The organism is Amycolatopsis sacchari (genome assembly GCF_900114035.1).
GTDB lineage: Bacteria > Actinomycetota > Actinomycetes > Mycobacteriales > Pseudonocardiaceae > Amycolatopsis_E > Amycolatopsis_E sacchari.
In genome coordinates, this window is sequence record NZ_FORP01000011.1 from 169,145 (window position 1) to 219,496 (window position 50,352).

A 50,352-nucleotide genomic window follows, 5' to 3' on the forward strand; every position below is an offset into this window, starting at 1 on the left:
TGCCCATCCGGTAGGGCACGGTGCCGCCCGCGACGTACGCCGAGCTGTGGTTGACCAGCCCGGTCAGCGCCGAAGACAGCAGGTTCACCTCGACGTGCTGCCCCTGCCCCGTCGCATCGCGGTGGCGCAGCGCGGCGAGGATGCCGATCGTGGCGTGGTTGCCCGCCATCACGTCGAACACCGAGATGCCCGCGCGGTACGGCGGCCCGTCCGGGTCGCCGGTGAGGCTCATCAGCCCGGAGATCGCCTGCACCATCAGGTCGTAGCCGGGCACGTTCCGGCCGGCGCCGGAGCCGAACCCGCTGATCGAGGCGTAGATGACGCCGGGGTTCGCCTCGTGCACGGCGTCGAAGTCCAGTCCGTACTTGGTGAGCCCGCCGGGTTTGAAGTTCTCGATCAGCACGTCGGCGCGGCGGGCCAGCTCGCGGGCGAGCCGGGCGTCGGTCTCGTCCCGCAGGTCGAGCGCGATGGACCGCTTGCCGCGGTTGACGCCGAGGTAGTACGTCGCGACGCCGTCGCGCACCGGGGGCATCCAGGTGCGTGTGTCGTCGCCGCGCGGACCCTCCACTTTGATCACTTCCGCGCCCAGGTCCGCCAGCAGCATCGTGGCGTAGGGACCGGCGAGGATCCGGGAGAAGTCCGCGACGAGCAGCCCGGCGAGCGGGCCGCTGCGGTCAGGAGCGGGTGTGGGTCGAGGCACTGGCGTAGTCCGTGTACGTGTAGGGGTTGTCGAGGACCTTGGTCTCGGGGATGTCCGGGTTCATGCCCTTGCGCCAGGCTTCCTCGCCCAGCTGCGTCCGCAGGTACGTCACGGTCTCGTCGACCTCGCGGCGCACGGCGTCGAGGTCGATGCCGACGAGGCGGTGGTCGTGCTTGACCACGCGCCCGTTCACCAGCACCGTGTGCACGTCGCCGCGCTGGGCCTGGAAAGCGACGTGGCCGTACGGGTTCAGCAGCGGGAACGACACCGAGCTGTGGTCGTTCTTGATGAGCACGACGTCGGCCTTCTTACCCGGTTCGAGGCTGCCGAGGTCGTCGCGGCCGATCGCGTGGGCGCCGCCGCGCGTGGCCCAGTCGACGACGTGCTCGGCGCGGAGGCTGGCGTGCGTGACGGTCTCGTTCTTCGCGTGCGCCTCCAGGTGCTCACGCGACCGGTCCGCGCCCAGCGTCGTGCGCATGGCGGAGAACAGGTCGCCGCTCCACCACACGGAGGTGTCCATGGACAGCGAAACCGGGATGCCGTGCGCGCGGATGGCCCAGGTGGGCGGGTAGCCCTGGCCCGCGCTCTGCTCGCTCTCGGTGGACACGGAGATGGAGCCGCCGGTCGCCGCGATGCGGTGGTAGGAGTCGGCGGACAGCGAAGCCGCGTGCACGTACACGGTTTCCGGCGTCATGAAACCGTGGTCGTGCATGAGCTTGATGCCGTCGTCGTTGGTGGCACCCCACACCCCGGCGTGCGTGGTGACGGCCACGCCCAGCTCCCTCGCGACCTCGAACGCGGGCTTCTCGGGGAAGGCCGGATCGCCGGTCACGTCGAAGGCGAGCTGGAAGCCGAGCAGGTCGTCCCCGGTGATCCGGCGGCGCACGAAGTCGCGGAACTCCGGCGCGGCGGTCCACTCGGCGGGCGGGGCCTGGATGTTGCCGTAGGCGAGGACGAACCGGCCCGGCACCGACTGCAGCGCGTCGACGGCGGCGTCGGCGTGGTCCACGGTCCGCAGCCCGTGCGACCAGTCGACGACGGTGGTGACGCCGGATTCGAGCGCTTCGACGGCGGCGAGCACGTTGCCGGCGTGGACGTCCTGGGGGCGGAACAGCTTGCCGCTTTCCAGGTAGTACCAGACGAAGTACTGCGTGAGGGTCCAGTCGGCGCCGTAGCCGCGCATCGCGGTCTGCCACATGTGCCGGTGGGTGTCGATCATGCCCGGCATGACGATGCCGCCGCTCGCGTCGATCACCACGGCGTCCTGCGGCACCTCGAGGTCCGGGCCGACGGCGGTGATGCGGTCACCGGTGACGAGCACGTCGGCGCGGTCGAGCACGCGCCGCTGGTCGTCCAGGGTCAGGACGGTGCCGCCCCGCAACACGACGGGCCTTCCCGGCGCGAACTCGCTCGGCTGGCTCATGAGGGCACTCCTCACTTCTTCGTGGTCGCCCGTACAGCTGTCCGCAGTCCGGACAGCCTGGTGGTTGCGCCCACTCTGGCCCGCATCCCAGGAGAAGTCAAGAGCCGTGTCCGCTATGCGGACACTTGTCCGTTGATCTAGTGGCGGGTCGCGACCGCCCGGACGTGCGCGCGCTCGCCCTGCCGCCCGACCAGGCTGAGGAACTCGACGGGACCGGCGCCGGTGGCCCCGAACCAGTGCGGGGTGCTGGTGTCGAACTCCGCGGCCTCCCCCGGCTTGAGGAGGAGGTCCTGCTCGCCCAGCACCAGGCGCAGTGTGCCGTTGAGGACGTAGACCCAGTCGTGGCCCTCGTGGGTGCGCAGGTCGGGTTCGGCGTCGTCGGTTCCCGCCGCGAGCACGAACTTGTACGCCTGGACGCCACCCGGCCTCCGGGTCAGCGGCAGGATCGTCGACCCGTCGCCGCAGGGGATCGGGCGCAGGTGGATCCGGGGGTCACCGGTGGGCGGGGCGCCGACGAGCTCGTCGAGCGTCACCCCGTGGACGCGGGCCAGCGGCAGGAGCTGTTCGAGCGTGGGCCGCCGCAGGCCGGCCTCCAGCCGGGACAGCGTGCTGGCCGAGATACCGGTCTGCGCGGCCAGGTCGGTCAGCGTGATGTCGCGGGCCATCCGTAGTTTCTTGAGCCTCGGCCCGACGGCGTCGAGCGTCCGGTCTGTCGCTTCGTGCATGCCCCCGATTTTGCCATTCGGCAAGAAACTTTGCCGAACCGTCACGACGCGGTCCACCATCGCCGTCGTGACACACGCATTCGACAAGGAGTACTGGGAGCGGCACTGGCACGACTCCCACTTCGAACACCCGCCGAACCCTTACCTGGCAACGGAAACCGGCGATCTCGCGCCGGGCACGGCGCTGGACGCCGGGTGCGGGACCGGGGCCGAGGCGGTCTGGCTCGCCGCACACGGGTGGCAGGTGACCGCCGCCGACATCTCGGCCGCCGCGCTCGCCCGCGCGGCCGAGCGCGCGACGGACGGCGACGTGGCCGAGCGCGTGCGGTGGGTCGAGGCGGACCTGTGCGACTGGCAGCCGGAGGAGCGGTTCGACCTCGTCACGACCCACTACGCCCACCCGGCGATGCCGCAGCTGGAGTTCTACGACCGGATCGCGGGCTGGGTCGCCCCCGGCGGCACGCTGCTGATCGTCGGGCACCGGCACGGCCACGACTCCCCCGCTGAGGCTTCGGTCACCGCCGAAGCCATCACCGCCCGGCTGGACGAGGCGGCCTGGCGGGTCGTCACCGCCGAAGAGCACCGCCGCGCCCTCGCCGGCACCACCCTCCACGACGTCGTCGTGCGCGCCCGGAAGGAGAACCGATGAGCACCCCCGTGTCGTCGCAGGCCGTCATCGAGGACCCCCGCCGGCGCCGCGCCGTCCTCGTCGCGGTGTGCGTCGCGCTGATGGCGGTCATCGCGTCGGTGTCCGGGCTGGGCGTCGCGCAGCCGCAGCTCGCCCTCGAGTTCGACGCCTCGCAGAGCACCGTGCTGTGGTTCATCAACAGCTACGCCATCGCCCTCGCCGCACTGCTGCTCCCGCTCGGCGCGGTCGGCGACCGCTGGGGCCGCAAACCCGTGCTGCTCACCGGTCTCGCGGTCTTCGGCGTGTCGAACGCCGCCGCGGGCCTGGCCCCGGCGGCCGAGGTCATGCTCGCCGCCCGCGTGCTCAGCGGCGTGGGGGCGGCGATGATCATGCCGGTCACTCTCGCCGTCATCACGTCCACCTTCCCCGCGGAGGAACGCGCCAAGGCGATCGGCGTCTGGACCGGCGTCGCGGGCGGCGGCGGGATCCTCGGGATGTACCTGTCCGCCGTCCTGGTCGACGTGGCGAGCTGGCGGTGGCTGTTCGCGCTGCCCGTCGCGCTCGTGCTCGTCGCCGCCGTCATGACGGTGCGGGTGGTCCCCGCCTCCCGCGAGCGGACGGAGCACCGGTTCGACGTGGTGGGCTCGCTGACCTCGATGGTCGCCGTGCTCGGGCTCATCTTCTTCCTCCACGAAGGGCCCGAGCGGGGCTGGGGCGAACCCGTGACGCTGCTGAGCCTGCTCGTGGGCGCTGTGGCCACAGCCGCTTTCGTGGCTTGGGAGCTGCGGCAGCAGGCGCCGCTGCTCGACGTCCGGCTGTTCGCCGAGCGCGGGCTGTCCAGTGGTTCGGTGACGCTCCTGGCGGTGTTCGGGGTGCAGGCGGGGATTTCCGTCGTGCTCTTCCCGTACTTCCAGGCCGTACTCGGCTGGTCCGGCCTGGTGGCCACGCTGGGGCTGATGCCGATGGCGCTGCCGATGATGTTCGCCTCCGGCCTCGCGCCGAAGGTGGCCGCCCGCCTCGGCGCACGGTCCACAATGGCCACTGGGGTCCTCCTCGGCGGCGTGGGCCTGGCGCTGATGGCGACGTTCGTCTCCGTCGACGCCGGCTTCCTCTCGATCTTGCCCGGCATGGTGGCGATGGGGCTCGGCATGGGCCTGTCCATGACCCCCTCGACCGAGGCCATCACCTCGGCGCTGCCCCGCGAGCGGCAGGGCGTCGCGTCCGCGCTGAACGACGTGACCAGGGAGTTCGGCACCGCGCTCGGCGTCGCCCTGCTCGGCGCGGTACTGGCGGCGGGCTACCGCGACGCGATCGACCCGCGGCTGGGCGGCGTCCCCGGGCCGGTCGCGGATGCCGCGAGGGCGGGCGTCGCCAACGCGGTCGCGGCCGCCAGGGACACCACCCTCGTCCGCGCCGCGCAGGAGTCCTTCGTGCACGGGTGGCAGCAGGCCATGTGGTCCGGTTTCGCGGTCATGGCCATCCTGTTCTGCTACATCCTGTTCCGGGGACCACGGCGGGGCTAACCCCGGATCGCCGCCTGGTACGCCGCCAGCGCGTCCGCATCGTCGATGCTGCCGTGGTGGTGGTACAGGACGTGGGTGGCGTCGGCGTACTTGACGATGTCGCCGAAGGTGACGGTGACCAGGGCGGGGCCGTGGAAGACCCGGTCGTAGAGCGCGGTGATCGCCTCGCCGCCACGGAGGATGCCGCCGAGCGAGTTGTTCAGCTGCGCCAGCGGGTCGTGGGCCGGTTGCGTGAGGCGGGTCCCGAACGAGACGCCAAGCTGCCGTGTCACGAGAGCTCCTGGAATGTTCGATGGAGGTCGGCCACAGGACCGTACGACAGTCATCGAACAGTGCGCGAGCGCGCGGCTTGACGCACGTGCACCCGCGGGACGTGCCACTGCAGGACGCGCTGACCGCGCTCGCGGATCCGGTGCGACGCACCATCGTGCGGAAGCTGGCCGGGCTGCCGGACTGGACGAAAGCCTGCGGCACCTTCGAGCTGCCGGTCACCAAGGCGACCCGCAGCCACCACTTCGCGGTTCTGCGTGCCGCCGGGCTCATCGAGCAGCGCGACGAGGGACCCCGCCGCCTCAACCGGCTGCGCTACACCGAGTTCGACGAGACCTTCCCCGGCCTGCTCGACCTGGTCCTGGCCGAGCAGGCCACTCCCGGGACGTGACAACTAGAACAACGCGCTGTACCCGTTCAACGCGGGCTGTCCGCCCAAGTGCGCGTACAGCACCGTGGAGTCCCGGGGGATCTCGCCCCGGGACACCAGATCCACCATGCCCGCGAAGGACTTCCCTTCGTACACCGGGTCGGTGATCATCCCTTCCGTGCGGGCCGCCAGCCGCATCGCGTCCACTGTGGACTCGTCCGGGATGCCGTACGTGCCGGCGTGGTAACGCTCGTCGAGTTCGACCTCGTCCTCGCGGAGCGCACGGTCCACACCGATGCTTTCCGCCGTGCGACACGCGATGCGGGTGATCTGGTCGCGGGTTTCCGCCGGCTTGGCCGAGGCGTCGATCCCCAGCACGCGCCGGGGACGGCCGCCGAGGGCGGCGAAACCCGCGACCATGCCCGCCTGGGTGCTGCCGGTCACCGAGCACACGACGATCGTGTCGAAGAAGACCCCCAGTTCCCGCTCCTGCTCGGCCAACTCGAACGCCCACCGCGCGAAGCCCAATCCGCCGAGCGGGTGGTCGGAGGCCCCGGCGGGAACCGCGTACGGCTTGCCACCGCGCTCCTCGACGTCCCGCAGCGCCTGCTCCCAGCTCTCCTTGAACCCGATGCCGAACCCGGCGCGCACGAGCCGCACCTCGGCCCCGGCCAGCCTGCTGAGCAGGATGTTGCCCACCTTGTCGTACACCGCGTCCGGCCAGTCGACCCAGCTTTCCTGCACCAGCACGCACTTCAGCCCGGCCCGCGCGGCCACCGCCGCCACCTGCCGCGTGTGGTTCGACTGCACCCCGCCGATCGACACCAGCGTGTCGCAACCCTGCGCGAGCGCGTCGGCGACGAGGTACTCCAGTTTCCGGGTCTTGTTGCCCCCGAAGGCGATCCCCGAGTTGCAGTCCTCCCGCTTGGCCCACAACGCCGCACCGCCGAGGTGCCGGGTGAGCCGTTCGAGCGGGTGCACCGGGGACGGGCCGAACAACAGCGGGTAGCGCGCGAACGACTCCAGCGACATGGGACTCCGTTTCAGTCGGCGAGCTCTTCCAGCTCGTGCCAGATCTCCGCCGTGACGCGGACCGCCGCCTCGACGTCCGCACCCCGGCAGGCTTCGATGAGCCGTTCGTGCCGCGCCACCGACTCCCGCGCGGCGGGCACGCTGAACCGCAGCCGCTCCAGCCTGCGGATCAGCGGCGTGTACCGGTCGATCGTCGCGGCCACCGCCCGGTTCCCGCAGGCCGTGATGAGCACGTCGTGCAGCTCGTCGTCCGCCCGCATCGCCTCGTCGGCGTCACCCGCGCGCACCGCGGCGTCGAACCGCTGGTTCGCCTCGGTCATCGTCGCGAGGTGCTCGGCGGTCAGCTGGGGCACGCCGGTGCGGGCGGCCAGCTCGTGCATCGCCCGCACCACCGCCGCCGCGTCCCGCACCTCACCCGCGTCGATCGGGGTGACGCGCGTGTGGCTCTGCGGTTTCGCCCGCACCAGGCCCTCGTCGGCCAGCCGGGCGAGCGCGTCACGGACCGGGGCCCGCGACAGGCCGAGCCGCTCCGCCAGCTCGGCATCGCGCACGACACTGCCCGGCGGCAGCTCACCGCGGACGATGGCCTCGCGGATGAGCCGGTGGGCGGTCTCCCGCAGGAGGGGACGGCGGACGGGTTCGAGCACAACTGACATGTTAGATGTCAGTGATCGGAAGTCAACAGCTCTGGCGTCCCGGTATTCGCCCGGGCGAGAAGGAGTTGGCCGACGCGGTGCGCACGGGGCCCGCTCTGGTGGTGCGGCCGCGCACGAGGTCGCCGCGACGGTGATCGCGGCGAGTGAGTCCGATGTGGACATATCAGTGAGCTGCGGGGCCGAGATGTCCCGCTCGATCCAGACCGGGGCCCCGGCGGCGGCATCGTGCTCTTCGCCTGGCAGGACGTGGACAGAGGTCCGGCAGGTCACCCTGCCGGACCCCGTGTCACGAGTAGTCGTGCGTCTCGGCGATCTCGCCGTCCTTCTTGCGCACGACGTGCGTCACCCCGCGGTCCTTGGCCAGACGCCGGCCTTCCCGCTGCGCCTCGGCCTTCGTGTCACTCGCACTGGACGCCCGCTTGTTGCCCTCGACCTGGTTCTTCCAGCGGCCGTCACGCTCGCTGTAGAACGTCTGCACGTCACCCTCGGCGATCTCCGGCGCCGCGGTCGCGGACGTCGCGGGCGCGTACGTCGCGAACAGCGCCGGGTCGGGTGCCGGGGCCGACGCGGGACCACCCAGCGGCTGGGGCTCCATCAGGTACTCCAGCTCGCGGGTCCACCCGCCCTCGGGCCCGTGGGGACCGTCGGACAGGTGCCAGATCGTGTGGTTGTGCTCCTGGTTCTCCTCGTCGAACAGGGCACTCGGCGCCACATCGGTTTCCAGGCCGTCCGCTTCGAGTTCCTCGATCGCCCGCAGCCACTGCTTCTGGTGCACCGTGTCGCGCGCCAGGTTGAACTTCAGCATCTCCTTGACGCCGGGGTCGTCGGTCATGTTGTACAACCGCGCGGTCTGCAACCGCCCCTGCGCCTCCGCCGCGGCGTTGGCCCGGAAATCGGCCAGCAGGTTACCGCTGGCCACGATGAACTTGCCGTTCCACGGATAACCGTTGGAGTCCGCGGGCAACGCACCCCCACCAGCGACGATGGCCTGCTGCGGGTCCATCCCGCCGATGACCGCCGCCATGACCGGGTCCTTGACCGCCTCCGCGGTCGCCGTGGCCGGGGCGCCTTCCAGCAGCCGCGCCACCATCGTCGCGAGCATCTCGACGTGCCCGATCTCCTCGGTGGCGGTGTCCATGATGAGGTCCTTGTACTTGCCCTCGATGCGGCAGTTCCACCCCTGGAACAGGTACTGCCACGTCACGGACAGCTCGCCGTACGCCCCGCCGATGAGCTCCTGCAGCTTGTGCGCGAACACCGGGTCCGGCCGCTCGGGTTTCGCCTCGAACTGCAGGCGCTTGGTGTGCCGGAACATCAGCTGACCGCCGGGCCGGACTCCGAGGTGCCCGACAGGTCCTTGAGGAACTCGTGGCACTGCTTGGCCCGCGCCGAGTCCTCCTCCATCACGCGGCGGAAGAAGTCGGCGATGTCCTGGCGCCCGGCGTTCTCCGCGTCGCGGACGTACTGGCCGTAGTCGTGCCCGGCCTTGAGCGAGTGGTACTGCACCGAGATGAGGTCGAAGCTGACGTCGTCGAAACCGGTCTCTCCGGTCGCCATGGTGTGCTCCCTGTCGTCTCGCGGATGGGACGCTCCCGGCATACCCGGCCTCGCGGCGGTTACGCCTTCGTCTGCCCCGCGAGGAACGCGACCACTTCGGCGAAATCGCCGTTCCGCGCGAGCACGTCCCGCTGCCTAGCCGCACCTCCGCCGCGGGCCAGCACGTCGGCGAGCGTCTGCTCGGCGAACTCCTTCGCGCCGTCCTGCAACTGCGGCCGGACCTCGTCGAGCAGCCCGAGCAGCGTCTCGCCCGCCGGGCGCAGGCTCCGCGTCCGCGGATCGACGCACTGGCCCGCGAGCCCGTCCCGCGCGGCGCGCCACAGGTCGGCGCGCAGGACGTCCTGCGACACCGGTTCGGCGGTCTCGCCGCTGTCGAGCCGCGCGCGGGCGGTCGCCGCCAGGCCGTCCACGAGCACCGCGAGCAACGCGGCCTCCTCGGCGGTGGGGGCGACGTCGCACACCCGCACCTCGACCGTCGGGTGCCGCGGCGACAGTCGGATGTCCCAGTACAGGTTCGCCGGGTCGAGCACCGCGCCCGACTGCGCCATGTCCCCGACGAGCGACTCGTAGTGCTCCGCCGACTCGGCGAAGGGCGGCGGCCCACCCGAGGGCCAGCGGGACATCGCCAGGTAGCGCCAGCTCGCGTAGCCGGTGTCGGCACCTTCCGCGAACGGCGAGTTCGCGCTCAGCGCGAGCAGCACGGGCAGCCACGGCCGCAGGTGGTTGAGTACGCCGATCCCGGTTTCCCGGTCCGGCACCCCGACGTGGATGTGGCAGCCGCACACGTTGACGCTGTCCATCAGGCCGCGGAAGTGGTCGGCGATCCGCCGGTAGCGGGCACCCGGCGTCAGCCGCGCGGTGTCCTCCACCGGTGGTGTCCCGGTGGCGAGGAGGCGCAGCCCCTTCTCCGCGGCGCCCTCGACCAGTTGCCTCCGCTGGTCCCGCAGGCAGCCGAGCAGCTCGTCGACGTCACCGCAGACCGGCGTGACCGACTCGACCTGGCACGTGACCAGTTCCGGCTGCAGTTCCTCGGGCGAGCCCCGGAGCACGGCCGGTGCCGCCGCCGCGGGTCTGCCCTCCGCGTCGACGAGCAGGAACTCCTCCTCGACGCCGAACGTGCGCTCGCTCATGCGGCCTCCCCCAGAACGTCCTGCGCGATCGCGTCGGCGTCGCGGCGGAACGGGCTGTCCTGCCCGGGGCGGCCGGTGCCGACCTGGGTGAACCAGCGGGTGTTCTGGGTGACGACACCCAGCGCGTACAGGTCCGGATCGGCTTCGCCACGCGCGTCGAGCACGTGGAACGGCGAGTCCGTCACCGCGAGCCCACCGGTGGCGAACCGCTCCCCCGTCGCCGGGTCGACGTTGACGTATTCGCTGATCATCCCGTCGGCGAGCAGCTGCCGCAGCAGCGGATCACGGTCGCGGCTCAGGTCCGGCGCGGGCGCCCGGGCATCCAGCAGCACCCTCGCCTCCCGCCGCGAGCCCGCGACGTCCGGCGACTCGACGGCGAAACAGCCGTCCCCGCAGGAGAACTGCGCGCGGGGACCGGCCACTTCGACCAGTCCGGCGTCCACAAGGGACACCAGCTGCTCGACGTGCTCGACCGGCGGTCCCGCCGACAGCAGGAAGTTCGCGGGCGCGAAGCGGGTGAGGAAGTCCTCCTGGGACTTGGGCAGCAGGCCGCCGAAGTCGACGATGCCGGGCAGCGCGGGACGCAGCGTCCGCATCATCTCCAGCGCCGCCTTGACCGGGCTGCCCTCCGGGCCCAGCTTCGAGGTCTCCACGTCCTCGGCGAGCAGCCGCCGCAGCTCGGCGCGGAACTCCACGGGGCTGCCGAAGGTCCGGCCCGCGAAGGGCCGCGCCAGCAGCTCGGGGCGCAATGGCGGCACGTCACCGAGCCCGAATGCCGCCAGCACCTTCCCCTTGCGGCGGGGGTCGAGCTCGCCCGCGTCGTCCGCCGTGGCGCCGAAGGCCTCCGTGAACGCCTCCACCGCACCGTGGCCGTCACGCAGGCGCAGCGTGCAGCGGTAGTAAGCGTGCTCGACCTCCGCCCACAGCAGCGGTTCGACCTCGGCGGCGAAGTCGAGCTTGGGGCTGCCGCGCTCGGCGGTCGCCCGCGCCCGCAGCGCCGCGACGCGCTCCTCGGTCAGCAGCACGGGGTTCGGCGCCAGCTCCGGCCGGTGCACCTGGGCACGGGCGAGGAAAGGCAGCCCGCTGCGGGAACCCGCGACGATGTGTGGCTCACGGCCGCTCGCGTGGTAGCGCAGGGTGCGGTCGGCGTCCCGCTCGAACCGGCCGCCGCGGCCGGTGGTCAGGGAACGCACGACGTCGTAGAACGTCAGGCCCAGCCCGCGCACCGCCACCGTGCCGCCCGCCGGGATCTCGTCCAGCGGCAGTTCGGCGGCGATCCCCGGGCCGAGGCAGCGCAGCCCGTGGCGGTCGGCGTGGCGGCGGAAGGCCAGTTCCGTCTCGTCCGGTTCGAGCGCGCTGTGCCCGGTGGTCAATACCGCTTTGTCGACGTGCAGATCGGGGCCGCCGTCGTCGATGCGCAGCCGCAGCCCCTGTGCGGCGCGGAACAACCCGATCGCGCGGCCCAGTATCGGCCGGACGCACACGCCTTCGGGGGCCAGGCGGCACAGCCGCTGGAAGAACTCGTGCAGGTAGGTGCCGTAGCGGGCGCGGCTCGGGTACTCGTCCGGCGCCAGCTGGTTCGCCGACCATTCGGCCAGCGAGTACGGCTCGTCCCCCGGCAGCAGCGGGTTGTCCGGGGAGTGCGCGGTCAGCTCGCCCGCGGTCGCGTTCGCCGCGAGCCACTCCGGCTGGCCCGACCGCCACACCCGCCCGGATCCGTGCTCGACGGGGTCCACCGCCCAGATCGTCACCGGCGTGCCGCCGCGGGCCCGCAACCGGAGGATGAGCCGTTCCAGCACGGACAATCCCCGCGGCCCGAGGCCGATGATCGCGACGGACAGCGGGCCGGAAGATCTCATGGCGGGGGAATACCAAGATTTCCCGGCGGCAAACCCCGGTGCTCAGCTGCCCCGGTTCTCCCCGAGCTCGTCGGCGATCGGGTTGCCGGGCCCGGTGTCGGTCGACGATTCGGCCAGTCCTGGCACGGAATTCCCGTGCGCCCGGTACTTTTCGGACTCGGGAACCGTGCCGTCGTCGGCGAATTCCACCGAGCCGAACACCTCGGTCAGGTTCGCGTAGTCCGCGGGCGGGATCGCCCGCAGCGCGCGCACGGCCTCGCCGTCCCCCTTGCGCTCGGCGGTCTGGACCAATTTGTCCTTGTCCGCGGGGAAGTCGAGGTCGTTCAGGCATTCGCGCAGCCGCTCGCGGGTCAGGGTCGAAGCCATGGGAACCTCCTTCAGCTCTCGTCCGGGGCCGACCAGGGCGGGGCGTTCCTCCGCCAGCTCGAGGTACTGGTCGACCTCCTGCGGGGTGGGGTCGACCCCGGCCTCCTCGGCGAACTCCTCCGGATCGGTGGTGTCCGGCACGGCGAGCCCCGGCGTGGTCGGGTCGTTGTCGGTCATCGCTGCCCACCCTTCGCTCCTGTTCGAACGGCCACGGGCTACCACTCGCGGCGGCCCGCAAACGCCGGCCCGCCGCGGGGGCTTCACTGTGGCGAGCGTCATGACGGGCAGGATCCGCCCGGCCCGTTCGCCCAGCCGGGTACACTTTCGCCGTTGATCGCCGGTCGGAACGGGGAGGAGCGCCATGGGCCAGTCGAGGTCCCGTTACTCCCTGTCGCGGATCGACCCGTTCAGCCTGTGCGCCATCATCCCCGCGCTGGGCCTCGCCGGCCTGTGCGGGGTGAGCGGCTTCCTGCCGGGCGCGGTGGCTTTCGCCGTGCTCGCGCTGGCCATCGTCGCGCTGGAGGTGTGGATCCACCGGCGTGAGCCCACGCCCCCGCCGCCCCGCCGCGCGCCGGTCCAGAACCGCGCCCCCGCGGCGAACCGCCCGCCCGCGGCCCGCCGTCCGCCGCAGCAGCAGCCGCCGGTGGCCCGCCGCCAGCCGCCTCCCCCGCCCCGGCGCGCACCGGCCGGTGCACCCCCGCCGCCCGCCCGGCGGCAGCAGCCACCACCCCGGCCGCGGATGCACTGACACGCGAGTGCCGGTGCCGGCGCGCCCGGCTGGCGTACCTGTGACCGGCTCGGCCGGGCTCCACGGTTAGGCACCCGCCGGGGTTTGCCCTGCCGAGGGCGCCCCTGCCACCCCTCTGGCATCCCGCCACCTGAGGCAACCCGCGCTCACCGGCCGCGCCACCGGCGACCGCTCAGCACCCGAGAAAGACCAGGGGCAACCCGCGGCCGCCGCCGCGGCACCGGCGGACCGCAGCTACCGGGCAGGCACTGCCTGCATTCACCTCCGCCGAGTTCGCCCCGGCCGCGCGTCGGGCCCCACGCCACCCGGGCCCGGCCAGGTGGGGTCACCCGCCGCAACCCGCGCTCACCGCCCGCCCGCCGGCCGAACCGGCCACCCACCGCCCGCCTGGCCACCCGTGACCGGCCCGGTGGGCTCCCGCAGCAACCACGCTCACCGTCCGCGCCACCAGGCGCACAGGCCACCACCACTCACCCGGCCGCCCGTGACCGGCCGGTGAGGCCACTTACTCGCCCGGCCGCCGCCCGCGAGCCACCCCCGGTCGGGCACCACGCTCACCAACGCCCGCGGCGCACAGGCCACCACCACTCACCCGGCCGCCCGTGACCGGCCGGTGAGGCCGCCCACTCGCCCGGCCGCCGCTCGCGAGCCACCCCCGGTCGGGCACCACGCTCACCAACGCCCGCCCGGCGAACAGGCCACCGCCCGCGAGCCAACCCGGCCGGGCACCCCGCGGCCCACCCGCCCCACCGTGCCCCCGGCGCCGTCACCCCGCCCGGACCCGCGCCTCCCCCAGCACGACCGGCGGCAGGTCCACCCGCAGGCCATCCGCCGCGGCCCACCAGCGCGCCGCCGCGGCGGCATCACCGCGGGCGCGGGCGGTGTTGCCCAGCCCGGTGAGCGCCCTGGCCCGCTCGTACCGGCTGTCCGCCAGGTCGGCGAGCTCCGCAGCCTCCGTGTACAGGCGCTCGGCGGCCTCGTGCTCGCCGCGGCGGAACGCGATCCACGCCTGGCAGTTCACCGCCATCAGCACGTCCGGCGGCCGCCGCGCCAGGCTCCGCGCCTCCGCCGCCTGCTCGGCCGCCTCCGCGAAGCGCCGCAGCTCCGTCAGCGCGAGCGCGCGGCCACGCATCGCGATCTCCACGTTCCGCATGCGCCCGGCCGCCCGGTACACCGACAGCGTCTCCTCCAGCCCCCGCAGCGCCTCCTCCACCTCCCCCTGGTAGAGCCGCACCCACGCCAGGCTGGACAACGCGTCCACCGCGCCACGTTCGTCCCCCGCGGCGAGGCACCGCTCACGCGCCCGCCGGTGGCAGTCGGCGGCCTCCGCCAGCTCCCCGCGCTCGACGTGCGCCATCCCGAGGTTGTTCAGCAGCATGCCCGCGGTCGCGTCGTCCGCCGCCACCTCGAGCGCCACCCGGTGCGTTCGCAACCACGGCTCGAACAGCTTCTCCCGGAAGAAGAACGCCCGCAGCAGCAACGCCAGCTGCGCGCAGCGCCGGTGCAGCCCGTACTCCCCCGCCAGTTCGACGACCCCCGCCAGCACCGGCCACTGCTCCCGCAGCCACGCCAGCGCCGTGTCGGCATCCGGAAAGGGCGCCGCCCGCTCGCAGTCCACCGGCGGCCGGTAGCGGTCGGGCTCGGCCGCCTCGTCGGCGGCGAGCACCCGCGCCGTCGCGTACTCCGTCAGCCGCCCCACCGCCGCACGCCGGTCCTCCGTCCCCGGCCGCGCGTGCCGGAGCGCGAAGGCCCGCACGAGGTCGTGCAGACCGACCAGGCCCTCCGGCGCGAGCGTGACCAGGTGGGCGTCGTGCAGCCGGTCGAGCAGGTGGTCGAGCTCCCCCGGTCCGGCGCCAGCGAGGGCTTCGAGGGCCGCCGCCTCGGCGGGGGCGGCCGGGTGGACCGCGAGCAGCCCGAACAACCGCCGCTGCTCCTCGGGCAGCCCCTCGTACGACACCGCGAACGCCGCCGCCACACCGCGTTCCCCGTCGTCGAGCGCGGCCAGCCGCGTGTGTTCGCCTGCCAGCCGGCGCCGCAGCCGCTCCGGCGTCCAGCCGCCCGCGGCGAGCCGGGCACCGGCGATCCGGAGAGCCAGCGGCAGCCGCCCGCACAGTGCGGCGACCTCCGCCGCCACCTCGTCCGCGGGCACCCCGCCGACGGCACGCAGCACCGCGACCGCGTCTCCGGGGTCCAGCAACCCGGCCTCCTGGTGCCAGGCGTCGTCCAGCGCGGACAGGCGGTTCCGGCTGGTCACGAGCACCCGGCAGGCCGGCTCCCCCGGCAGCAGCGGGGCGATCTGCGCCGCGCTGCGGGCGTTGTCGAGCACCAGCAGCACCTTCCGGCCCCGCAGCCGGCCGCGGAACAGGTTGGCGCGGGCGTCGAGCCCGGTGGGTACCTCCTCGGCGGGCACCTCGAACAACCGCAGCAGTTGCCGCAGCGCCTCCTCGGCGGACAGCGGGGACGCCCCCGGCGTGTGGCCACGGAGGTCGAGGAAAACGGAACCGTCCGGAAAGTCCCGTTCCGCCGCGCGGGCGGCGGCGACCGCCAGCGCGGTCTTGCCCGCGCCCGCCATTCCGTGCACCACGCAGACCCGCACGTCGTCGGATTCCACCAGTGCCGTCGAAAGTGCCGCCAGTTCCGATTCCCGGCCGAGGAAATGCCGGGTTCCCGCGGGCAGCCCCGCGATGCCGGGGCCCTCGCGCCCCGGTGGCCGCACCGGCACGAGCGCGGCCAGTTCCCCGCCCGCCCCGAGTGCCTTGTCATAGGCCTCGGCGACACCGCGGTTGACACGCACACGACCGGTTTCGACCTTGCTCAGATAACCTTTGGTGAAATGCGCGGTGGCCGCGAGCGCGGCCAGTGACAACCCGGCCGAAAGCCGCCGCCTGCGCAATTCCTGGCCGAGTTCGGTCATGGTCGCATTCTCCCTCGTTCGGCGCGGGAACTCCAGCTCCGGCCGGGGGATTCCCACCCGGCCGGAGCTGCGTCGATCAGCCGAGCAGCGTGCTCAGCACGTCCAGGACGACGATGACGAAGTGCGTGTGCATGGGTACTCACCCCTTTCTCCGCGGATTTCCGCCGGAATTCGCTCCGGCTCGTCCATCGTGAATCCGCGAAAGCGGGGAAAAACAGGGGTTTCCGGTTTCCTCATTTTTGGAAACCGCGGAAACCGGGCGTGAACGGCATCGTTTCCGGGCACTGGGAAACGCGGCGGAGGGGCTGCTTTTCCGCGACGGTCGTGGGTAGACTCGTCGGTCGACGAGGCCGAGGCAGGGGTGAGTCGTTGAACCTGAACGCGAACGGGGAGATCGAGGCGCTGGTGGCGGAACTGAAAAGGGTCCGCAAAGGACCGGGAATCCAGGCGCGTTCGCTGCCGGACGTCGCCGGGGCGCCGTTGCGGCGCGCCTGCGGGGTGCTCGACACCGATCCGCCCGGCCGGGTGCGCGACAAGATCGTGCGGACGCTGGCGGATCTCGTCGAACGCCTGCCCGAGGCCCACCGCGCCACGGCTCGCGCGGTCTTCGGCTTCGGCACCACCGCCGGGCTGCGTTACACGGCGCGGCTCGCCCAGCTCGGCCAGGTCGTCGACCGGGACATGCGGACGATGCAGCGCCGTGCCGACGACGTCGTGTACCTCGTCGCGGAACTGGCCGCGACGCGCCCGCCCCCGGAGGCGCCGGAGCCGGTCGTGCCCTGGCACACCACGGCGCTGGCGGTCAGCCTGATCCCCGACGGGCCGGGCGCGGAGGTGTTCGAGACGCGCGAGATCGTCAGCCACGTGGCCGATCTGGAGGAGATCGAGCACAGCATCTCGCTGGGCCGCGCGCCGGGTGTGTCCGGGCCGGTCGACCTGGGGGAACTGGGTATCGAGGTGCTACGGGGCGGAGAGGTCCACAGCACGCGCATGGTGTCCTCGACGCGCGTGGCGTTCCAGCTGCGGCCGCCCCGCGTGCTCGCGGCGGGCGACCGGCACGAGTTTTTCGTCCGCATGCGGGTGCCGAGGATCCTCCCGTTCTACTGCTGCACGCCGGAGTTCCCGTGCGAGCGGTTCCGCCTCAACATCCGGTTCGACCGGGTGCCGCCACCGGCGCGGCTGTGGCGCATCGACGGTGAGCTGTCCAAGGACGCCGACGACCCGCTGCCGGCCCGGAAACCGCTTTCCCTCGACGGCACCGAGGTGCACGCCGACTTCGAAGGCCTGCTCCCGGCGCGCTCGTACGGCATCGGGTGGCAGCCCGCCTGAGCCCTCACCGCGGGAACAGCCGGGCCACCGGGCCGGGCAGCTCCGCCAGCACGGTCCGCGCCCGCGCCGCGCGGATCCAGCGCGGCCACGGGGCGGACTGCCCGTCGGACGCGGCCGCCGCCTCCCGCAGCAGTGGCCTGGCCCACCGGCCGCGTTCCGACCGGGCCAGGCAGATGCCCAGGTCCAGCCGGGTGAGCCGGACGTCGGGGTGGGTGGCGCCGAGCGTGCGTTCCTGGCCGGGCACGAGTGCCTCGAACACCCGCGCCGCTCCGGCCCAGTCCCCCGCCGCCATGCGCACCACCCCGGCCTGGCGGCGCACGGCCAGCGTGACCGGGTGCTCCTGCCCGAGCGCGGTGCTCGCCCGTACCTCGGCGTCGGCGAGCACCGCGAGCGCCTCGGCGTGCTCGCCGTGGTCCCGCAGCACTTTCGCCTCCACGACGCGGAGTTCGAGCGTCTGCGGAGCGTCGTGCCCGTACCACGCGGCCGACTCGGCGACCGCGCGGCGGACCGGCTCCGGCTCGTGCTCCCCCTCGGCGAGCACCGCCACCGCGGCCCGTGCCAGGCGGTGGCGCCCCCACCCCGCCCGGCCGAACAGCTCGACGAGCCGGTCCGCCACCTCCCTGGCCCCCGCCAGGTCCCCGGCGTGCCGGAGCAACCGCGCGTGCTCCAGCATCGCCACCGGCCACGGACCCCGGTGGCTGCCGTAGGGCTGGGCACGCCGGATGTCCGGCAGCACGGCGTCGAGCAGCACGCGGGCGTGCCGGTGCTCCCCGCGCACCCGCAGCGCCCGCACCCGCGCGAGCCGCATCCGCCGCCGCTCGTCGTCCCCGAGCCACACCGGTTCGGGCCCCTGCGCGGCAACGAGGGGGTGCGTGTGGAAGACCTTGTCCGCGCGGGCGTACTCGCCGCGCAGGTCGTGGGCGACGGCGGCGACGAACCGGGCGCGGTGCTCGGTGCGGACGTCGCGGTCCCGTCTCGCGGCCTGGATGAGCGGGGCCGTTTCCCGCACGGCGGCGGCGGTGTCCCCGACGACGAGGGCGAGCCGGGCCGCCGCGAGGAGCGCGTCCGGTTCGTCGAGTGTGAGCCACGTGTCGCGCGCCGCGGCGAAGTCCCCGCGCCGTTCGAACCCCGCGGCGGCGGCCCGCACGAGCGCCGACCTCTGCTCGGCGGGCACGGCCGGGTGCGCGGCCACGGCGAGCGCGTGCCGGTACACGTCCAGTGGCGCGGGGGTGGTCAGCAGCCGGGCGAGTGCGGTCGCGGCCCGGTTCGCGAGCACGTCGAAGGTGGTGGCGTCGAGGCGCTTCCGCACCACCTCCGCCACCGGTGACGGCAACCGCCACAGCCGCCGGGCGGTGCCCGTTTCATCCAGCGGAAGCAGGAAACCGTGGGCCTCCAGCTCGGCGAGCGCCTCGGCGGCCAGCACCGGCGCGCGTGAGCCGAGCGCCCCGGACACGGCGGGCACGAGCACGTCGGCCGAGATCGGCGCCGGGGCGAGGACCGACGCGGCGCCGAGCACGATGCGCGCGGCGTAACCCCGGTCGCGCGGGTCGGCGGCGGGTGCCGGGACGTCGTGCCGGACGGCGAGTACCCGCAGGCCCGCGGTCGGTACCGGGCATTCGCCGTCGACGGCCCACAGCACGTCCTCCGGCAGCCGTTCGGCGAGGACCCGGACCACGTCGGCCGCCTCCAGCCCGTGCAGGTCGAGGTCGAACGCCTCGGCGGCCTCGCTCAACGCCGCCGCGAAGAACGAAGCACGGCGTTCTCCCGCCAGATGCACCTGGCACAGCTCGTTTTCCCGGTCCACGCTTTCCACGATGCCGGACGGGGCACGAAAAAGAATCGTCGAGAACCGGACACAAACATGACAGTTCTGGCGCCGCGCGCCGCGGTGCTGCTGGACTGGGCCCCATGCACGACGTCTTCCTCTGCTACGTGTGGGAGGCCCGCCCCACGGCCGTCCTGCTGCAGCGGGCTCTCGAAGAACGCGGGCTCGCGGTGTTCCGCGACGAGACCGGGATGCGGGACCACGACCACATCGAGACGAGGATCGACGCCGCGCTGCGGGCCTCCCGCACCCTGGTCGCGCTGACCACGCCGCCGTTCCTCACCAGCGAGTACTGCCGCCAGGAGCTGCACTTCGCGCTGTCGAGGGCCCACCGGCTGGGACCGGGGCGCGCCCGCGTGCTCAGCGTGCTGTCGGAGGTCCCGCCGGCCGATGTCCGCCCGCAGCCGCTCAAGGCGTGGCGGCTGCCCGCGCCGGACCAGGAGATCGGCACGACGGCCGACGGGATCGCCGCGCACGTCGCCGCACTGCGGGCCGAAGACGACCGGCTCCTGGGCGACGCACCGGACCTCCCCGCGCCACGGTGGTTCCCCCGTCCGCCGCCACCCGGTCCGCAGCTGTGCGGCCGCGAGCTGGAGTTGTGGGACCTGCACGAGGCGTTGCGGGCCGAGTCGAGCGTCGTGACGCTCACCGGGCTTCCGGGGCAGGGCAAGACGACGCTCGCGCGGGCGTTCGCCCGGCAGTTCGGCGGCGACTACGCCGAGATCCACTTCCACGGCGCGCGCGATCCACAGTGGACCCCGCCGGGCGCGGAGCCGTACCTGTGGATCGTGGACGACGTCCGCCCCGGCATGGAGGTGCTCGCGCCCACTCCGGGCGGCCGGACGCTGCTGATCGGTGACGCGGAACTCGGCGAGTTCGTCCGCGCACAGCACGACTTCCGCCTCGGACCGCTCGACCCGCTCGCCGCGCTGACGCTGCTCACCAGCCGCTGGCCCGCCGGAGCCCGCACGGGTGGTGAGCACCGGCTGGACCTCCTGCGGGCCGACCGGCGCGAGTACGCCGCCGCCGTCGGCATCACCGCGGCCCTGGGCCGCTACCCGCTGGCGCTGGCGGTCGCCGCGGGGCTCGCCGGACGCGCGGAGTTCTCGTCGTTCACCGAGCTGGCCGAGACACTGCGAAACCGCGACGAGGTCGCCCTCGCCGTGCGGGAGGACGTGCGCAGGCGCATCGGGACCGACCACGCGGGCGACATCGCGACGACCCTGCTCACCGCCATCGACGCCCTGCCGGAGCCGGGCAGGGACCTGATCCGCCTGGCGAGCCTCGCCGGTGCCGCCCCGTTGCCGCGGTCCCTGGTGACCGCTGTCGTCCCCGGGGCCGACGAGGCGATCGGCTCGGTCACCGCGTCGAACCTCGCCGACGACACGGGATGCGGCTGGCTGGTGCCGCCGTTGGTGAGCAGGGCCTTGCGCTTCACCGACACCGACCGCGCCCGACGGCACGCGCTGCGGGAGGCGGCGATCACCGCCGCGGCGGCGGAACTGCTCGCCGGCCGGGACCCCGATAAGTCCTTTGTGGACTCCGTAGGTCTGCTGCCCCACGTGGACGCGCTGGCGGAGTCGTTGCGGGATCCCGGCGAATGGCACCTGTGCAACGAAGCCGCGCGCGTCCAGGCGGAGCTCGGTGACAGCCTCGCGCTGCTGGAGACGAGCACCCGCCTGTACGACGCCTGCCGCGAGGTGCTGGGCGAGGACCACGAGACGACGGTGGCCGCGCTGGTGGCGCTCGGCGTGGGCCACGGCCTGCACGGCGACCACGAGAAAGCGTTGCGGCTCAAGCAGGAGGCACACGCACTGCTGGAGGCGCGGCTCGGCGCCGAGCACCCCGACACGCTCACCGCGCTGAACAACCTGGCGATCACCCACCTCGACCAGGGCGACGCCGAAACGGCGAGCGCGCTCACCGCCCGCGTCTACCGGGCACGGCGGCGGAAGGCGCGGTTCTCCGGCGACACCGTGGAGGCGTTGATGAACCACGCGATCGCCGTGGGCCGGTCGGGCCGCTTCGGGCTGAGCGCCCGGCTGCGCCGGCTCGCGTACGCCTACAGCCTGCGCGTGCACGGCGAGGACCACCCCCGCACGTTCGACGCGCTCAACACGATGGCGATCGGGGAACTGGACCTCGGGCGGGTCGAGCTCGCACGGGTGCTGTTCGAGCAGGTGTGCCAGGGCCGGCGGCGGGTCCTGGGCCGGACCGCGGACACCGCGAGCGCGCTGGCCAACCTCGCGACGGTGCGGGACGATCCCGAGGATCTGTTGAGGGAGGCCTACTTCATCCGGGTCGAGGCGCAGGGACCGGACCACTTCGCGACGGAGGAGGCGCTGCGGTCCGCACTGGGCTCCACGACGGCCACGCTGAGCGAGGCGCTTGCCGAGCCCGTGGACCGGCCGCCAGGGAGCCTCGGCGAGATCCGGCTCGACGACGACCGCGTGGACGAGCGGATCGAGTTGTTCGAGCGGGCGCTGGCGTGGCAGGAGGAGGTGACCCGGCGGTACGGCCACGAGCACCCGGCCGCGCTGACCGCCACCGCCCAGCTCGCCCACGCACTCGGTCTGCTCGACCAGTTCGACGAGCAGACCGAGTGGGCGTGGGAAATGATCAACACCTCCGCCGACGGGCTGCGGGACACGCTGGGCGCGCACGCCCCCGCGACGATCGCCGCCGAGCGGGTGCGGACCTGGCTCGCGAAGCGGTGAGCGCGCGACCTCAGCCCAGGTGCGCCCGGTAGAAGCTCGTCAGCTTCTCGACCGCGGCACCGACGTGCGGCTCCCGGTCGTACAGGTCGACGTGGCTCGCGCCGTCGATCCAGTGCAGCTCCTTCGGCCCGCGCGCCCCCTGGAACGCCTCCACCGCCATCCAGGAGGTCACCGCCTCCCGGCCGACGACCAGCAGCAGCGGGCGCGGGGCGATCAGCCCGACGAAACGGAAGGCGTCGAAGAACGCCAGGCGGTCCACACTCGACCACGGCAGCAGCTTCGCCGAACGCGGGTGCTGCGCGCGGGCCGTGCAGTAGTACTCGAACCCCTCGACACCGTGCTGCCCGCCCAGTTCGCGGGCCTGCTCGACGGTGTCGGGGAACAGCTGGAAGGTCTGCGGGCCCTCGCCGCGAGCCTCGGCGGTGCGGGCCGCGGCCGCGGCGTCGAGCATGCCCTGGAACACGGCCGGGTCCTGGGTGCCGTCGGCGCCGAGGCGGAACTGGCGGGCGACGTCCACGGGACTGACGGTGCCCACGGCCTTGATGCGGTGGTCCCCGGCCGCGGCCGCCATCGAGTAGCCACCCGAGGCGCAGATGCCCAGCACACCGATGCGCTCGGGATCGACCTCCTCACGGGTGGTGAGGAAGGAGACCGCGGCCTTGAAGTCCTCGACCCGTTGTGCCGGGTCTTCCAGGCCTCGCGGCTCGCCTTCGCTCTCGCCCTGGTAGGCCGCGTCGTAGGCGAGGGTGACGAAGCCCTGCTCGGCCATCCGGCGCGCGTACAGCCCCGAAGCCTGTTCCTTGACGCCCGTGCCGGGGTGCCCGACCACGAGCGCGGGCCACGGACCGGTTCCGGTGTCCGGGGTGTGGAGGTGGGCGGTGAGCCGAAGACCGTTGCTGGGGAAGGTGACGTCCGTTTTCATGTCACCCACGCTCGTCCCCGCCGGAAGCCGGTACCAGTGAGAGAACTGCCTAGGCAAGCCGGTACCAGGCACGTGGTTCGCCCGATGTGGACACTGGAGGCATGGAGACCACCGAGCTGGGCGACTTCCTCCGCGCCCGCCGTGCCGCGCTCGACCCGGCCCGCGCGGGCTTCCCCGACGACGGCAGGCTCCGCCGGGTGCCGGGCCTGCGGCGGGAGGAGCTGGCGCAGCTCGCGCACATCAGCGTCGACTACATCGTCCGGCTGGAGCAGGGCCGCACGCGGCGGGTGTCCGGCCCGGTGCTCGACGCGCTCGCCGACGCCCTCCAGCTCGCCCCGGACGAGCGCGCCTACCTGTTCACCGTCGCCGAGGCCGTGCCCGCCGCGCCCGCCCGGCAGCCGGGCAGGCCGAAGGTCGACCGGCAGCTGCGGCAGCTGCTCGACGGCATGCGGGACATCCCCGCCATGATCCTCAACCGCCGGATGGACGTGCTGGCCTGGAACCGCGGGGCGGCCGCGTTGCTGACCGACTTCGGCGCACTGCCGCCGAGCGAGCGGAACCTGATCCGGCTGACGTTCCTCGACGAGCCCTACCGCGCCCTCTACGCGGACTGGCCGCGTGCCGCGCGCGAGTGCGTCGCCGTGCTGCGGATGGAGGCCGGGCGCAACCCCGGCGACAAGGCGCTGGCCGCGCTGATCGGCGAACTGAGCGTGCGGGACGCGGACTTCCGCACCTGGTGGGCGAGCCACCAGGTGCGCGGTCCCCGTGAGCTGGTGAAGACGTACCTGCACCCGGTCGCGGGCCCGATCACGCTCGACGTCCAGCAGTTCTCCGTCGACACCCAGCCGGACCAGCAGCTCGTCGCCTACACGGCGGAGCCAGGCTCGCCTTCGCAGGCAGCGCTGGACTTCCTGCTGGCCGTCAGCCCCGCGGCGCCGGTGAGCTGATTCAGCGCGCCGCGGTGAACAGGCGGCGGCTGACCAGCGCGAGGATCACCAGCAGCACCACGGCGAACCCGGTCAGCGCGCTCTGCACCGACACCAGCTGCGTGGCCAGGCCGAGCCCCAGCACGGGCACGACGAGCCCGACGTAGGCGGCGAGGAACAGCCCGGCGAGCGCCTCGCCGCGGCCCTCGGGCGGCGCCACCGACAGCACGATGCTGACGGCCGCCTTGAAGCCCGCACCGGCACCGCCGCCCGCGAGCACCCCGCCGACGAGGAACAACGCGAGGCTCGGCAGCTGCACCGCGACGGTCACGAGCACGACGCCGAGCACGAGCGCGCCGAGGCCGTAGCGGAGCTGGTTCCGCAGCCCGGCCCTGGACAACACGGTCTGGGCGACCGCCGCGGCGGCGAACACCGCGAACGACGCGACCCCGGCCAGCGCGTGCGAGTGCTGGTGCAGCACGTTCGCCAGGAACGCGGGCGCGAGCGAGGTGAACAGGCCGAACACCGCGAACTGCACCAGCGCCGCCGCACCGGCGGCGAAGTACCGGCCGCGGGCCTCGCGCGGCACCGAAACCCGCTGCGGGCGGTACTTCACGCGCGACGGTTCGACGGTCTCCGGCACGAGCGTCAGCGCGAGGACCCCGAGCAGCATCAGACCCTGGAACACGAGGTACGGCACGTGCAGCGGGTCACCGACGTACTGGGCCAGCAGGCCCGCGATGAGCGGGCCGAGCCCGATGCCGCCGAGGTTCGCCGCCGTGCCGACGAGGTCCGCGCGGGAGCGCGACGCGTCGGGCCGCGCGGCGAGGTGCAGCTCGGTCAGGTGCGCGGTCGCCGTCGCGGTGAGCATGCCGATGCTGATCCCCGACACGAACCGCGCGACGAGCAGCGCCGGCACCGAAGTCCACGCCAGGAACACCACCCCCGCGAGGATGTTGACGAGCACCGCGGGCACCAGCACGCGCCGCCGGCCGACCCAGTCGGAGATGTGCCCGGCGAGGAAGAGACTCGCGAGCACGCCCACGGCGTACGCCGCGAAGATCAGTGTGACCGTGAAGGAGCCGAAGCCCTCCTTGGCCTGGTAGAGCACGTACAGCGGAGCGGGCGCCGCCGAGAACGCCATCATCACCGCGAAGGTGTAGGCCACGAGCCAGAAACCGCGGCCGTGCGGCCGGGAGCCGCCGACCGCGACGGCGGGCAGGCTCGTGTAGGTGCCGGATGTGGTCACCGGAAGGTCCTTTCTTGTCCCCGTTCTTCCCCGTTACCCACTTTCCCTCCGCCGATCGATCACGTCCAACGAATGTTTGTGCATGCTGCTATCTCTCGTCTAGATTGTTGACATGGAGCTGCGTCAGCTCGCCTACTTCGTCGCGGTCGCGGAGGAACTGAGCTTCACCAAGGCGTCCCGGCGGCTGCGCGTCGTGCAGTCCGGGGTCTCCACCGCGATCCGCGCGCTGGAACGGGAGGTCGGCGCGCCGCTGTTCGTCCGGGACAGCAGGCACGTCCGGCTGTCCGACGCCGGGGCGGCGATGCTGCCCAGCGCCCGCGCCGCACTGGCCGCCGCCCGCGCGGCCCACGACGCGGTGCAGGCGCAGCACGGTGAGCTGCACGGCTCGATCGTGCTCGGCAGCATGCTGACGACGCCGGGCGTCGACGTGGCGGGCGTGCTCGGCCGGTTCCACCGGGCGCACCCGGCGGTGCGGGTCCGCGTCCAGTTCTCCCCCGCCGGTTCGCGGGGTCACGTGCACGCGCTGCTCGACGGGACCATCGACGTGGCTCTCGCGTCGTTCCCCCGGCGCCCGCCGCCCGGCCTCGTGACCGAGACGCTGACGACGGAGGTCCTGCAGCTCGTGTGCGGTCCGGACCACCGGCTCGCGCATGCCGGCGAGGTGCGCCTGGAGGACCTCGCCGACGAGACGTTCGCCGAGTTCCCCGACGGCTGGGGCACGCGGGACCTCGTGGACCTCGCCTTCGACCGGCGCGGGCTGAGCAGGCAGGTGCCGCTGGAGGTGCCCGACTACGCCACCGCGGTCGCGTTGATCCGGCAGGGCCACGTGCTCGGCTTCGTCCCCGACAGCGTCGCGCGCGACAACGCCGAACTCGTCGTGGTGCCGATCGCGGGCGAGCAGCTGGCCTGGAACGTCACGCTCGCCACCTCGGCGACCCGCCCGTTGTCGCGGCCCGCGCTGGTGCTGATGGCCGAGCTCCGGCGCGGGCTCGTGACCTGACCGGCTTCCTTCACCCCGCTTGAGGCTTTCGTTGATCAACAGGAGGCGCGGTCGGCGAAAGTCTCAAACCGGTGATCAAGCGCTAGGCTGGGCCGGTGGCGAAGCTCCGCATCACGGACCTGGCCAGGATGGCCGGGATCTCGGTGCAGCAGGTCCGCAACTACGTCGATCTCGGGGTGCTGCCGCCGGTCGAGCGCACCACCAGCGGCTACCGCGTGTTCACCGACACCCACGCCGAGGCGCTGCTCATCGTGCGGCAGCTGGCGGACGGGCACGGCTGGGAGCGCACGCGGACGATCATGCGGGCGGTGCACGCGGGTGACCTGACGACGGTGCTGGCCACCGTGGACGCGAGCCACGCGGAACTCCACCGGGAACGCGCCGACATCGCCAGGGTCGTCGGCGCGTTCGACGAGATCGGCCGGGCGCCGGCCCGGTCCCTGCCGCGGCGGCCGCTGCGGATCGGCGAGGTCGCCGAGGTGGTCGGGGTGCGCACACCGGTGCTGCGGCTGTGGGAGCAACGCGGCCTGCTGAAGCCGGACCGCGAGTCCGGCACGGGCTACCGGGTGTACGGGCAGGCGGAACTGCGGAAGGCCGAGGTGGTCGCGTTGCTGCGGCGCGGTGGTTACCCGTTCTCGGTCGTGCAGGCGGTGCTGGGCGAGCTCGACCCCGGCGGCCGCCCCGAGCGAGTGCGGGCCGAGCTGGGCAAGCGCGAACAGGAACTGCAGCGCCGCAGCCTGCGGCGGCTGCGGGCGTCAGCGGCGTTGTCCGCGTACCTAAATCACTGAAGCGCCTTCTCGAACGCCAGCGGCCCGATGGTCTCGGGATCGGCGGTGACGTCGAACAGCGGGGTGTAGCCCGCCGCGAGGTACAGGGCCTTCGCCTCGGGCTGGCGCGGACCGGTGGTGAGGTACACGCGCTCGTAGCCGCGGGCGGCGGCCTCGCGTTCCAGCTCCGCCACCACGCGCCGCGCCAGGCCCCGGCGGCGATGCGCCGAATGCGTCCAGATGCGCTTCAGCTCGGCGGTGCGCTCGTCGTACCGCTGGAAAGCGCCGCCCGCCACGGGTTCGCCGTGCTCCAGCACCAGCAGCAGCGCGCCGTGGGGCGGCGCGAACCGCTCACGCGGGTAGCCGCGCAGGTCCTCGTGCATCGCTTCGAACGTGCCGCCGTAGCGGCTGGAGTACTCGTGCGCCAGCTCCGCCAGCAACGGCGCCACGCGCGGGTCGTCCTGGTCCACGGCGAGCACCTGGAACGCGGTGTCGAAGGTCGTCACGTATCCCGGCAACCCGCCTCCGCGGCGCGGAATTCCCGGCTCATCCGACGAGCAGCACGTCCAGGGTGCGCGGGCCGTGCACCCCTTCGACGCGGTCCAGCTCGATGTCGCTCGTCGCGGACGGCCCCGAGACGAACGTCAGCGGCCGGTCCAGGGTGAGCCGGGCCAGCGCTTCGGGCACGGTCGCCACGATCTGCCGGGCCCGCACCACGCACAGGTGGTAGTCCGGCACGAGCGTCAGCGCGCGGCGGCCCTGGCCGGGCCCGGCGTCGAGGACGATCGTGCCGGTCTCGGCGATCGTCACGGCGCAGCCGGTGAGCACGCCACCCGCCGCGTCCAGCTCGTCGACGGTCAGCGGCGGCTCGTCGGTGAGCCACTCGACCCCGTCCACGTGCCAGTCGCGCGGCAGGCCCGGCGGCGCGATCATCGACCGCGGTGCCCGCTGCCGCAGGGCTTCCGCGATGGCGGCGGGCAGCCCGTCCTCGTCGACGCGGCGGACTTCGGCGCGGTAGTCGGCGATGCGCTCCGCCGCCAGCTCCACGACGTCCGGGTACTCCCGCGTCGTCGCGTACTCGCGGGGCACCGGGCCTGGCTCCGGCCGGTCACGCAACGCGGTGCGCACGCGCGCCAGTATTTCCGCTCGGGGGTCAGCCACGGTTGTTCCTCCACCAGCTACGGAAGCTTTCCCGCGCGGGCAGCGGCGCGTCCCGCGAGTCCGTCCACAGTGAACCCGGCCACGGCAGCTTCGTGACCTTCCCGCCGGGCATGAGGGACCGCGCGAGCGAACCGGCCTTCTGCGCGGCCTCGTACTTCCGCGGGTCGCCGAACACCTGGGCCAGCGCCTTCATCGCGATCCGCTCCGGCGAGGCTTTCGGTTTCGCCGCAACGGTTTTCGCCCGCAGGTGGGTGAGCACCTCGGGGATGTCGATGCGGACGGGGCAGGCCTCGAAACACGCGCCGCACAAGGAGGACGCGTACGGCAGGGACGCCGCCTGCTTGTCGTGCGGGTCGGCGACCAGCTGCGGGGTGAGGATCGCGCCGATCGGGCCGGGGTAGACCGAGCCGTACGCCTGCCCGCCCGTGCGCTCGTACACCGGGCACACGTTGAGGCACGCCGAGCAGCGGATGCACCGCAGCGCCTGCCGCCCGACCGGGTCCGCGAGCGCCTCGGTCCGGCCGTTGTCCAGCAGCACCAGGTGGAACTCCTGCGGCCCGTCCCCTGGCGTGACACCCGTCCACACCGAGGTGTAGGGGTTCATCCGCTCCGCGGTGGACGAGCGCGGCAGCAGCTGCAGGAACACCTCCAGGTCGCGCCACGTCGGCACCAGCTTTTCCAGCCCCATCACGGTGATCAGCGTCCGCGGCAGGGTCAGGCACATGCGGCCGTTGCCCTCGGACTCGACGACCATGATCGAGCCGGTGTCGGCGACCGCGAAGTTCGCGCCCGACACGGCCACCTTCGCGGTGAGGAACTTCTGCCGCAGGTGCTTGCGCGCGGCCTCGGCGAGCGCGCGGGGCTCGGCGGGCAGGTCGGCGGGCGCGCCCGGCATCTCACGCCGGAAGATGTCGCGGATCTCCGCGCGGTTGCGGTGGATCGCGGGCACCAGGATGTGCGAGGGCCGGTCGTGGCCCAGCTGCACGATCACCTCGGCGAGGTCGGTCTCGATCGCCGTGACCCCGCCCGCTTCGAGCGCCTCGTTGAGCCCGATCTCGGCGGTGGCCATCGACTTGACCTTGACGACCTCGTGCGTGCCCGCCTCGCGGGCGAGCCGGAGCACGATCTCGTTGGCCTCCGCCGCGTCCCGCGCCCAGTGCACGACGCCGCCGCGCGCGGTGACCGCCGCTTCCAGCCGCTCCAGGTACGTGTCGAGGTGGGCGAGCACGTCGTTCTTGATCGCCTCGCCCGCCCGGCGCAGTTCCTCCCAGTCGGGCACCTCGGCGACGGTCCGGGCGCGCTTGTCGCGGATGGTGTGCGTGGCGTGGCGGAGGTTGCGGCGCAGCTGCGAGTCCGCGAGCGCCTCGTGCGCGGCCTTGGGGAAGGCGGGGACGCCCAGCCACGTCACCGGGTTGCGAGCCACGGTTCCTCCTCCGTCGACGCCAGGATGTCGGCCAGGTGCACGGTGCGCACCCCGGTCCGGAGCCGGGACAGCCCGCCGCCGATGTGCATCAGGCAGGAGTTGTCGCCCGCCGTCAGCACCTCGGCGCCGGTGTCGAGCACGTTGCTCATCTTGTCGCCCAGCATCGCCGTGGACGTCTCGGAGTTCTTCAGCGCGAACGTGCCGCCGAAGCCGCAGCACGACTCGGCAGCGGGCAGCTCGACCAGGTCGAGGCCCTTCACCTCGCGCAGGAGCCTGAGCGGCTTCTCCCCCACGCCGAGCATCCGCAGCGAGTGGCACGTCGGGTGGTAGGTGACGCGGTGCGGGAAGTAGGCCCCCACGTCGGTCACCCCGAGCACGTCGACGAGGAACTCGGACAGCTCGTACATCCGCGGCGGGAGATCGCTTTCCAGCAGCTTCGGGTAGATGTCGCGCACCATCGCCGCACACGAGCCGGAGGGCGCGACGACGGCGTCGTAGCCCGCGAACGCCTCCCCCAGCCGCCGCGCCAGCGGCACCGTCTCGTCCCGGTAGCCGGTGTTGAAGTGCATCTGCCCGCAGCACGTCTGCGCGAGCGGGAAGTCCACCGCGCAGCCGAGCCGCTCCAGCAGGCGCACCACCGACTGGCACGTGTCCGGGAACAGGGTGTCCCCCAGGCACGTCGCGAAGAGCGCAACCCTGAGCGTCATAGATGCAACACTAGTGGCCGTTTCGGCCTACGGCACCGCCGGTCCGGTGTACCCGCACGGGCAGCGAGGCCCAGCCACGCAGCGTGTTGTTGAGGTGACGGCGCGGCGGGCCGGCGAGCTCGAGGCGCGCCACCCGTGCCGCCAGCGCCGTGACCAGCGCTTCCGCCTCCAGCCGGGCCACGTGCTGGCCCACGCACTGGTGCAGGCCCATGCCGAAGCCGACGTGCCCGGAGGGGTCGCGCGACAGGTCGAAGGCGTCCGGCCCGGTCCACCGCCGCGGGTCCCGGTTCGCGGCGCCGAGGAACATCAGGATCTTGTCGCCGGCGGGGATCGGCACGCCCCCGACCTCCAGGTCTCGGGTGGCGGTGCGGAAGAACGTCTGCACCGGGGACTCCCACCGCACCGCCTCGTCGAACGCCACGCGGGCCAGCGACGGCTGCTCCCGCAACCGCCGCCACTGCTCCGGATGGGTGGCGAACGCGTACAGCAGCGCGGCGATCCCGTGCACCGTGGTGTCGACCCCGGCCGTCAGCAGCGAGCGGACGACGAGCGGCGCCTGCTCGGAGGTGATGTCGCCGTGGTCGGCCGCGGCCCAGATGCGGGCGCCGAAGCCGTCCGGTGAAAGCGCTTCCCTGGCGCACTGCGCGTTGACCCACGCCGACAGCTCCGCCACGCGCGGCTCCCCCTTCGCGACGAATTCGTTGTGCGGGCCGAAGGCGTTGAACGCGTGGTCCCCGTAGGGCAGCAGGTGCTCGCGACCCTCCTTCCCGATGCCGACGGCGTCGGGGAACACCCGCAGCGGGAACGCCTGCGCGAGTGCGGGCACGGCGTCGAACTCGTCCTCGGCCAGCACGTCGTCGACGAGGCGCTCGGCGTCGGCGAACCACGCGTCACGCAGCTTCCGCAGCGCACGCGGGCCGAGGATCTTCGACAGGACCGCGCGGGGCGCGTCGTGGTGCGGCGGGTCGGCTTCGAGCAGCAGGCTCGGCGGGCGCCACGGCTTCTCCACGCGGAAGTTCGCCAGCCCCACCCCGGCGCCGGACTCGAAGCCCTGCCAGTCGGTGAGCGCGGCGTGCACCTCGGCGTAGCGGGCCAGCGCGTGGACGCCGTAGCGCTCCAGGTACGTCACCGCCCCCGCCTCGCGCAGCTTTTCGTGCAGCGGCAAGGGGTTTTCGAGCACCTCGGGACTGAACGGGTCGAGCATGGCTGGCTCCTTCACAGGTCGAGCACGAGGCGGTCGGTGAGGGCGCGGGAGACGCACGGGAACAGGCAGTCCCCGGCGGCCCGCTCGGCGTCGTCGAGGATCGAGTCGCGGTGGTCCGGCACGCCGTCGAGCACCGCGGTCTCACACGTGCCGCACACCCCTTGGCGGCACGAGGACAGCACCGCCGCCCCCGCCGCCGTGACGGCTTCGAGCACGGACTGTCCCGGCGCGACGGTGACCGTGCGGCCGGTCCTCGCCAGCGTCACCTCGAACGGCTCGCCGCGGGTGCCGGATTCGCGCAGCACGAAGCGTTCCGTGCGCAGCCGCCCGGCGGGCCACCCCGCGCACCGCGCTTCGACCGCGGCGAGCAGGGGCTCCGGGCCACAGCAGTAGACCTTCGTGTCGGGAGTGGTGTCGAGCCACGTGTCCAGGTCGAGCAGCCCGTACTCGTCCTGCGGGCACACGGTGACGCGCTCGCCGTAACGCGCCAGTTCGTCCAGGAACGCCATGGACCGCCGCGCGCGGCCGCCGTAGAGCAGCCGCCAGTCCGCACCGATCAGCTCGGCCTGGTACAGCATCGGCAGCAACGGCGTGATCCCGATACCGCCCGCGACGAACAGGTACCGCCGTGACGGCACGAGCGGGAAGTTGTTGCGCGGCCCGCCGATTCCCACGGTGGCCCCGACCGCCAGCCGGTCGTGCACGTACGCCGAGCCGCCCCGGCTCTCGGGTTCGCGCAGCACGCCGATCCGGTACGTCCACGGGTCCCACCGGTCGCCGCACAGCGAGTACTGGCGCACCAGCCCGCCCGGCAGGACCAGGTCCACGTGCGCGCCCGGGGTCCAGTCCGGCAGCCTGCGTCCCTGCGGGTCGGCCAGCGTCAGCGCCACGACCCCTTCGGCCACGGGCGTCTTGGCGACCACCCGTACCTCGACCATCGTCATCGATGCTCCTCGCGGAAGACGGAATGGCCCGAGGATGACGAGTGCGTGCGGCGCGCCTACACCCGATTCTCACTGAGTGAGAGAGCGGGCGATGCCGAGCGCCGTGGCCCGCAGCGCCGGGATCGTGGCGCGCGCGTTGTCGTCGTTGGGCACCACGACCCCGAGCGCGGCCACGACGGCACCGCCCGGTCCCCGCACCGGCACGGCGACGCCGGTCGCCCGTTCGTCGATGTAGCCGGGGCAGAGGGCGTACCCGTCACGGCGGATGTCGGCGAGCCGGGCCCGCAGCACCTTCGGGTCCGTCACGGTGAACCGGGTGTACGCGGGCAGCGGCCCGCTGAGCACCCGCTCCTGCAGCTCGGCGGGCGCATGCGCGAGCAGGACCTCGCCGGAGGACGACGCGTGCAGCGGCAGCCGCCCGGCGATGCGCGTCAGGTTGATCACCGCGTGCCGCGCGGACAGCCGTTCGAGGAACAGCACCTCGTCGCCGTCGAGCACGGCGAGCTGGGTGTGGTGGCGGACGACGGCGTGCAGGTCCTCCAGGTACGGCATCGCGGCCTCGCGCAGCGGCAATGTCGGCGACGCGCGGGAAGCCAGCTCCCACAGCCGCACGCCGATCCGCACCTTGCGGTCGGCGTCGCGTTGCAGCCAGCCGTAGCCCACGAGCCGCTCCACCAGCCGCGAGGCCGTCGCCACGTGCAGGTCCGCCCTGCGTGCCAGCTCGGACACCCCCAGCGCGGGCGTGTCCGGCCCGAACACCTCGATGATCCGCACGATCCGCCCGAGCACCGACTCCTTCGTCACCCCACCAGTGTGGGCCTTGTCAGCCCGGTACCACCCGAGAATGATCGTTCCATGGACGTGGTCGAGTTCAAGCCGGAACGCGAGCAGTACGCCTGGACCTTCGGCGGGGTCGAGCCGGTCATGCGGGTCGCGCCCGGCACCGCGCTGCGGCTGTGGACCGAGGACGCGTTCAGCGGCAGGCTGACCAGCCCGCACGACCTGCCGAGCGAGCACCTCGACATGAGCGAGGTGAACCCGCAGACCGGCCCGTTCTACGTCGAAGGCGCCCAGCCGGGCGACACGCTGGCGCTGCACTTCGTCGACCTGGAGCCGGCCCGCGACTGGGGCGCTTCGGCGACCATCCCGTTCTTCGGCGCGCTCACCGGCACCGACCGCACGGCGCTGCTGCACGACCCCCTGCCCGAGCGCACGTGGATCTACCAGCTCGACCGCGACCGCGACGTCGTGGTGTTCGAGGCGCTGCGGGGCGAGTTCCGGGTGGACCTGCCGGTCGCACCGATGCTGGGCACCGTCGGCGTCGCCCCGGCCGGGCGCGAGGTCCGCACGTCGATCGTGCCGGACACCTTCGGCGGCAACATGGACACGCCCGAGATGCGTGCGGGCGCGACGTGTTTCCTCGGCGTGAACGTGGAAGGCGCGTTGTTCTCCGTCGGCGACGGGCACTACCGGCAGGGCGAGGGCGAGTCGTGCGGGACGGCCGTCGAGGGCGCGATGAACGTGACCCTGATCGTCGAGCTGATCAAGGGCGGGGCCCCGGCGTGGCCCCGCATCGAGCAGGACTCGCACTACGTCGTGGTCGGCTCGTCCCGCCCGCTGGAGGACGCGTGGCGCGCGAGCCAGGTCGGGATGATCGACTGGCTGCACGAGCTGTACGGCCTCGACCGGCTCGACGCCTACCAGCTGCTGACGCAGGTCAGCGAGTCCCCGCTGGCGAACGTGGTGGACGCGAACTACAGCGCGGTCACCAAGGTCGCCAAGCGGTTCCTGCCGCCGGGTGAGGCGTTCGGCGGGATGCACCGGTACCTCCGTGAACAGGCCGCGGCGTTGTAAGGAGACACATGGACCTCCGACTGGCGGGCCTGAAGGCCCTCGTGACGGGCGGCACCAAGGGGATCGGCCGGGCGATCGTCGGCCAGCTGGCGGACGAGGGCGCGGCGGTGGCGTTCTGCGCGCGGACCGAGTCGGAGGTGGAGGCCACGGTCGGCGAGCTGACCGCCGCCGGGGCCACGGTGCTCGGCGGGGCGCTGGACGTCGCCGACGGCCCGTCGCTCGCCGCGTGGGTCACCGACGCGGCGGCGTCGCTGGGCGGGCTCGACGTCGTGGTGACCAACGTCAGCGCGCTGGCCATCGGTCCCGGCGAGGAGAACTGGCGGGCGAGCTTCGACGTCGACCTGATGCACACGGTCCGGACCGTGGAAGCCGCGATGCCGTTCCTGGAGCGCAGCACCGCACCGTCCATTGTGGTCGTTTCGAGCGTGTCGGCGCGGGAGATCGACTTCGCCGCCGCGGCCTACGGCACGATGAAGGCCGCGCTGGTGCACTACGCGCAGGCGAAGGCGTACGAGCTGGCGGGCAAAGGAATCCGCGTCAACAGCGTCTGCCCCGGCAACACGTTCTTCGAGGGCGGCGTGTGGGAACGGATCCAGCACGGCGACCCGAAACTGTACGACGAGGCACTGGGCCTCAACCCCACCGGCCGGATGGCCACTCCCGAGGAGGTCGCCTACGCCGTGACGATGCTCGCCAGCCCGCGCGCGTCGTTCATCACAGGCACCAACCTCGTGGTCGACGGGGCGCTCACCCGGGGAGTGCAGCTGTAGCCGCCTGGTCGTCGTCGCGGACGGTCAGGTGCGCGAAGTCCTGTCCCACCACGGCGTTCACCGGGCTGACCACGAACACCTTGTACGCGGTGGCGGCGTTCGCCTCGGCGACGGTGTTCCCCACGACCGGGATGGTGACCGGCACGCTGAGCCGTCCCGGCGGGACCACCACCTGCCGCGCGGAGTTGACGACCTGCGTGCCCGTGCCCGCCAGCGCCTGCACCGACACGGTCACCGGTTCCCGGCTGCGTTCCGACAGGCTCACGGTCATCGTCGCCGAACCCGCCCCTTCGTCCACTGTGGAGTCACTGATCGTCACCTGCGGCAGCCGGCTCGGGCCGCCCTGCCCCGGGGCGAAGTTCTGGAACGCCACGTCCGACAGGAACACCCCACCGGACGGGCTCGCCGTCGAGATCACGATCTTCCGGAGGTCGCGCGTGTTGACGTGCTTCAGCTGGGCGAGCGGCCACCGCACCGTCCGCAGCCAGGTCTTCGGCAGCAGCGTGCCCGAACCCGGCAGCGGGGTCAGGGCGTCGCCGAGACTCGACAGCGTCGCGGATTGAGACCGTCCCGCCCCGTCGACCACGGTGAGCGTCAGGTCGGCTGGCGCGTTCGCGTCGTCCAGCGCCGCCCGCACGGTCAGCGCGTCGTAACCGGCCATTGTGGACCGTGGCACGGCGATGCTCATCGACGACGGCGTGGTCCACGACAGGTGGAGCAGCGGCGTCGCCGTCACGTTCGGCCCGTAGTTGGCCGGGGTGAACGACGGGAACCGCGCCGTCGCGGTGGACGCGGTGCACGACGGCAGCCCGCTCTGCGGCGACCGCCCCGCCATGCTCGCGCAGTACTGGCCGAACGACGCGCTCACGTTCGCCGCGGGCCCCTGCAACGGGGCGACGTCCAGCCGCCGCGGCGACTGCGTCTCCTGCAGCACGGTCGCGGCGCCGACCTTCGCGGTGCCCCCGTCGAACAGCGGGGAAAACGCCGTCTCGTGTCCCATCACGAGGCGGAAGAAGCCCGCGATGTAGTCGACGCCCACCTGGTACTGCTCGGCGGCGGACAGCCGTGTGGTGGCCGGCGCGTTCATCCCGCACGTCGGGTCGTCCTGGTTGCCCCAGTCGTCGTTCGCGGGCGCGACCGCGACGCCCGGCGTCCACTCGGTGTTGAAGAAGTTGTGGTCGGCGCCCATCACCATGACGGACGCGCGGAACACCCCGTCGCCGGGGTGGGCGTAGCGGCTGTCGTCGTAGAAGTGCTGCCCCTGCTGGTTCGACACGTCGCCGTCGCAGTACGGCAGCACCACGGCCATCGGCACGTCCGGCAGCGTCTCGCGGCCGAAGTCGATCGGCGCCAGCGGCAGCACGGCACGCACGCCGTACGGGTGCGGACGGGCCGCGTTGAGCAGCGCCGCCTTGACCACGCCCTCACCGCCCCGCGAATGCCCCATCAGCCCCACATCGGACAGGTCGAGCTTGCCCCGCAACAGCGGGCTCATTCCCTTGGCGCGCCCGGAGTCCGCCTGCGCGAGCAGGTCGAGGTGGTCGAGCACGAGCTGGCCGCGCGCGGTGGTCCCGGCGTCCTCGCTGTACGGGTTGTCCTGAGCGTTGACACCGTCGGCGCTGATCGACACGACGACGTAGCCGTGGCTCGCGAGCACCTGCGCCGACTGGTCGTAACCGCGGTAGCTCGGGATCGGCTGGAACCCTTCCACACAGGGCCAGTGCGTGTTGTCCGTGGCCCGCGTCGCGGCGTTGTAGCAGGCGGAATGGCGGCCGTGCAGGAACAGCACGACCGGCCGCGGACCCGGTGCGGAGGGCACCCACACCGCCGCGCGTTCCTCGACGACCCGGTTACCGAGCCCGGGCAGCGTCAGCGCGCTGTCCCCGAAGTCGTAGTCCGCGCGGCTCACGGCGTACCGGCCGGGCGCCGACGGATCGGCGGGCACCGGGTTGCCCGGCCGCGGTTTCGTCCCGTGCGCCGGACCGCTCCGCTCGGTGCCCGCGACCTGACCGTTCCACGCGAGCTGCACCGACGACGGGTGTGCCGCCGCCGGATCCTCCGTGACGACGGTGAGGGTGCGGCCGTCCGGGGACTGCCGCGCGACACCGACGGAGTTGCCGTCCACGGCCAGTTCCGGCAGCGCGTCGCGCGCCTCCAGCTGGTCCGGCAACCGCAGGGTCACCTGGTAGCCACCGGCCACCGGCGTGACCGACCACGGCTGTGCGGCCTGCGCCGGCGCGAGCCCGGCACCGGCCAGCAGTACGGGCAGCAGCAAACCGGGCAGCAGCGTTCGGCGCATGAGCACTCCTGACGGGGAAAGACGGGGCCCGCGATCGCGGGCCGCAAGATCACCCTAAGCAAACCGTTGCCACGAAACAAGTTTCGGCCGAATGGCCTAATGACCGTCCGTCCGATGTGGAAATCTGTTCGTAAGGCGGCGAAACTCCCCCGTAACGAACGGCACCTAGCGTTCCGCCTCGGCCCACTCCGGTGAGAAATGAGGCGCTGCAGTGAATTCCGCGAAACTGTCCCGGCGCACGGTGCTCGGCACCGCGGTCGCCGGTACCGCACTGACACTGGCACCCGGCACCGCGGCGGCGGACCCGGCAGCACTGCTGCCCACCCCCGGGCAGCTCCCGCACCGGCCCCGGCTCGTGGACTACGAGATCCTCGAACTGGCCACGATGCTGCGCACCGGCCGCACGTCGAGCGTGGAACTGACGCGCGCCTACCTGGACCGCATCGCGAAGCTCAACGGCCCGTTCGAGGTCTACGGCAACAACGGCCTGTACAACGCCTTCGTGCGCATCGACGCGGAGGGCGCGCTCGCCGCCGCGAGAGCCGCCGACCAGCGCATCGCCGGCTTCCGCAGGCACGGCGGCGCGCTTTCCCCGCTGTGCGGGATTCCCATGGGCATCAAGGACTCCATCGGCATCAAGGGCCTGGCCGCACAGGACGGCAGTACCGCGTTCGCCGGCAACAAGGCGCTCCAGGACGCCACGGCCGTCGCGCGGTTGCGTGCCGCGGGCGTGGTGTTGCTGGGCGCCACGATCTGCTCGGCCTTCTCCGGCTCGATCACGGGCACGTTCGCGGGCAACGCGTGGAACCCCGACTACGTCCCCGGCGGTTCCAGCCAGGGCTCCGGGGTGGCCCCCGTCGCGCGGCTCGCGGCGGCCTGCCTCGGCGAGGAGACGGGCGGCAGCATCATGTGCCCGTCGGCGGCGAACGGCGCCAGCGGCATCAAGCCGTCGCTGGGCACGGTGTCCATCGCCGGGCTCATGCCGCTGTCCCCCGGCTACGACGTGCTCGGCCCGATCTCACGCTCGGCGCGGGACTCCGCGGTGATCCTGAGCACGATCCTCGGGCCGGACGGCGTGAACGACCCGCAGACCCTCTCGGCCCCGATCCCGTTCCCCGCCATCCCCACCGCCCCGCGCCCAGGACGCAGGCCGTTGCAGGGCTTGACGATCGGGATCCCGCAGACGGACTGGATGAACGTCGGCGGGAGCATCAAGGTGGGGGTGTCCCCGCAGTCCACCTACGGCGCGGGCCACCTGCAGGTGTTCCAGCGCCTGGTGTCGCAGCTGGAGGGCCTGGGCGCCCGCGTGATCCAGTTCCGCGGCCTGGACATGACCGACCCTGCCCAGAACCCGTGCTACTCCTCGGCCGACGTACTGGCCACTGTGGACGGTTCTCCGGTGTCGCCGTCCGCGGCGGTGGTCAACGCCAACCGGTACGAAGTCCGTTACGTCGCCGCGATCGCCGAGTTCTGCGCGAGCGGGATCCCGTCGCCCGAGGCGGTCGCCACGCTGACGAACCAGTACGGCCGCCGCGCCCCCGGGGAGAGCACGCCCAGTTTCGCCAGCGCCGACCGGTTCAACGGCGGCATCCCCGCTTCCGCGCGGTACGAGGGCGAGCGACGCCGGCGCACCCTGATCGCCAACTACACCAAGGCACTGCGTGACGCGGGGGTGGATTTCATGCTCGTGCTGACCCTCGGCGACGTGATCGGCAAACGCTCCGGTGGCACCGGCTTCCCCGTGTTCCGCGCGTACTACCAGGTGCCCAACGCGCTGGCTGGCCGATGGTCAGCTTCCCCGCCGGCTACGTCCAGGGCCTGCCCGTCTCGGCGCAGTTCTGGGGGCCGCGGTTCTCCGAACCGGAGATCGTCCAGGCGATGATCGACTACCAGTCCCGTTTCCCCGAGTACCACTCGGCCGCTCCCGCCGACCCGGAGCCCGCAGCCGCGAAGATCGCCCCGATGGCGGTGCCGGACGAGGGGCCGTCGAACGACCCGGTGCTCGGTGAGCAGGCCGTGCGGGAGGCGTTGACCCGATGAGCGTCGAAGAACCGGCCCGTTTCCTCACCGTCGGCTTCGGCACCCCCGTCGCGATCGGCTTCCTGCCGCAGGCCCCGACCGGCGAGGAGGGCGAGCTGCTGACCGTGGGGTGGGGCGCGAAGCTCGGCACGTCGTTCCTGCCGTACGACCCCGAGGACGAAGAGGTCGGCCCGGCCTGAGCGGGTCACAGCAACGCGCGCAGCCTCGTCAGCGCGCGGTGCTGCGCCACCCGCACCTGCCCGGTCGTCAGCCCCAGCACGAGTGCCGTGTCGGTCGCCGACAGCCCGGTCGCGACGCGCAGCAGCATGATGTCGCGGTCCAGCGGCGGCAACACCGGCAGCAGGCCCACCAGGTCGTCGGCCACATCGGGCTTCCCGCCCGGCGCGAGGTCGTCGACCGTGCGCACGAGCACGCGGTAGAGCAGCCGCAGGAAGGGCCCGCCGGTGTAGCCGGGCACCGCGGTCAGCACCGCGCGCCCGGCTTCCGCGGCCACCTCGTCGGCGAGCCGGTACGAATCGCCGCGCCGTCCCAGCCGCGCGCGGCAGTACCGCACGAGCAGGGGCCCGACCGCCGCGAGCAGCTCACCGACGCGCTCGGGCTCCCCCGTCGCCGCCCCGCGGGCCAGCCGGTCCAGCACCGGCCCACGGGGCATCGACGGCGGTACCTGCTGACCCGTCGCCTGCCCGTCCACGCTCAGGCGTCGGCCAGCGCGATCACGCTGAACAACGCGCCCTGCGAATCGGTGAGCACGGTGAAGCGGCCGACCGGGACCTCGGTCGGCGGCACCACGATCCGCCCGCCGAGCTCGCTCACGCGCGCCACGGCGTCGTCGGCGTCCGGAACGGCGAAGTAGACCATCCAGTGGTCGGGGACGTCGGCGGGCCAGCGCTCGTCCATCACCATCATCCCGGCGACCCTGGCCTCGCCGAGCCGCCACACGTCGTAGTCCGGCTGCGCCTCCCGCCGCCAGCCGAACACGGACTGGTAGAAGGCGATCTCGGCGTCCCGGTGCCGGGTGGTCAGCTCGTTCCAGCACAACGCGCCCGGCTCGTTCACCAGCTCCGCCCCGGCGAACCCCCGCGGCTGCCACACACCGAACGCGGCACCGGCCGCGTCGGCGAACAGCGCCATCCGCCCCGTCGAGGGGATGTCCATGGGCTCGACGAGCGCCTGGCCGCCCGCCGCCGTCACCGCCTTGACCGCGATGTCCGCGTCGGCCACCGACACGTAGGTGGTCCAGTTCGGCGGCACCTCCGGCGCCGGGACCGGCCCCAGTCCCGCGACCGGCCGCCCCCGCAGCTCACACATCCGGTAGCCGCCGAACTCGGCGCCCTGGTCCACCGCCGTCCACCCGAACAGCTCCCCGTAGAACCGCGCCGCCCCTTCGACGTCGGTCGTGCCCAGATCCACCCAGCACGGCGTGCCCGGTTCGTAGTCCGTCCGCTCCACGCTGCAGCACCTCTTCCGACTCCGCATGCCCTCCTCCCCGAGAATCTCCTCCCCGGCCGCCTCCCGGTTAGGGCCGAAAGCCCTCTCCTGGGACCCGAAAGTTCCACAGTGGACTGACCGGGTGGCCCGGAAGCGTGGCACGACAGCGGGAAGTAACACCAAGTTCGTCCATCCGGTGACTTGCCGCTGACGGCGCCGAGTTCCTACCCTCTACCGAGGGTGATGGACATGACACGTGAAGTGATGCTCGATCTGCTGCCCGCGCTGCTGCGGCGCGCGGTCCGGGTGGTGCCCGCGGAGGAGGACGAGGACTCCGGTGCCCCGCGGCACGCCGGGCTGGCCAGGCTGGCCGAGAACGGCCTGCTGCACCGGCTCGCGCCGGGGTACTACGCGCTCGTGCCGACCGATCGGATCGGCCAGGACTGGCAGCCCGACCTCGAATCGGCGGCGTGGGGCATCGCCGCGGCCGACGACGGCCCGCGCTCCGTGGCGCTGATGGGCCTGTCCGCCGCCCGTGCGCACGGCGCGCTGGCGGACTCCCCCGGTGCCGCCGTCATCGCCACCACCCGCAACCGGCCGACGCTGCGCTTCACCGACCGCGACGCCACCGTGTCCTTCGTCCGCCGCGACCCGCGCCGCCTCAAGATCGAACGGCACACGAGCACACTGGGCAACGGCTGGGTCACCACCGTCGAACAGACCCTGCTCGACCTGGCCGCGTACCCGCAGCTGGGCGGCAGGCCCGACCTGGCCGACCAGGCGGTCACCGGGCTGATCGACAAGGCCGACCCGCACGTGCTCTACAGCCTCGCGAGCGCCCAGCGCAGGCTCGGCGCGCTCGACAGGATCCTGCTCCAGGTGTGACCACACCCCGCCCGCCGCGATCTACAGTGGCAGGGTGGTGAGGATCAGCAGCGGGGAACTGCGGGGCACGACCGGCGAGTCGGGGCTGCACGTGTTCCGCGGAGTGCCGTACGCGCGGGCGGACCGCTTCGCGCCGCCGGAACCCGTCGAGCCGTGGGCCGGTGTCCGGGACGCAACCCGGCACGGGCCGATCAGCCCGCAACCACCGGTCCGGCCCGAGTCCGTCATGGGCGTGCCGGAAGAGCACGAGCAGAGCGAGGACTGCCTCAACCTCACCGTCGTCACCCCGGGTACCGACGACCGGAAGCGGCCCGTGCTGGTCTGGCTGCACGGCGGCGCGTACGTCACCGGCGCCTCGTCCTTCGCCTGCTACGACGGGCAACGGCTCGCCGCCGAGGGCGACGTGGTGGTCGTCGGGGTGAACTATCGACTGGGCGCGCTGGGCTACCTGAAACTCGACGGGGTCTCCCCCGGCAACCTCGGGCTGCTGGACCAGCTGGCGGCGTTGCGCTGGGTGCGTGACAACATCGCGCATTTCGGTGGCGACCCGGAACAGGTCACCGTGTTCGGGCAGTCCGCGGGCGCGCACTCGATCGCCTGCCTGCTGGCCGCCCCGGCCGCCGACGGGCTGTTCCGCAGGGCCGTCCTGCAGAGCGCGCCCATGGCGCTCAAACCGCTGACCCCGGCGGGCGCGGCCCGCATCGGGCGCTACTTCACCGCCGCGCTGGGCACCGATCCGCGCACCGCGAGCGTGGCGGAGATCCTCCAGGCGCAGCAACGGGTCATCGTGCGCGCCGCCGGTCCCGGCGGGCTGTACTCCGTGCCGCCGTTCCGCCCCGCCGCGGCGGCCGACCCGTTGCCCCCGGCCGCGTCGATGGTGCGCCGGGCCCGTGAGGTCGACGTCATCATCGGTACCACCAGCGCCGAGATGAACACCTTCCTGAACGGCAAACCGGGGATCACGCAGCTCGAAGCGCTCCCGTTCGTCGGGCGCCGGGGCGTGGCCGCGGCGAAGGCGGGGATCACGCGCTGGATGTTCGACGCCCCTTCGCGCCGCCTCGCCGACGCGCTGGCCGCGGCGGGCGGCCGCGTGTTCACCTACCGGTTCGCCTGGCACGCCCCGGCGTCCACCTACGGCGCGTGCCACTGCATCGAACTGCCGTTCCTGTTGGGGGACCGGGAATCCTGGGCCGCGGCGCCCATGCTCGCCGGCACCGAATGGGACGAAATGGCGCAACTGGGGCGGAAACTCCGCTCCGCGTGGCTGGAGTTCGCGAAGACGGGCGCGCCTTTGCCGGAGTGGCAACGGCATTCGCCCGGTGCGGCGCCGGGGATGAGGTGGGTGGAAATTGGTCCGGACCTGCGGGCTCGCCGCACCCCGGTCGCCGGAGTAGGGTGAGGCGGGTCCTGTCCCCCACCGCACAGGGGCGTGCCCCATGGGATCTTCCGTCCGCTGGCTCCAGGTCGTGCTCGCGATCGTGCTGGGCGGCGCGTTCGCCGCGGCGGGCACCTCGCACGCGCAGGGGCTGACGCCGCGCCAGCAGGCGGGGCAGCGGGTGGTCTACTCCTACGCGGGGCTCACGCCGCCGCAGTCCCTGCTGGACCGGATCCGGGCCGGTGAGGCCGCCGGGGTGATCTTCTTCGGCGAGAACGTCCAGAGCACCCAGCAGATCGCCGCGGTCGTCAAGCAGCTCCAGGACGCCAACGCGCAGAGCCCGGTCAAGGCCCCGCTGCTGCTGATGACCGACCAGGAAGGCGGCCAGGTACGGCGCCTGCCCGGCGAGCCTGCGCTGTCGGAGAAGCAGATCGGGCAGTCGGCGGATCCGGTGGCGGCCGCGACGCAGGCGGGCACCGGCGCGGCCCGCACGCTCGCGGGCGTCGGCATGAACGTCAACCTCGCCCCGGTGCTCGACGTGTACCGCACCGAAGGCGACTTCCTGGACCACTACGGCCGTTCGTACAGCAAGGACCCCGCCGTGGTGGGCAACCTGGGCAAGGCGTTCATCACGGCGCAGCAACAGGCTCGCGTCGCCGCGACGGCCAAGCACTTCCCCGGCCTCGGCGCGGCGGCCCGCGACCAGAACACCGACACCGACCCGGTCACCCTCGACGTGCCGCTGAACACCCTGCGCACGGTGGACGAAGCCCCTTACCCGGCGGCGATTTCCGCCGGGGTCAAGCTCGTCATGGTCTCGTGGGCGACGTACCCGGCGCTCGACACCACCCACCCGGCGGGGCTGTCGGCGACGGTCGTCCGGCAGGAACTGCGGCAGCGCCTCGGTTTCACCGGCGTCACGGTCACCGACGCGCTGGAAGCGGGCTCGCTGCGGGCTTTCGGCGACACGGGTCAGCGCGCGGTGGCCGCCGCGGCCGCCGGGATGGACCTCATCCTGTGCTCCGCGCGCGACACCACGCAGGGCGACCAGGCGGCGGACGCACTCGCCGCCGCGGTCCAGTCCGGCAAGCTCGACCCGGCCGACTTCACCGCGGCCGCCGATCGCGTCACCGCACTCCGCACGAGCCTTTGACGGCTACTCGCCGTCCGCCGGCCCCGCCGCAGCCCGCGAGCCACGCGGACGGCTACTCGCCGCGCTCCTGCTGCTCGGCGAGGAACCGCTCGAACTCCGCCCCCAGCTCCTCCGCGGTCGGCATCTCGACCTCGTCGGCCAGCAGGTTCTTCCGGTCCATCGCCTCGACGAACGTGTCGTACTGCTGCTCCAGTGCCCGCACGACCTCGGCGACCTCCGCCGACTCCGCCACCTGGCGCTCGATCTCGGCGTCGGTGCGGCGCGCGGACTCCACGAGCGCCTCGTCCGGGATCGACAGCCCCGTGATCCGCGAGATCGAGCCGAGCAGCGTCACCCCGGCCGCCGGGTACCGCGACTGCGCCAGGTAGTGCGGCACGTGGGCGGCGAAACCCACCGCGTCGTGCCCGCTCTCCCCCAGCCGGAACTCCGTGAGACCGGCGGCGCTGCCCGGCACCTGCAACCGGTTGAGCACCTGCTGGTACTCCCCGATCAGCTCCACGCGCGTCGCGTGCGCGGTCACCCCGAGCGGCCGCGTGTGCGGGGCTCCCATCGGGATGCCCTGGTACGACACGACCATCCGCAGGTTCCACCGGTCCACGAGACTGCGTACCGCCGCCGCGTAGCGCTCCCACTCGTGGTCCGGCTCCGGGCCGGTCAGCAGCAGGAACGGCGTGCCCGCCTCGTCGTGGAACAGCTTCACCACGAGCTCCGGCGCGTCGAAGCTCTCCCAGTGGTCGGCGGCGAAGGTCATCATCGGCCGCCGGGCGCGGTAGTCGAGCAGCCGGTCGACGTCGAACCTCGCGGCGACGGTGTACTCCAGGCGCGATTCGAGGTGCTCGCTGACGGTCTTGCCGGCGAGCCCGGCGTCCACGAAGCCGTCGAGCTGGTGCAGCAGCACCGCGCCCGTCAGTTCGGGAAGCTCCGAGTCCACCTCGTAGAGCTCCTCCGGATCGAACACCATAGCCTCCTGCGTCGCCTCGGGCTGTCCTACTCCAGGATGAACGTATCGGGACGGTGGATTCATCCCGCGACGGGTAGGGGCCGGGCAACCCCCCTACCGAACCAAACCGCTGGGCCGGTCGGAGGAAAACCGGCCTTGTTGGCAGGCTGTGGTGATACTTTGGGATCCTCCCTGTCACGGCAGCCGCAGCCCGCGGCCGGTCCCGGGCACGCGGAGACCGCCGCGCACTTCCGGGGGTGTCGATGAATCTGGCGAACATGGCTCGGCGGCTCCTCGTCGAAATGGCGGCGGACTCCCTCGGCGATTTCCTGCCCTCCCTGTACGAAACCGCGCGGGTGGCCGCGCTGGCGCCCGCGCTCGCCGGCCACGACGGCAGAATTCGCCACCTCCTGGCCGAGCAGCGGCCCGACGGGAGCTGGAGCGGCCCCGGCGACTACGCCGTGCTGCCGACGCTTTCGGCGACCGACGCGTTGTTCGCCGAGCTGGCCAGGACCGGTGACCCCGAGGTCGGCCACGCGGTCCACCGCGGACTGACCGCGTTGTGGCGCATGCTGTCCGGTCCCGTGTCGCTGCCGGACACGGTGGCGGTCGAGCTGCTGGTGCCGTGGCTCGTGGCCGAGCTCAACGTGCGGCTGGCCGCGCTCGACGCCAGTCCCCTGCCGGGGCTGGACGCCTGGCGCGGCGGGCGGACGCTGCCGTGCCCGTCCGGCACGTACCCGGAAGTCCTGCTGCACCTCCGGGAAGCGGTCGAACAGGGCGCGGTGCTGCCCGAAAAACTCTGGCACTCGCTGGAAATGTTCGGCGCCGCCGCGGAAGGCCTGCCGTACGTGCAAGCGGGCCGCTTCGGCGTGGGCTGCTCGCCTGCGGCCACCGCCGCGTGGTTCGGCAGCGGTGCCAGCACGGCCAACCCGCACCCCGCCGTGCGGTACCTGGAACTGGTGCAGGCCCGGCACGGGGGCCCGGTGCCGGTCGCCGCGCCGCTCGACGTGTTCGAACGCGCCTGGGTGCTCGCGACGTTCACCGACGTGGGGCTGCCCGTGACGGTCCCGCCCGAGCTCGTGGACACCTTGCGCGGCGCGCTCGGCGAGACCGGTGCGCCGGGCGGTGCGGGTCTGCCGACCGACGCCGACGACACCTCGACCGCGCTGCACGCGCTGGCGAACCTCGGGGTTCCGTCCTCTTTGGACTGCCTGTGGCACTACCGGAACGGCGACCACTTCAGCACCTTCGCCGACGAGCGCACCCCGTCCGTCACCACGAACGCGCACGTGCTGCAGGCGTTCGCCGCCCAGCCGCAACCCGATCCGCGGGTCGCGGACGCCATGCTCGGCCTCGCCGCGTGGCTGCGCGAGCGCCAGCACCCCGACGGGAGCTGGACGGACAAGTGGCACGCCTCCCCGTACTACGCCACGCTGACGTGCGTCGTCGCGCTGGACGGCTTCGGCGAAAGTCGTGAGGCGATCGGGAAAGCGGTCCAGTGGGTGGTGGAGAACCAGCATCCCAACGGATCCTGGGGCTTCTGGGACGGCACGGCGGAGGAGACGGCGTACGCGGTGCAGATCCTGTTGCGGGCCAAGCTGAACCGGCTCGACCCGGTCATGGTGCGCGCGGCGGCGCGCGGTTGCGAGTACCTGCTCGGCGTGACCGGCGCCCCGTGCCCCCCGCTGTGGCACGACAAGGACCTCTACACCCCGGCCCGCATCATCCGGGCCGAGACCATCGCCGCGCTGCACGTCGCGCTCGGCAACCCCCGCGTCGCGGCCCGCCTGTCACGGGTGCGAGCCCACGACGCGGAACGGACCGCCGGATGAACCCCATCGAGTTCCGGCTCGTGTTCCGCACGCTGCCGTTCCTCGACGCGCACGCCGACGAGCCGGACGGCGTGCTGTGCCGGCGCACGGCACCGGAACCGCAGTACCTGGTGTGGGAGCCCGGGGCGATCGGGGAGCTGTTCCGCGCCGACGGCGAGCACGGCCACCCCGGCAGCCGGTCGTTCCGGCCGCTGCTCGGCCCGCGTTCCCTGCTGTGGCAGGAGGGTGAGCGGCACGCCGCCTACCGGCGCGTGCTCGGCACCCCGCTGCGCGGGCGGCGCCTGCAGGACTACCGCGCGATGATCGGCGCCACCGTGCACGCCGCGATCGACGACCTGCCCGCGGGCCGGGTGTTCGGCCTCGCGGACTGGACGCGCGGGCTCGCGCTGCGCGTCATGGCGACGATCGTGTTCGGGCGCGCCGACGACGAGCTGCTGGACCCGTTCGCGCGGTGGATGGACCGCGCGCTGGGTTCGCGCTACCGCACGCTGGCGTACCGCTACCTCCGCGGCGGGCTCCCGCTGCCCGGCCGGGAACTGGACGAGCGGCTGGTGCGCGCGGCGAGGGAGGCGGCCGCCGCTCGACCGTCCACTTTGGCCGGACGACTGCTGGCGGCGGACGGCCCGTTCGCCGACCTCGACGACGGCGAGCTGCGGGACCAGATCGTGTCCCTGCTCTTCGCCGGCCACGAGACGACGGCGTCGACTGCGGCGTGGGCGGTGTACTGGCTAGACCGGCACGAAGCCATCCGCTCGCGGGTGCTCGCGGAGCTCGCCGCCACCACCGACGACGGGTTCAGCACCGAGCAGGTCCCGCTGCTGCAGGCGGTGGTGCAGGAGACCCTGCGGATCACCCCTCCGGTCCCGGCCGCCGGCAACCGCGTGCTGTCCCGGGAATGTCCCCACAGCGGCGGGAAACTGCAGCCGGGCACCACCGTCACGCCGAGCATCTACCTCGCGCACCACCGCGCGGAGTCCCATCCCGACCCCCACCGCTTCGACCCGGACAGGTTCCTGCACGGCCGTGTGCCCGCCGACCGGTACTTCCCGTTCGGCGGCGGCACCCGGCACTGCCTCGGCAGCCAGCTGGGGCAGCTGGAGGTCCGCATGATCCTGGCCGGCCTGTTGCGCCGCCGCGAACTCCGGTGCGTCAACCCGAAAGCCGGGGTGCCGCAGTTGCGCGGGCACGCGATGGCGCCGTCGCCCCGGCTGCGCGTGGAAGTGCTGTCGTGCCTGGACTAGGTGTGCGGCCCTCGTGGCACGACGTCGTCGTCCTGCACCGGCTGCAGTTCCCGTTGCCCGTGAACTACGTCTGCTACGCGCTGTGGGGCTGCCTGTTCGCCGGCCCCGCGCTGCTGCGCACGCCCGCCGCCCTGCTGGCGGTCGCCGCCGACCTGTTGCTCATCGTCGCGCCACTGGCGCTGAACGTCGCGGTCGACATGGCGACGGATTCACAGCACGCGGACAAGGGTTACCTCGCGGGCGCGGCGGGCCGGATCGGGCGGTCCCGTGCGCTCAACTGGTCGATCGCCGAACTCGCCGTGGCGTTCGCGGCCGTGGTGGCGATCGGCGTCGGCTGGGGCCGGTGGTGGCCGCTCGGCATCGCCGTCGTGACCGTGGCCGCGCAACTGCTGTACAACGTCGAACCGGCGCGGCTCAAGCGCCGCGGGCTGGCGGGTTCGGTCGCCTTCGGTGTCGCGTCGGTGGGCCTGCCGGTTTTGCTCGGGTACACCGCCGTCGCTCCGGCCGTGCCCGCGACGGTGTGGCTGATCATCGCGGGGGCGTCACTGATATCGGTCGGGCGGACGGTGTGGTGGGCCCTCCCCGACTACGACGCGGACGTGGCGAGCCGCATCGCCACCCCGACCGTCCGGTACGGACCGGCCCGCACACTGGTCGTGGCCTGCGGGTTCGTCGTCGTGGGTCTGGTGCTGCTGGGGTGGGGCCTGTGGGCGCGCTACGGCGCGTGGGCCCTACTCGGGCTCGCCCCGCACGGGGGGTTCCTCGCGCTGCTCGTGGCGCAGCTGCCCGCGACGCTGCGGGGCCACCCGCCTCGGGCGGGTTCGCAGCTCAGGCGCACGCTCCCGGTCGCGACGCTGGGCGAAGTGCTGACCGCGCTGGTCCCGCTGCTGGGGGGCTAGTCGATCCAGACCTTGCGGCCGAGGCCTGCGTACATGTGCGCCAGCTCCGGGTTGCGGCCGAGGTCCTCGTCGGGGTCGGGGTTCCACAGCAGCACCGGCACCACGCCCGGCTCGACCAGTTCGAGCCCGCCGAACATCGCCGTCAGCTCGTCGCGTTCCCGCAACGTCACGTCCGGCGGCTGCCCGAACATCCGGCTGAACATGTCGAGTCCCTTGCGCAGCTGGGAATCCTCCGCGCAGTGCGACATGCCGACGTAGCTGCCGGCGGGCAGCGCGTCGACGTAGGAGTCGACCAGGGCCGCCGGGTCGTCGCTGTCGGGGAGGTACAGCAGCGTCTCGATGACCATCAGCGCGACCGGCTCGGTGAAGTCGATCAACGCGCGGGTCGCCGGGTCGGCCAGCACCGCCTCGCGGTCGCGGATGTCGGCCTGCAGGTACGCGACCTTGTCGTTGCCTTCGAGGATCCGGCGGCCGTCGGTCACCACTCCCGGGTCGAGGTCGACGTAGACCACGCGGCACTCCGGGTCGGCCCGCTGCGCGACCTCGTGCACGTGGCGCTGGGTGGGCACGCCGGAGCCCAGGTCGATGAACTGGCGGACCCCTTTGCCCAGCAGGTACCGGACCATCCGGCCGGTCAGGTTCCGCGAGGCGCGCACCAGGTACGGGATGTGCGGTGCGCACAGCTCGATGCGCTCCGCGTAGTCCTGGTCGTCCTGGCTGTGGTCGGTGCCCTCCAGCCAGAAGTCGTTCACCCGGGCGATGCTGGGGTACGTGCCGTCGAATCCAGGTGCTTCGGTAGGCGATGCCACTGCAGGTACGCCTCCTCGAGGTCCGCCTCCACCGAACGTGACTGATGATCAGTCACGCAGGTAGGCGATTCTACTGCGAATGGACGCGGTATGGCGCGTCTGGTCTCGCGGACTTCGCTAACCCACTGATCGAGGGAAAAGGCCCTCCCGTGGATCTGCGGTCAGTAACCCTGTGCGACCAGCGCTTTCACCCGTTCAGCGGAGCGCGAGCCTGCGGATGTCCTCCGGCCCCACGCGACAGCATCCTCCCGCAAGATCAGCTCCCGCCACCCGATCGGGCAGAAAACGGGAGCGTCCCGTCCACCGGCGGGCAGTCGCGTCCCAGCCTTCGCCGCTGTTCGGGTACGCGATCACGGGCTTGCCGCTGACCTCCCGCGCGAGCGGGATGGCGCGCGCGGCGTCGTCGGGATCGCAGCAGTTCACACCGACCGCCACGACGTCGTCCCGCCCGGCGGCCACGGCGAACGCCTCCTCGAGCGGCTGCCCGGCGCGGGTCCGGTCGCCGTCGATCGTGTAGGACAGCCACGCCGGTACGCCGACGCCCTCGATCGCGGCCAGCAGCGCTAGACGATTAATGCGTAAGTCGAGGCGGTAGTTGAAGACGGGCGAAGGGTGTTCAAGATCAGTTTGTGACGACCGACCTGAACACCCTTCTCACCGCACTCTACGTCAAGATCGACGACCACCTCGCTGGTAGGCGTCGGATGGGCAGACCGCCGAAGCTCACCGACGCGGAGTTGGTCACCCTGGCC

General features: G+C 72.9%; 47 protein-coding genes and 3 pseudogenes (1 of these 50 running past the window's edge). 21 read left to right on the forward strand and 29 right to left on the reverse strand.

The genetic code is table 11. The features are described 5' to 3' along the window. The 3 genes from BMZ92_RS19890 to BMZ92_RS19900 all read right to left on the reverse strand — a co-directional run. A protein-coding gene (locus BMZ92_RS19890) for a CaiB/BaiF CoA transferase family protein (protein WP_091509748.1) crosses the window boundary here: on the reverse strand, positions 1 to 700 show its 5' portion. It extends 458 nt beyond the left edge of the window; only the first 700 of its 1,158 coding nucleotides appear in the window; it begins with the start codon at positions 698 to 700; its stop codon lies off the left edge, out of view. Continuing rightward, positions 675 to 2,123: an amidohydrolase family protein gene (locus tag BMZ92_RS19895; RefSeq protein WP_091509749.1), complete on the reverse strand. Its 1,449-nt coding sequence runs from the start codon at positions 2,121 to 2,123 to the stop codon at positions 675 to 677. Before BMZ92_RS19895 ends, BMZ92_RS19890 begins: the two co-directional genes overlap by 26 nt. A gap of 137 nt (positions 2,124 to 2,260) precedes the next feature. Further along, the gene (locus BMZ92_RS19900; protein ID WP_091509752.1) at positions 2,261 to 2,848 is read right to left on the reverse strand and encodes a helix-turn-helix domain-containing protein; all 588 of its coding nucleotides are present in this window, start codon (positions 2,846 to 2,848) and stop codon (positions 2,261 to 2,263) included. 67 nt (positions 2,849 to 2,915) lie between these two features. Here BMZ92_RS19900 and BMZ92_RS19905 point away from each other — a divergent pair, with 67 nt between their 5' ends. After that, complete coding sequence (locus BMZ92_RS19905; RefSeq protein WP_091509755.1) at positions 2,916 to 3,497, forward strand: class I SAM-dependent methyltransferase; 582 nt, start codon at positions 2,916 to 2,918, stop codon at positions 3,495 to 3,497. After that, positions 3,494 to 4,999: an MFS transporter gene (locus BMZ92_RS19910; protein WP_091509758.1), complete on the forward strand. Its 1,506-nt coding sequence runs from the start codon at positions 3,494 to 3,496 to the stop codon at positions 4,997 to 4,999. Before BMZ92_RS19905 ends, BMZ92_RS19910 begins: the two co-directional genes overlap by 4 nt. On the opposite strand, the gene BMZ92_RS19915 is transcribed toward BMZ92_RS19910, so the two are convergent. After that, positions 4,996 to 5,271, reverse strand: coding sequence for a hypothetical protein (locus BMZ92_RS19915; RefSeq protein WP_245783146.1), 276 nt, complete (start codon positions 5,269 to 5,271; stop codon positions 4,996 to 4,998). The genes BMZ92_RS19910 and BMZ92_RS19915 overlap by 4 nt on opposite strands. A 101-nt stretch (positions 5,272 to 5,372) precedes the next feature. Here BMZ92_RS19915 and BMZ92_RS19920 point away from each other — a divergent pair, with 101 nt between their 5' ends. After that, a complete protein-coding gene (locus tag BMZ92_RS19920; RefSeq protein ID WP_245783147.1) occupies positions 5,373 to 5,660 on the forward strand; it encodes an ArsR/SmtB family transcription factor in 288 nt (95 codons plus the stop codon). 3 nt (positions 5,661 to 5,663) lie between these two features. Here BMZ92_RS19920 and BMZ92_RS19925 read toward each other — a convergent pair whose 3' ends face one another. The 8 genes and pseudogenes from BMZ92_RS19925 to BMZ92_RS38215 all read right to left on the reverse strand — a co-directional run bounded on the left by BMZ92_RS19925 (position 5,664) and on the right by BMZ92_RS38215 (position 12,416). Beyond that, positions 5,664 to 6,671: a 1-aminocyclopropane-1-carboxylate deaminase gene (locus BMZ92_RS19925; protein ID WP_091509762.1), complete on the reverse strand. Its 1,008-nt coding sequence runs from the start codon at positions 6,669 to 6,671 to the stop codon at positions 5,664 to 5,666. 11 nt (positions 6,672 to 6,682) lie between these two features. Beyond that, the gene (locus BMZ92_RS19930) at positions 6,683 to 7,327 is read right to left on the reverse strand and encodes a GntR family transcriptional regulator (protein ID WP_091509764.1); all 645 of its coding nucleotides are present in this window, start codon (positions 7,325 to 7,327) and stop codon (positions 6,683 to 6,685) included. A 286-nt stretch (positions 7,328 to 7,613) separates the two neighbouring features. After that, positions 7,614 to 7,805, reverse strand: coding sequence for a DUF2188 domain-containing protein (locus tag BMZ92_RS38210; RefSeq protein ID WP_245783154.1), 192 nt, complete (start codon positions 7,803 to 7,805; stop codon positions 7,614 to 7,616). Positions 7,806 to 7,835: 30 nt separating this feature from the next. Then, positions 7,836 to 8,642: pseudogene (locus BMZ92_RS19935) on the reverse strand (manganese catalase); the annotation flags it as partial. Continuing rightward, on the reverse strand, positions 8,642 to 8,884 hold the full coding sequence (locus tag BMZ92_RS19940; RefSeq protein ID WP_091509769.1) for an acyl carrier protein: 243 nt from the start codon (positions 8,882 to 8,884) through the stop codon (positions 8,642 to 8,644). The pseudogene BMZ92_RS19935 and the gene BMZ92_RS19940, both read right to left, overlap by 1 nt. 59 nt (positions 8,885 to 8,943) lie before the next feature. Beyond that, positions 8,944 to 10,014 carry a carboxylate-amine ligase gene (locus BMZ92_RS19945; protein WP_091509771.1) on the reverse strand — a complete coding sequence of 357 codons (1,071 nt, stop codon included), beginning with the start codon at positions 10,012 to 10,014 and terminating at the stop codon, positions 8,944 to 8,946. After that, positions 10,011 to 11,873, reverse strand: coding sequence for an FAD/NAD(P)-binding protein (locus BMZ92_RS19950; RefSeq protein ID WP_091509773.1), 1,863 nt, complete (start codon positions 11,871 to 11,873; stop codon positions 10,011 to 10,013). The genes BMZ92_RS19945 and BMZ92_RS19950 overlap by 4 nt, the downstream gene beginning before the upstream one ends. A gap of 42 nt (positions 11,874 to 11,915) precedes the next feature. After that, positions 11,916 to 12,416 carry a DUF2795 domain-containing protein gene (locus BMZ92_RS38215; RefSeq protein ID WP_245783148.1) on the reverse strand — a complete coding sequence of 167 codons (501 nt, stop codon included), beginning with the start codon at positions 12,414 to 12,416 and terminating at the stop codon, positions 11,916 to 11,918. A gap of 184 nt (positions 12,417 to 12,600) precedes the next feature. Between BMZ92_RS38215 and BMZ92_RS19960 the strand changes: the two genes are divergently transcribed. Continuing rightward, positions 12,601 to 12,987, forward strand: a complete 387-nt coding sequence (locus BMZ92_RS19960) for a hypothetical protein (protein ID WP_091509778.1) — start codon at positions 12,601 to 12,603, stop codon at positions 12,985 to 12,987. Between the two features lie 766 nt (positions 12,988 to 13,753). Here the strand turns inward: BMZ92_RS19960 and BMZ92_RS19965 are convergent. Further along, a complete protein-coding gene (locus tag BMZ92_RS19965; protein ID WP_091509781.1) occupies positions 13,754 to 15,901 on the reverse strand; it encodes a tetratricopeptide repeat protein in 2,148 nt (715 codons plus the stop codon). A gap of 369 nt (positions 15,902 to 16,270) precedes the next feature. Between BMZ92_RS19965 and BMZ92_RS19970 the strand changes: the two genes are divergently transcribed. Continuing rightward, positions 16,271 to 17,230, forward strand: a complete 960-nt coding sequence (locus BMZ92_RS19970) for a hypothetical protein (protein WP_091509783.1) — start codon at positions 16,271 to 16,273, stop codon at positions 17,228 to 17,230. A gap of 4 nt (positions 17,231 to 17,234) precedes the next feature. On the opposite strand, the gene BMZ92_RS19975 is transcribed toward BMZ92_RS19970, so the two are convergent. Then, complete coding sequence (locus tag BMZ92_RS19975; protein WP_091509785.1) at positions 17,235 to 19,034, reverse strand: tetratricopeptide repeat protein; 1,800 nt, start codon at positions 19,032 to 19,034, stop codon at positions 17,235 to 17,237. A gap of 104 nt (positions 19,035 to 19,138) precedes the next feature. Between BMZ92_RS19975 and BMZ92_RS19980 the strand changes: the two genes are divergently transcribed. Beyond that, on the forward strand, positions 19,139 to 21,772 hold the full coding sequence (locus tag BMZ92_RS19980) for a tetratricopeptide repeat protein (RefSeq protein WP_091509788.1): 2,634 nt from the start codon (positions 19,139 to 19,141) through the stop codon (positions 21,770 to 21,772). Between the two features lie 10 nt (positions 21,773 to 21,782). On the opposite strand, the gene BMZ92_RS19985 is transcribed toward BMZ92_RS19980, so the two are convergent. Then, entirely contained in the window at positions 21,783 to 22,694 is a 912-nt protein-coding gene (locus BMZ92_RS19985) for an alpha/beta hydrolase (RefSeq protein WP_091509791.1), read from the reverse strand. A 101-nt stretch (positions 22,695 to 22,795) separates the two neighbouring features. Between BMZ92_RS19985 and BMZ92_RS19990 the strand changes: the two genes are divergently transcribed. Continuing rightward, a complete protein-coding gene (locus BMZ92_RS19990; RefSeq protein ID WP_091509793.1) occupies positions 22,796 to 23,641 on the forward strand; it encodes a helix-turn-helix transcriptional regulator in 846 nt (281 codons plus the stop codon). A gap of 1 nt (position 23,642) precedes the next feature. On the opposite strand, the gene BMZ92_RS19995 is transcribed toward BMZ92_RS19990, so the two are convergent. Then, positions 23,643 to 24,869: an MFS transporter gene (locus BMZ92_RS19995; protein ID WP_245783149.1), complete on the reverse strand. Its 1,227-nt coding sequence runs from the start codon at positions 24,867 to 24,869 to the stop codon at positions 23,643 to 23,645. A 112-nt stretch (positions 24,870 to 24,981) separates the two neighbouring features. Between BMZ92_RS19995 and BMZ92_RS20000 the strand changes: the two genes are divergently transcribed. Then, the gene (locus tag BMZ92_RS20000) at positions 24,982 to 25,869 is read left to right on the forward strand and encodes a LysR family transcriptional regulator (protein ID WP_091509795.1); all 888 of its coding nucleotides are present in this window, start codon (positions 24,982 to 24,984) and stop codon (positions 25,867 to 25,869) included. 95 nt (positions 25,870 to 25,964) lie between these two features. Beyond that, positions 25,965 to 26,657 carry a MerR family transcriptional regulator gene (locus BMZ92_RS20005; RefSeq protein WP_218153503.1) on the forward strand — a complete coding sequence of 231 codons (693 nt, stop codon included), beginning with the start codon at positions 25,965 to 25,967 and terminating at the stop codon, positions 26,655 to 26,657. On the opposite strand, the gene BMZ92_RS20010 is transcribed toward BMZ92_RS20005, so the two are convergent. From BMZ92_RS20010 to BMZ92_RS20040, 7 genes are all read right to left on the reverse strand, one after another. Further along, positions 26,651 to 27,142, reverse strand: coding sequence for a GNAT family N-acetyltransferase (locus BMZ92_RS20010; protein WP_218153504.1), 492 nt, complete (start codon positions 27,140 to 27,142; stop codon positions 26,651 to 26,653). The genes BMZ92_RS20005 and BMZ92_RS20010 overlap by 7 nt on opposite strands. Positions 27,143 to 27,182: 40 nt before the next feature. Further along, positions 27,183 to 27,797, reverse strand: a complete 615-nt coding sequence (locus tag BMZ92_RS20015; protein WP_091509797.1) for a LutC/YkgG family protein — start codon at positions 27,795 to 27,797, stop codon at positions 27,183 to 27,185. Beyond that, a complete protein-coding gene (locus BMZ92_RS20020; protein ID WP_091509800.1) occupies positions 27,790 to 29,220 on the reverse strand; it encodes a LutB/LldF family L-lactate oxidation iron-sulfur protein in 1,431 nt (476 codons plus the stop codon). The genes BMZ92_RS20015 and BMZ92_RS20020 overlap by 8 nt, the downstream gene beginning before the upstream one ends. Then, on the reverse strand, positions 29,202 to 29,927 hold the full coding sequence (locus BMZ92_RS20025; protein ID WP_091509802.1) for a (Fe-S)-binding protein: 726 nt from the start codon (positions 29,925 to 29,927) through the stop codon (positions 29,202 to 29,204). The genes BMZ92_RS20020 and BMZ92_RS20025 overlap by 19 nt, the downstream gene beginning before the upstream one ends. 10 nt (positions 29,928 to 29,937) lie before the next feature. Continuing rightward, entirely contained in the window at positions 29,938 to 31,131 is a 1,194-nt protein-coding gene (locus tag BMZ92_RS20030; RefSeq protein ID WP_091509804.1) for a cytochrome P450, read from the reverse strand. 11 nt (positions 31,132 to 31,142) lie between these two features. After that, positions 31,143 to 32,075 carry a PDR/VanB family oxidoreductase gene (locus tag BMZ92_RS20035; protein ID WP_091509806.1) on the reverse strand — a complete coding sequence of 311 codons (933 nt, stop codon included), beginning with the start codon at positions 32,073 to 32,075 and terminating at the stop codon, positions 31,143 to 31,145. Between the two features lie 69 nt (positions 32,076 to 32,144). Further along, positions 32,145 to 32,879: an IclR family transcriptional regulator gene (locus tag BMZ92_RS20040; RefSeq protein ID WP_091509809.1), complete on the reverse strand. Its 735-nt coding sequence runs from the start codon at positions 32,877 to 32,879 to the stop codon at positions 32,145 to 32,147. 51 nt (positions 32,880 to 32,930) lie between these two features. Between BMZ92_RS20040 and BMZ92_RS20045 the strand changes: the two genes are divergently transcribed. Together BMZ92_RS20045 and BMZ92_RS20050 are read left to right on the forward strand one after the other, a co-directional pair. Then, the gene (locus BMZ92_RS20045; RefSeq protein ID WP_091509811.1) at positions 32,931 to 33,929 is read left to right on the forward strand and encodes an acetamidase/formamidase family protein; all 999 of its coding nucleotides are present in this window, start codon (positions 32,931 to 32,933) and stop codon (positions 33,927 to 33,929) included. Between the two features lie 8 nt (positions 33,930 to 33,937). Further along, positions 33,938 to 34,699 (forward strand): SDR family NAD(P)-dependent oxidoreductase, encoded by a 762-nt coding sequence (locus tag BMZ92_RS20050; RefSeq protein WP_091509813.1) that lies wholly within the window; start codon positions 33,938 to 33,940, stop codon positions 34,697 to 34,699. Here the strand turns inward: BMZ92_RS20050 and BMZ92_RS20055 are convergent. Then, a complete protein-coding gene (locus tag BMZ92_RS20055) occupies positions 34,677 to 36,998 on the reverse strand; it encodes a poly(ethylene terephthalate) hydrolase family protein (protein WP_091509816.1) in 2,322 nt (773 codons plus the stop codon). The genes BMZ92_RS20050 and BMZ92_RS20055 overlap by 23 nt on opposite strands. 211 nt (positions 36,999 to 37,209) lie before the next feature. Here BMZ92_RS20055 and BMZ92_RS20060 point away from each other — a divergent pair, with 211 nt between their 5' ends. The 3 genes from BMZ92_RS20060 to BMZ92_RS20065 are packed head-to-tail and all read left to right on the forward strand — an operon-like array spanning position 37,210 to position 39,217. Beyond that, on the forward strand, positions 37,210 to 38,880 hold the full coding sequence (locus BMZ92_RS20060; protein ID WP_091509818.1) for an amidase: 1,671 nt from the start codon (positions 37,210 to 37,212) through the stop codon (positions 38,878 to 38,880). Then, positions 38,877 to 39,038, forward strand: coding sequence for a hypothetical protein (locus BMZ92_RS37450; RefSeq protein ID WP_177228780.1), 162 nt, complete (start codon positions 38,877 to 38,879; stop codon positions 39,036 to 39,038). Before BMZ92_RS20060 ends, BMZ92_RS37450 begins: the two co-directional genes overlap by 4 nt. Continuing rightward, complete coding sequence (locus BMZ92_RS20065) at positions 39,035 to 39,217, forward strand: hypothetical protein (protein WP_091509821.1); 183 nt, start codon at positions 39,035 to 39,037, stop codon at positions 39,215 to 39,217. Before BMZ92_RS37450 ends, BMZ92_RS20065 begins: the two co-directional genes overlap by 4 nt. Positions 39,218 to 39,222: 5 nt before the next feature. Here the strand turns inward: BMZ92_RS20065 and BMZ92_RS20070 are convergent, their stop codons facing one another. Beyond that, complete coding sequence (locus BMZ92_RS20070) at positions 39,223 to 39,690, reverse strand: sigma factor-like helix-turn-helix DNA-binding protein (protein WP_091509897.1); 468 nt, start codon at positions 39,688 to 39,690, stop codon at positions 39,223 to 39,225. A gap of 41 nt (positions 39,691 to 39,731) precedes the next feature. Further along, the gene (locus tag BMZ92_RS20075; protein ID WP_218153505.1) at positions 39,732 to 40,487 is read right to left on the reverse strand and encodes a VOC family protein; all 756 of its coding nucleotides are present in this window, start codon (positions 40,485 to 40,487) and stop codon (positions 39,732 to 39,734) included. A 228-nt stretch (positions 40,488 to 40,715) separates the two neighbouring features. Here BMZ92_RS20075 and BMZ92_RS20080 point away from each other — a divergent pair, with 228 nt between their 5' ends. Genes BMZ92_RS20080 through BMZ92_RS20090 form a run of 3 tightly spaced genes read left to right on the forward strand, consistent with a single transcriptional unit; the run spans position 40,716 to position 43,879 of the window. Continuing rightward, positions 40,716 to 41,351 carry a type IV toxin-antitoxin system AbiEi family antitoxin domain-containing protein gene (locus BMZ92_RS20080; protein ID WP_143249901.1) on the forward strand — a complete coding sequence of 212 codons (636 nt, stop codon included), beginning with the start codon at positions 40,716 to 40,718 and terminating at the stop codon, positions 41,349 to 41,351. Positions 41,352 to 41,385: 34 nt separating this feature from the next. Continuing rightward, a complete protein-coding gene (locus tag BMZ92_RS20085) occupies positions 41,386 to 42,750 on the forward strand; it encodes a carboxylesterase/lipase family protein (protein WP_091509827.1) in 1,365 nt (454 codons plus the stop codon). 37 nt (positions 42,751 to 42,787) lie between these two features. After that, positions 42,788 to 43,879, forward strand: coding sequence for a glycoside hydrolase family 3 N-terminal domain-containing protein (locus BMZ92_RS20090; protein ID WP_091509829.1), 1,092 nt, complete (start codon positions 42,788 to 42,790; stop codon positions 43,877 to 43,879). A 52-nt stretch (positions 43,880 to 43,931) separates the two neighbouring features. Here BMZ92_RS20090 and BMZ92_RS20095 read toward each other — a convergent pair whose 3' ends face one another. Beyond that, positions 43,932 to 44,840: a proteasome assembly chaperone family protein gene (locus BMZ92_RS20095; protein ID WP_091509832.1), complete on the reverse strand. Its 909-nt coding sequence runs from the start codon at positions 44,838 to 44,840 to the stop codon at positions 43,932 to 43,934. Positions 44,841 to 45,097: 257 nt separating this feature from the next. On the opposite strand from BMZ92_RS20095, the gene BMZ92_RS20100 reads away from it, so the two are divergent. Genes BMZ92_RS20100 through BMZ92_RS20110 form a run of 3 tightly spaced genes read left to right on the forward strand, consistent with a single transcriptional unit; the run spans position 45,098 to position 48,791 of the window. Then, complete coding sequence (locus tag BMZ92_RS20100) at positions 45,098 to 46,651, forward strand: prenyltransferase/squalene oxidase repeat-containing protein (RefSeq protein WP_245783150.1); 1,554 nt, start codon at positions 45,098 to 45,100, stop codon at positions 46,649 to 46,651. Beyond that, positions 46,648 to 47,892, forward strand: coding sequence for a cytochrome P450 (locus BMZ92_RS20105; protein WP_091509834.1), 1,245 nt, complete (start codon positions 46,648 to 46,650; stop codon positions 47,890 to 47,892). Before BMZ92_RS20100 ends, BMZ92_RS20105 begins: the two co-directional genes overlap by 4 nt. After that, positions 47,880 to 48,791 (forward strand): UbiA prenyltransferase family protein, encoded by a 912-nt coding sequence (locus BMZ92_RS20110; RefSeq protein ID WP_177228781.1) that lies wholly within the window; start codon positions 47,880 to 47,882, stop codon positions 48,789 to 48,791. The genes BMZ92_RS20105 and BMZ92_RS20110 overlap by 13 nt, the downstream gene beginning before the upstream one ends. Here BMZ92_RS20110 and BMZ92_RS20115 read toward each other — a convergent pair. Further along, positions 48,788 to 49,600, reverse strand: a complete 813-nt coding sequence (locus BMZ92_RS20115; protein ID WP_091509839.1) for an SAM-dependent methyltransferase — start codon at positions 49,598 to 49,600, stop codon at positions 48,788 to 48,790. The two genes, BMZ92_RS20110 and BMZ92_RS20115, sit on opposite strands and share 4 nt — an antisense overlap. A 195-nt stretch (positions 49,601 to 49,795) precedes the next feature. Then, positions 49,796 to 50,164 (reverse strand): annotated as a pseudogene (locus BMZ92_RS20120) (homocysteine S-methyltransferase family protein); the annotation flags it as partial. Positions 50,165 to 50,229: 65 nt separating this feature from the next. Between BMZ92_RS20120 and BMZ92_RS38220 the strand changes: the two are divergent. After that, positions 50,230 to 50,352: pseudogene (locus BMZ92_RS38220) on the forward strand (IS982 family transposase); the annotation flags it as partial.

Coding starts and splice junctions, on each gene's coding strand:
- BMZ92_RS19895 (WP_091509749.1), bottom strand. CDS start 2,123: ATGAGCCAGCCGAGCGAGTTCGCGCCGGGAAGGCCCGTCGTGTTGCGG.
- BMZ92_RS19900 (WP_091509752.1), bottom strand. CDS start 2,848: ATGCACGAAGCGACAGACCGGACGCTCGACGCCGTCGGGCCGAGGCTC.
- BMZ92_RS19910 (WP_091509758.1), top strand. CDS start 3,494: ATGAGCACCCCCGTGTCGTCGCAGGCCGTCATCGAGGACCCCCGCCGG.
- BMZ92_RS19925 (WP_091509762.1), bottom strand. CDS start 6,671: ATGTCGCTGGAGTCGTTCGCGCGCTACCCGCTGTTGTTCGGCCCGTCC.
- BMZ92_RS19930 (WP_091509764.1), bottom strand. CDS start 7,327: ATGTCAGTTGTGCTCGAACCCGTCCGCCGTCCCCTCCTGCGGGAGACC.
- BMZ92_RS19940 (WP_091509769.1), bottom strand. CDS start 8,884: ATGGCGACCGGAGAGACCGGTTTCGACGACGTCAGCTTCGACCTCATC.
- BMZ92_RS19945 (WP_091509771.1), bottom strand. CDS start 10,014: ATGAGCGAGCGCACGTTCGGCGTCGAGGAGGAGTTCCTGCTCGTCGAC.
- BMZ92_RS19950 (WP_091509773.1), bottom strand. CDS start 11,873: ATGAGATCTTCCGGCCCGCTGTCCGTCGCGATCATCGGCCTCGGGCCG.
- BMZ92_RS38215 (WP_245783148.1), bottom strand. CDS start 12,416: ATGACCGACAACGACCCGACCACGCCGGGGCTCGCCGTGCCGGACACC.
- BMZ92_RS19960 (WP_091509778.1), top strand. CDS start 12,601: ATGGGCCAGTCGAGGTCCCGTTACTCCCTGTCGCGGATCGACCCGTTC.
- BMZ92_RS19965 (WP_091509781.1), bottom strand. CDS start 15,901: ATGACCGAACTCGGCCAGGAATTGCGCAGGCGGCGGCTTTCGGCCGGG.
- BMZ92_RS19980 (WP_091509788.1), top strand. CDS start 19,139: ATGCACGACGTCTTCCTCTGCTACGTGTGGGAGGCCCGCCCCACGGCC.
- BMZ92_RS19985 (WP_091509791.1), bottom strand. CDS start 22,694: ATGAAAACGGACGTCACCTTCCCCAGCAACGGTCTTCGGCTCACCGCC.
- BMZ92_RS19990 (WP_091509793.1), top strand. CDS start 22,796: ATGGAGACCACCGAGCTGGGCGACTTCCTCCGCGCCCGCCGTGCCGCG.
- BMZ92_RS20000 (WP_091509795.1), top strand. CDS start 24,982: ATGGAGCTGCGTCAGCTCGCCTACTTCGTCGCGGTCGCGGAGGAACTG.
- BMZ92_RS20025 (WP_091509802.1), bottom strand. CDS start 29,927: ATGACGCTCAGGGTTGCGCTCTTCGCGACGTGCCTGGGGGACACCCTG.
- BMZ92_RS20030 (WP_091509804.1), bottom strand. CDS start 31,131: ATGCTCGACCCGTTCAGTCCCGAGGTGCTCGAAAACCCCTTGCCGCTG.
- BMZ92_RS20035 (WP_091509806.1), bottom strand. CDS start 32,075: ATGACGATGGTCGAGGTACGGGTGGTCGCCAAGACGCCCGTGGCCGAA.
- BMZ92_RS20045 (WP_091509811.1), top strand. CDS start 32,931: ATGGACGTGGTCGAGTTCAAGCCGGAACGCGAGCAGTACGCCTGGACC.
- BMZ92_RS20050 (WP_091509813.1), top strand. CDS start 33,938: ATGGACCTCCGACTGGCGGGCCTGAAGGCCCTCGTGACGGGCGGCACC.
- BMZ92_RS20055 (WP_091509816.1), bottom strand. CDS start 36,998: ATGCGCCGAACGCTGCTGCCCGGTTTGCTGCTGCCCGTACTGCTGGCC.
- BMZ92_RS37450 (WP_177228780.1), top strand. CDS start 38,877: ATGATCGACTACCAGTCCCGTTTCCCCGAGTACCACTCGGCCGCTCCC.
- BMZ92_RS20065 (WP_091509821.1), top strand. CDS start 39,035: ATGAGCGTCGAAGAACCGGCCCGTTTCCTCACCGTCGGCTTCGGCACC.
- BMZ92_RS20070 (WP_091509897.1), bottom strand. CDS start 39,690: ATGCCCCGTGGGCCGGTGCTGGACCGGCTGGCCCGCGGGGCGGCGACG.
- BMZ92_RS20080 (WP_143249901.1), top strand. CDS start 40,716: ATGACACGTGAAGTGATGCTCGATCTGCTGCCCGCGCTGCTGCGGCGC.
- BMZ92_RS20090 (WP_091509829.1), top strand. CDS start 42,788: ATGGGATCTTCCGTCCGCTGGCTCCAGGTCGTGCTCGCGATCGTGCTG.
- BMZ92_RS20095 (WP_091509832.1), bottom strand. CDS start 44,840: ATGGTGTTCGATCCGGAGGAGCTCTACGAGGTGGACTCGGAGCTTCCC.
- BMZ92_RS20100 (WP_245783150.1), top strand. CDS start 45,098: ATGGCTCGGCGGCTCCTCGTCGAAATGGCGGCGGACTCCCTCGGCGAT.
- BMZ92_RS20105 (WP_091509834.1), top strand. CDS start 46,648: ATGAACCCCATCGAGTTCCGGCTCGTGTTCCGCACGCTGCCGTTCCTC.